General features: G+C 40.9%; 48 protein-coding genes and 1 pseudogene (1 of these 49 running past the window's edge). 27 read left to right on the top strand and 22 right to left on the bottom strand.

What is annotated here, in order from left to right; all coding sequences use genetic code 11:
* Positions 1 to 1743: the 5' portion of a M3 family metallopeptidase gene (locus tag Q8W26_RS09605; RefSeq protein WP_305473207.1), read on the bottom strand. 417 nt of this gene lie to the left of the window's left edge; only the first 1743 of its 2160 coding nucleotides appear in the window; it begins with the start codon at positions 1741 to 1743; its stop codon lies off the left edge, out of view.
* Positions 1744 to 2023: 280 nt separating this feature from the next.
* Between Q8W26_RS09605 and Q8W26_RS09600 the strand changes: the two are divergent.
* Positions 2024 to 2272, top strand: a pseudogene (locus Q8W26_RS09600) (energy transducer TonB); the annotation flags it as partial.
* A gap of 43 nt (positions 2273 to 2315) precedes the next feature.
* Here Q8W26_RS09600 and Q8W26_RS09595 read toward each other — a convergent pair.
* A complete protein-coding gene (locus Q8W26_RS09595) occupies positions 2316 to 3737 on the bottom strand; it encodes an MBL fold metallo-hydrolase (RefSeq protein ID WP_101215491.1) in 1422 nt (473 codons plus the stop codon).
* Between the two features lie 95 nt (positions 3738 to 3832).
* On the opposite strand from Q8W26_RS09595, the gene Q8W26_RS09590 reads away from it, so the two are divergent.
* The 3 genes from Q8W26_RS09590 (at position 3833) to Q8W26_RS09580 (ending at position 6785) form a co-directional block, all read left to right on the top strand.
* Entirely contained in the window at positions 3833 to 4717 is an 885-nt protein-coding gene (locus Q8W26_RS09590; RefSeq protein ID WP_101215490.1) for a LysR family transcriptional regulator, read from the top strand.
* Between the two features lie 307 nt (positions 4718 to 5024).
* Positions 5025 to 5960 (top strand): helix-turn-helix domain-containing GNAT family N-acetyltransferase, encoded by a 936-nt coding sequence (locus tag Q8W26_RS09585; protein WP_101215489.1) that lies wholly within the window; start codon positions 5025 to 5027, stop codon positions 5958 to 5960.
* Between the two features lie 111 nt (positions 5961 to 6071).
* Positions 6072 to 6785: a transposase gene (locus tag Q8W26_RS09580; protein ID WP_101215488.1), complete on the top strand. Its 714-nt coding sequence runs from the start codon at positions 6072 to 6074 to the stop codon at positions 6783 to 6785.
* Between the two features lie 115 nt (positions 6786 to 6900).
* Here Q8W26_RS09580 and ppiC read toward each other — a convergent pair whose 3' ends face one another.
* The 3 genes from ppiC to Q8W26_RS09565 form a co-directional block, all read right to left on the bottom strand.
* The gene (gene ppiC / locus Q8W26_RS09575; RefSeq protein ID WP_101215487.1) at positions 6901 to 7179 is read right to left on the bottom strand and encodes a peptidylprolyl isomerase PpiC; all 279 of its coding nucleotides are present in this window, start codon (positions 7177 to 7179) and stop codon (positions 6901 to 6903) included.
* A gap of 120 nt (positions 7180 to 7299) precedes the next feature.
* Positions 7300 to 8625: a type II toxin-antitoxin system HipA family toxin gene (locus tag Q8W26_RS09570; protein ID WP_101215486.1), complete on the bottom strand. Its 1326-nt coding sequence runs from the start codon at positions 8623 to 8625 to the stop codon at positions 7300 to 7302.
* Complete coding sequence (locus tag Q8W26_RS09565; protein ID WP_101215485.1) at positions 8625 to 8918, bottom strand: helix-turn-helix transcriptional regulator; 294 nt, start codon at positions 8916 to 8918, stop codon at positions 8625 to 8627. Before Q8W26_RS09565 ends, Q8W26_RS09570 begins: the two co-directional genes overlap by 1 nt.
* Before the next feature lie 87 nt (positions 8919 to 9005).
* Between Q8W26_RS09565 and Q8W26_RS17930 the strand changes: the two genes are divergently transcribed.
* A complete protein-coding gene (locus Q8W26_RS17930; RefSeq protein ID WP_370694273.1) occupies positions 9006 to 9104 on the top strand; it encodes a hypothetical protein in 99 nt (32 codons plus the stop codon).
* Positions 9105 to 9366: 262 nt separating this feature from the next.
* Positions 9367 to 10128 carry a hypothetical protein gene (locus tag Q8W26_RS09560; protein WP_101215484.1) on the top strand — a complete coding sequence of 254 codons (762 nt, stop codon included), beginning with the start codon at positions 9367 to 9369 and terminating at the stop codon, positions 10126 to 10128.
* Between the two features lie 30 nt (positions 10129 to 10158).
* Here Q8W26_RS09560 and Q8W26_RS09555 read toward each other — a convergent pair whose 3' ends face one another.
* Complete coding sequence (locus Q8W26_RS09555; RefSeq protein WP_305473200.1) at positions 10159 to 10284, bottom strand: hypothetical protein; 126 nt, start codon at positions 10282 to 10284, stop codon at positions 10159 to 10161.
* Between the two features lie 131 nt (positions 10285 to 10415).
* On the opposite strand from Q8W26_RS09555, the gene Q8W26_RS09550 reads away from it, so the two are divergent.
* Both Q8W26_RS09550 and Q8W26_RS09545 read left to right on the top strand, forming a co-directional pair.
* A complete protein-coding gene (locus tag Q8W26_RS09550) occupies positions 10416 to 10877 on the top strand; it encodes a carboxymuconolactone decarboxylase family protein (protein WP_101215483.1) in 462 nt (153 codons plus the stop codon).
* Positions 10878 to 11080: 203 nt separating this feature from the next.
* Positions 11081 to 11635 (top strand): helix-turn-helix domain-containing protein, encoded by a 555-nt coding sequence (locus Q8W26_RS09545; protein ID WP_305473198.1) that lies wholly within the window; start codon positions 11081 to 11083, stop codon positions 11633 to 11635.
* Positions 11636 to 11741: 106 nt separating this feature from the next.
* Here the strand turns inward: Q8W26_RS09545 and Q8W26_RS09540 are convergent, their stop codons facing one another.
* The gene (locus tag Q8W26_RS09540) at positions 11742 to 12572 is read right to left on the bottom strand and encodes a LysR family transcriptional regulator (RefSeq protein WP_101215482.1); all 831 of its coding nucleotides are present in this window, start codon (positions 12570 to 12572) and stop codon (positions 11742 to 11744) included.
* 299 nt (positions 12573 to 12871) lie between these two features.
* Between Q8W26_RS09540 and gshB the strand changes: the two genes are divergently transcribed.
* Together gshB and Q8W26_RS09530 are read left to right on the top strand one after the other, a co-directional pair.
* Entirely contained in the window at positions 12872 to 13918 is a 1047-nt protein-coding gene (gene gshB / locus Q8W26_RS09535) for a glutathione synthase (RefSeq protein ID WP_101215481.1), read from the top strand.
* Complete coding sequence (locus Q8W26_RS09530) at positions 13902 to 15893, top strand: flavohemoglobin expression-modulating QEGLA motif protein (RefSeq protein ID WP_101215480.1); 1992 nt, start codon at positions 13902 to 13904, stop codon at positions 15891 to 15893. The genes gshB and Q8W26_RS09530 overlap by 17 nt, the downstream gene beginning before the upstream one ends.
* A 160-nt stretch (positions 15894 to 16053) precedes the next feature.
* Here the strand turns inward: Q8W26_RS09530 and Q8W26_RS09525 are convergent, their stop codons facing one another.
* Positions 16054 to 16212 carry a hypothetical protein gene (locus Q8W26_RS09525; RefSeq protein WP_305473195.1) on the bottom strand — a complete coding sequence of 53 codons (159 nt, stop codon included), beginning with the start codon at positions 16210 to 16212 and terminating at the stop codon, positions 16054 to 16056.
* Between the two features lie 379 nt (positions 16213 to 16591).
* Positions 16592 to 18733, bottom strand: a complete 2142-nt coding sequence (locus Q8W26_RS09520) for a TonB-dependent siderophore receptor (protein ID WP_101215479.1) — start codon at positions 18731 to 18733, stop codon at positions 16592 to 16594.
* 205 nt (positions 18734 to 18938) lie between these two features.
* Here Q8W26_RS09520 and Q8W26_RS09515 point away from each other — a divergent pair, with 205 nt between their 5' ends.
* Together Q8W26_RS09515 and Q8W26_RS09510 are read left to right on the top strand one after the other, a co-directional pair.
* Positions 18939 to 20885, top strand: coding sequence for a YfiR/HmsC family protein (locus tag Q8W26_RS09515; protein ID WP_101215478.1), 1947 nt, complete (start codon positions 18939 to 18941; stop codon positions 20883 to 20885).
* A gap of 257 nt (positions 20886 to 21142) precedes the next feature.
* Positions 21143 to 21973 carry a sulfite exporter TauE/SafE family protein gene (locus Q8W26_RS09510; protein WP_101215477.1) on the top strand — a complete coding sequence of 277 codons (831 nt, stop codon included), beginning with the start codon at positions 21143 to 21145 and terminating at the stop codon, positions 21971 to 21973.
* A gap of 111 nt (positions 21974 to 22084) precedes the next feature.
* Here Q8W26_RS09510 and Q8W26_RS09505 read toward each other — a convergent pair whose 3' ends face one another.
* The 3 genes from Q8W26_RS09505 to Q8W26_RS09495 all read right to left on the bottom strand — a co-directional run bounded on the left by Q8W26_RS09505 (position 22085) and on the right by Q8W26_RS09495 (position 25251).
* Positions 22085 to 23137 (bottom strand): methionine synthase, encoded by a 1053-nt coding sequence (locus Q8W26_RS09505; RefSeq protein ID WP_101215476.1) that lies wholly within the window; start codon positions 23135 to 23137, stop codon positions 22085 to 22087.
* 28 nt (positions 23138 to 23165) lie between these two features.
* Positions 23166 to 24143 carry a DUF1852 domain-containing protein gene (locus Q8W26_RS09500; RefSeq protein WP_101215475.1) on the bottom strand — a complete coding sequence of 326 codons (978 nt, stop codon included), beginning with the start codon at positions 24141 to 24143 and terminating at the stop codon, positions 23166 to 23168.
* Positions 24144 to 24372: 229 nt separating this feature from the next.
* A complete protein-coding gene (locus Q8W26_RS09495) occupies positions 24373 to 25251 on the bottom strand; it encodes a bile acid:sodium symporter family protein (protein ID WP_101215474.1) in 879 nt (292 codons plus the stop codon).
* 405 nt (positions 25252 to 25656) lie between these two features.
* Between Q8W26_RS09495 and Q8W26_RS09490 the strand changes: the two genes are divergently transcribed.
* Both Q8W26_RS09490 and Q8W26_RS09485 read left to right on the top strand, forming a co-directional pair.
* Entirely contained in the window at positions 25657 to 26247 is a 591-nt protein-coding gene (locus Q8W26_RS09490) for an ACP phosphodiesterase (protein ID WP_101215473.1), read from the top strand.
* 514 nt (positions 26248 to 26761) lie between these two features.
* Complete coding sequence (locus Q8W26_RS09485) at positions 26762 to 27619, top strand: DUF417 family protein (protein WP_101215471.1); 858 nt, start codon at positions 26762 to 26764, stop codon at positions 27617 to 27619.
* Positions 27620 to 27867: 248 nt separating this feature from the next.
* Here Q8W26_RS09485 and Q8W26_RS09480 read toward each other — a convergent pair whose 3' ends face one another.
* From Q8W26_RS09480 to Q8W26_RS09465, 4 genes are all read right to left on the bottom strand, one after another.
* A complete protein-coding gene (locus tag Q8W26_RS09480; protein WP_305473191.1) occupies positions 27868 to 28035 on the bottom strand; it encodes a hypothetical protein in 168 nt (55 codons plus the stop codon).
* 547 nt (positions 28036 to 28582) lie between these two features.
* Positions 28583 to 31027, bottom strand: a complete 2445-nt coding sequence (locus Q8W26_RS09475; protein ID WP_305473189.1) for a DUF748 domain-containing protein — start codon at positions 31025 to 31027, stop codon at positions 28583 to 28585.
* A 531-nt stretch (positions 31028 to 31558) separates the two neighbouring features.
* The gene (ushA, locus tag Q8W26_RS09470; RefSeq protein WP_101215469.1) at positions 31559 to 33151 is read right to left on the bottom strand and encodes a bifunctional UDP-sugar hydrolase/5'-nucleotidase UshA; all 1593 of its coding nucleotides are present in this window, start codon (positions 33149 to 33151) and stop codon (positions 31559 to 31561) included.
* Between the two features lie 516 nt (positions 33152 to 33667).
* Positions 33668 to 34261 (bottom strand): TetR/AcrR family transcriptional regulator, encoded by a 594-nt coding sequence (locus tag Q8W26_RS09465; RefSeq protein ID WP_101215468.1) that lies wholly within the window; start codon positions 34259 to 34261, stop codon positions 33668 to 33670.
* A gap of 117 nt (positions 34262 to 34378) precedes the next feature.
* Between Q8W26_RS09465 and Q8W26_RS09460 the strand changes: the two genes are divergently transcribed.
* Positions 34379 to 35497 carry an MBL fold metallo-hydrolase gene (locus tag Q8W26_RS09460; RefSeq protein ID WP_101215467.1) on the top strand — a complete coding sequence of 373 codons (1119 nt, stop codon included), beginning with the start codon at positions 34379 to 34381 and terminating at the stop codon, positions 35495 to 35497.
* A 144-nt stretch (positions 35498 to 35641) separates the two neighbouring features.
* Here the strand turns inward: Q8W26_RS09460 and Q8W26_RS09455 are convergent, their stop codons facing one another.
* Positions 35642 to 37006, bottom strand: coding sequence for a VCBS repeat-containing protein (locus tag Q8W26_RS09455; RefSeq protein WP_101215466.1), 1365 nt, complete (start codon positions 37004 to 37006; stop codon positions 35642 to 35644).
* A 134-nt stretch (positions 37007 to 37140) separates the two neighbouring features.
* Here Q8W26_RS09455 and Q8W26_RS09450 point away from each other — a divergent pair, with 134 nt between their 5' ends.
* The 8 genes from Q8W26_RS09450 (at position 37141) to folM (ending at position 48073) form a co-directional block, all read left to right on the top strand.
* Complete coding sequence (locus tag Q8W26_RS09450) at positions 37141 to 39171, top strand: winged helix-turn-helix domain-containing protein (RefSeq protein WP_101215465.1); 2031 nt, start codon at positions 37141 to 37143, stop codon at positions 39169 to 39171.
* Entirely contained in the window at positions 39147 to 39920 is a 774-nt protein-coding gene (locus Q8W26_RS09445; protein ID WP_305473223.1) for an efflux RND transporter permease subunit, read from the top strand. The genes Q8W26_RS09450 and Q8W26_RS09445 overlap by 25 nt, the downstream gene beginning before the upstream one ends.
* Before the next feature lie 389 nt (positions 39921 to 40309).
* Complete coding sequence (locus Q8W26_RS09440; protein ID WP_101215463.1) at positions 40310 to 41659, top strand: serine hydrolase; 1350 nt, start codon at positions 40310 to 40312, stop codon at positions 41657 to 41659.
* Between the two features lie 269 nt (positions 41660 to 41928).
* Positions 41929 to 42996, top strand: a complete 1068-nt coding sequence (locus Q8W26_RS09435; RefSeq protein WP_101215462.1) for an efflux RND transporter periplasmic adaptor subunit — start codon at positions 41929 to 41931, stop codon at positions 42994 to 42996.
* Positions 42996 to 46133, top strand: a complete 3138-nt coding sequence (locus Q8W26_RS09430; protein ID WP_101215461.1) for an efflux RND transporter permease subunit — start codon at positions 42996 to 42998, stop codon at positions 46131 to 46133. The genes Q8W26_RS09435 and Q8W26_RS09430 overlap by 1 nt, the downstream gene beginning before the upstream one ends.
* A 196-nt stretch (positions 46134 to 46329) precedes the next feature.
* Positions 46330 to 46707 (top strand): dihydroneopterin triphosphate 2'-epimerase, encoded by a 378-nt coding sequence (gene folX, locus Q8W26_RS09425; RefSeq protein ID WP_101215460.1) that lies wholly within the window; start codon positions 46330 to 46332, stop codon positions 46705 to 46707.
* Complete coding sequence (folE, locus tag Q8W26_RS09420) at positions 46704 to 47342, top strand: GTP cyclohydrolase I FolE (protein ID WP_101215459.1); 639 nt, start codon at positions 46704 to 46706, stop codon at positions 47340 to 47342. The genes folX and folE overlap by 4 nt, the downstream gene beginning before the upstream one ends.
* Positions 47339 to 48073, top strand: a complete 735-nt coding sequence (gene folM / locus Q8W26_RS09415) for a dihydromonapterin reductase (protein ID WP_101215458.1) — start codon at positions 47339 to 47341, stop codon at positions 48071 to 48073. The genes folE and folM overlap by 4 nt, the downstream gene beginning before the upstream one ends.
* A 95-nt stretch (positions 48074 to 48168) precedes the next feature.
* Here the strand turns inward: folM and cydB are convergent, their stop codons facing one another.
* From cydB to Q8W26_RS09400, 3 genes are all read right to left on the bottom strand, one after another.
* On the bottom strand, positions 48169 to 49170 hold the full coding sequence (gene cydB / locus Q8W26_RS09410) for a cytochrome d ubiquinol oxidase subunit II (protein WP_101215457.1): 1002 nt from the start codon (positions 49168 to 49170) through the stop codon (positions 48169 to 48171).
* On the bottom strand, positions 49163 to 50521 hold the full coding sequence (locus Q8W26_RS09405) for a cytochrome ubiquinol oxidase subunit I (RefSeq protein WP_101215456.1): 1359 nt from the start codon (positions 50519 to 50521) through the stop codon (positions 49163 to 49165). The genes cydB and Q8W26_RS09405 overlap by 8 nt, the downstream gene beginning before the upstream one ends.
* Positions 50522 to 50591: 70 nt before the next feature.
* A complete protein-coding gene (locus Q8W26_RS09400) occupies positions 50592 to 51140 on the bottom strand; it encodes a GbsR/MarR family transcriptional regulator (RefSeq protein WP_101215455.1) in 549 nt (182 codons plus the stop codon).
* 411 nt (positions 51141 to 51551) lie between these two features.
* On the opposite strand from Q8W26_RS09400, the gene Q8W26_RS09395 reads away from it, so the two are divergent.
* From Q8W26_RS09395 to Q8W26_RS09380, 4 genes are all read left to right on the top strand, one after another.
* A complete protein-coding gene (locus tag Q8W26_RS09395) occupies positions 51552 to 53336 on the top strand; it encodes a hypothetical protein (RefSeq protein ID WP_101215454.1) in 1785 nt (594 codons plus the stop codon).
* A gap of 398 nt (positions 53337 to 53734) precedes the next feature.
* Positions 53735 to 54415 carry a DUF1826 domain-containing protein gene (locus Q8W26_RS09390; protein ID WP_101215453.1) on the top strand — a complete coding sequence of 227 codons (681 nt, stop codon included), beginning with the start codon at positions 53735 to 53737 and terminating at the stop codon, positions 54413 to 54415.
* A gap of 17 nt (positions 54416 to 54432) precedes the next feature.
* Entirely contained in the window at positions 54433 to 54873 is a 441-nt protein-coding gene (locus Q8W26_RS09385; RefSeq protein WP_101215452.1) for a MerC domain-containing protein, read from the top strand.
* Positions 54874 to 55189: 316 nt separating this feature from the next.
* Entirely contained in the window at positions 55190 to 56089 is a 900-nt protein-coding gene (locus tag Q8W26_RS09380) for a LysR substrate-binding domain-containing protein (protein WP_101215451.1), read from the top strand.
* Between the two features lie 38 nt (positions 56090 to 56127).
* On the opposite strand, the gene Q8W26_RS09375 is transcribed toward Q8W26_RS09380, so the two are convergent.
* Both Q8W26_RS09375 and Q8W26_RS09370 read right to left on the bottom strand, forming a co-directional pair.
* Positions 56128 to 57033 carry an SDR family oxidoreductase gene (locus Q8W26_RS09375; protein ID WP_305473180.1) on the bottom strand — a complete coding sequence of 302 codons (906 nt, stop codon included), beginning with the start codon at positions 57031 to 57033 and terminating at the stop codon, positions 56128 to 56130.
* A 363-nt stretch (positions 57034 to 57396) separates the two neighbouring features.
* Positions 57397 to 57671 (bottom strand): integrase core domain-containing protein (locus Q8W26_RS09370; protein ID WP_305473178.1); only part of this gene is annotated, 275 nt, incomplete at its 5' end.

The following is a 57671-nucleotide window of genomic DNA, read 5'->3' as shown; positions in this document are numbered from 1 at the left end:
CCCTTGGTTGAAGCTGCGCGATGCAATTACTTTATCTAAAAGCGCTTTAGGTATCGCTTCACCAGTTTGATAATGCTTGGCGTAGTTTGCAATCACTTCAGGGTGCATTGCCCAGTCTTCTTCAAACGTGGACGGGAACTCAACGTAGTCACGTGAAGTTGATGTACCGGATAGTGTAGGGTACTTAACTTGCGACAACATGCCGTGAATACCGTGCCCCATTTCATGGAAAATTGTTGTTGCTTCCGAGTAGCTAATTAATGTTTTCTTACCTTCTGGTGCTTTTTGAATATTCATGACATTGACAATAACAGGGCGCTGGTTATCAAGGCCTGATTGTTTGACGAAAGCGCTTTTCCACGCACCACCACGCTTGCCTTCACGGGCGAAATAGTCAGCATAGAAAATAGCTAGACTTGTGCCGTCTTCGTCCAGCAGTTCATAGGCTTTTACGTTAGCGTGGTAAACCGGTAGGTCAGGACGTGGCTTGAAACTTATGCCGTATAAACGGTTCATGGTAAAGAATACACCGTCTTCCAAGACACGGTTGAATTCAAAATATTCTTTTACTTCATTTTCGTCTAGGTTGTATTTCTCTTTACGCACTTGCTCAGCGTAATAGAACCAGTCCCAAGGTTCTAGCTTGAAGTTGCTACCTGAGGCGTCGATTTTCGCTTGAATAGCAGCTGATTCGTTTTCGACGTTGTCTAGTAGTGAAGGCACCATGCTGGTTAACATATCAAGGACAGCCTGCGGCTCTTTGGCCATTTGCGATTCTAAGCCAAAGTGAGCGTAACTGTCGTAACCAAGTAACCCAGCACGTTCTGACCTAAGGTTTGCAATAGAAGGGACAACATCACGATTACTGTTTTCACCTGATAGAGCACGCTCAGCTGAAGCACGCCATATTTTTTCACGCAAGTCGCGGTTCTCAAGTGCGGCTAGGATTGGCTGTCTGGTCGTGTTGGTGATCTTAATAAGGTATTGGCCGTCGTGACCCGCTTCTGTTGCCGCTTTAGCAAGGTGCGCTAGTTGTGTATCAGATAAACCCGCAAGTTGTGCTTTGTCTTTTACCAATACTACGTTGCTTTTGATTAACGCCATGATGTTTTGGCTAAATTGGGTGCCAAGATTAGAAAGTTCTTTGTTGATCTCTCGAATACGCTGTTGTTGCGTTTCGTTTAATCGAGCGCCAGCACGGATAAATTGTTTGTAATAAACATCAATTAAACGCACTTCTTCTGCTGTTAAATCTAAGCTATTTCGCTGTTGATAGATGGTTTCAATACGCTTAAAAAGATCTTTATTCAAGCTGATATTGTCACCGTGAACGGCCAATTTAGGCGCCATTTCTTTTTGAATGGCACGGCGCTGTGGGTTTGAATCAGTACCGACTAAGTTATAAAAAACACGTTGTGCGCGTGTCAATAGCTCACCACTCTTTTCCATAGCGACTATAGTATTTTCAAACGTTGGTGCTGCTTTGTTGTCAGCGATAGCTTTAATTTCAGCCATTTGCTCAGCAATACCTTTTTCAAACGCTGGTAAGAAATGTTCATCTTTGATTTGATCGAAATTTGGCGTTTGGTATTGCAATGCACTACGAGTGAATAGCGGATTTATGATTTGCGCATCTACTGAGGATGCTTGCTGCGCTTGTGTCGGTGCAGCTGTTTGGCTTGGTTCTGAGCAGCCAGACATCAATAAAATAGAGCTAATCGCTGTAGCTAATACTTTTTTCATTATTGTTTCTCTTCGTTTTTAGTTTTGTTTAATGTGGAAACTGATTACCATTATAGTGTTATGTTATAACATTATATTTGCAAGGGGGATACAAAGGAAATGAAGGGACTGTCACAACTATTCTTTATTGAGAAAGGGTGAATCAGCGATGGTTCGCCCTTGTGGTGGGTAAATGGGTCACCTTCACGGAGAGATAACAGAAAAGCCGTTGAACCTAAAAACTGACACTAGTGCTAAGCCTAAGTTCATATTCAGAAAAGGCTATTAATATCCTGTCGAGGTCATCAAAGCCGGAGTTTCTGGTGATTTAGTACTGCAATTTGATGTGAATTGCTCAGGGGTTCCAATCAATATCAAAGTCGTCGAAGCAACACCAAAAGGCTACTTTGAAGCAGAAGGGATTAGTGCTCTTAAGCAATGGAGATACATGGTTAATCTCGACCTCCGATTATCACGTGATAGACCGTTGTATGCAGCGCTGCACATCGACAAGTTTGCTAGGCTTGTCGATGAGGCTAATGTGTCATGATTAACACATAGCATTAATCATTAACTTTGATTAGATAACTCATTTAGTTTGGATGGTGAGCCTTGTAATACGCGTTGACAACTTCAGGTGTCATATTGTTGTTTCTATGGTGGCCAACAATGCGTTTGTAAGCGATTTTTTCACTATAGAGAAATTCGATGAACTCTTTTTCAACATCGGCCATGTGAGTTGGCAAGCTGTTATCAAATGGTATTTCTAAAAAGTCTCCCTGATAGATAATTTCTGACATTGGAAAATAAGCAAAGCTTTGTCCATCACTATGTGAGTTTTTAGGCAGGTAAAACGTTACGCCATTTACTGTTTGTTTATGTTTCAGAGTTGAGTAGTTCCAATTTGTTGCTGTTTTTTTAAAGCGAGGAAAGGCCTTTAGTGCTCTAATACTATATTTGTCAGCAAGAACAGTAATACCTTGCTCGGCAAAATAGCCAACACCCCCCATATGATCACTGTGACCATGGGTAATATATACTGAATGGATTTTTTTCATGGGTAAGTTGTTATTGATTAGCAGCTGAACTTGCTCAGATACTTTACTTGAGGCCGGTGCACCAAAGAGTGTTAATCCCTTGCTATCCATTTTTACTAATACATGGCGATTACCTGCTACATGGTTAATGAGGTATAAATCATTGGCAAGTTTAACCCATTCGAGTGGTTTTCTTTTAGTGTCTACAAATGGTCCATAGCCTTGTGGAATAGCTAACATCGTCTGTTTAATATGAGGGATTTCTTTTATGTTGGTGATGTTCACGGTACTTTTTAGTTCGCCTTTGGTGAAACGGCGGACCTTGCTGGCATAAGTTAGCCCCATTTTTTGCACTGGATTAGTATACTCTGTCTTTTTCTTTGATTGGTGCTGCATGACAGAAACAAGCTGTATCGGTTGTAAATTAAATCTATAGGTTAGCTGCTCCTCTTCGGCGTTACTCTTCGTTAGCTCTGCCCAAGTATCACTTCGCTTGATTGTCGTATTTTTTGAATCTGCATCACTTAAAAAAGTATGTGCTGAAAAAATATCAATATCTTCAGCTAAGTCTTGATGAAAGTCCGCTTGGTTGTAATCTAGGTATTGGAGTTGTTTACCCTTGGTGAAACCATTTACATCGTAAAGGATAGATTTACCTTCTTGATGAACAATGATGTCATTAAATATATAGTTGCCTGGATAATGATGAACTTGATGATAGTAAAATTGCCCTTTGCTTAAATCAAACAACTTTTCATAGTTGCTATTAATCGTGAAAGGTTGATCTAATTTATTACTTTGAAATACCGTTTCTCGTTGCTTAGTATAGGTCACTGATAATTTTTGAAGCTGTTTGGTGAACGCGTAGTGTTTTTTTAGATCTGTGATCAACACAGTATCTGAACGCACTTCAGCCGCTACTGATAAAGGTAAGCAAAGTAGTAAATAAGCGAGAGGAATGGTAGATGACAACTTCATTGATGTTCCTATTGTATTGCAAGGTATAAGTGTTTAAAAAGGTTATCGTTATTAGGACATTTAAAACATATCAAAAATGAGAAAGGACATTTCTGTTGCAAAGAAAGATAGATTTAGTTAAAACGATTCGAATATTCATTGCTGTCGTTGAGGAAAAAAGCTTTAGTGGGGCATCAGAAAAGTTAAATTTGGCAACGTCTGCGATTAGTAAAAATGTTGCGGATTTAGAGTCATATTACGATTGTAAAATGCTTCATCGTAATACACGCTCAATGCACTTAACGGCTGAAGGGGAGCGTTTTATTGTTGAGTTTAAAGACATCTTAGCGCAATTAGATAGTCTTAAAATGGGACTTAATCACCGTAAGTCAACTATTTCAGGTAAGCTAAAAATTACCAGTCCTGAGAATGCCCAAGGGTTAGGTATTGATCAAAAAATTAGTGATTTTATGTGCCTATATCCAAACATTCAGGTATCTTGGCATCAGCAAAACAAGCAAGTTAATTTGGTTGAAGAGGGAGTTGATGTAGCGATTCGCATTGGCAGGTTAGAAGACTCTAATCTTATTGTTCAGACCTTTTCAAAAGTTGAAAATTTAACGGTTGCAAGCCCCGATTATATTGAAAAATACGGCATAGCAAAGCACCCTGAAGAATTACCTAACCATAAATGTATTATTGAAGTCTCTAATCGTAAGCCATGGCGTTGGCGTTATATTGAAAATAATAGTGAAAAAACGGTGGCGGTTTCTGGTGAATTGGAAGTTGATAAGGGAGAGGCAGTCGCGTTTTTTGCTGCACAAGGCCATGGGGTTGCTCGGTTGCCTAGTTTTATGATGCGCGATTATTTGGACTCAGGAAAATTAGTTCCAATTTTACAAGACTTTAATACTAAACCTCTTGATGTATCGCTAGTCTACCCTGAAAACAGAATGTCAAACCCAGCCCTGAGTGCATTTATCGAGTATATTCGCTCTTAATCAATGGGGTCAGAGTCGTTGATATCTATGCTTGCATATTGAAAGCCTCGCCAATCAAGGCTTGTTATGCACTATCTAAGTGACACCGTGGCGTTTTAACTTCTTAATTATACGGCTGCCTTTGCTAGTCAGACACCCAACTACGCGACATTTTAGAATCAACCAATCAATGGGGTCAGAGTCGTTTAGGAATCAACGACTCTGACCCCATTGATACTTTCCCTCTCCATCTATAGATAAAACCTTATTGACAAAATTTAAGCGATTTTGATAAGTTATGTGTAACTGGTTACGGAGTTTGTTTTTTATGAAATCATATAATGAATTAGGTCATGTTGCTTTAGGTACAGCGCTAAGGAATTTAGCAGCGCAGGTATCTCAAGATGCTGAAAATATTTATCAGCAGTTTAATTTCGATATTGAGCCTAAATGGTTTCCGGTGTTTTATGTCTTGGCGTCTAAAGGGGCTAATTCGGTCGTTAATATTGCGAAAGAGATTAAACATTCGCATGTTTCGGTAAGTAAAATTATTAAGGAAATGAAAAAGGCTGACTTAATTGAGAGTTTTAAGTCGAGCGATGACTCTCGTATTACGCTGATATCATTAAATGAGCGAGCCAAGCACATGATTCCAGCCATGGAAAAGCAATGTGCCGCTGTGGATTTAGCGATGCAGCGACTCAATCAAGAAGCTGGGATCGACTTGTGGCAGGCGTTAAACGTGACGCAACAACACTTGAAGTATCACCCGTTGAGTTCGAGAGTTGATGAGCAGCCAAGCGAAAACGCAATTCGTATTGTTGATTATGAACCTAAGTATCAAGCGGCTTTTAAACAAATGAATGTGGAGTGGATCAGCCAATATTGGGAGCTTGAAACGCCAGATTATCAAGCGCTGGATAATCCCGAGCAATATATTACAGAGCAGTCTGGTCACATCCTTATCGCGCTCTATAACGGTGAAGCCGTGGGGTGTTGTGCGTTAATTAAGTACGATAGGAATACGTGGGAGCTGGCCAAAATGGCGGTGTCACCTTCAGCACGTGGCAAAGGCATTGGTTTAGTCTTAGGGCAAAAGATTATAGAGAAAGCACGTCAGTTAGGAGCTAAACGACTCTATTTAGAGAGCAATGATATCTTGGTTCATGCGGTTGATCTCTATGTTAAATTGGGCTTTAAACATATCGATGGGCCTGCATCGCCTTATGAGCGCTGTAATGTGCAGATGGAGTTGTATCTTTAGAGTTAGCTTGTAACTAACGGTCAATGGGGTCAGAGTCGTTGATTTCGTTATCTTGATAGGATTTAGTAGTCTATAGTTAAATAACGATAAACTAATGGACTAGTTTAGGTTATGGCCAGACTCCCGAGGTTAAATCTCCCAAATATCCCACAGCATGTTGTGCAGCGCGGCAACAATCGACAGGTGACGTTTGTTGAAGCCGATGACTATGTTGTGTATTTAGACAAGCTAAAACATTATGCCAAGTTGCATGAAGTCAAAGTGCACGCGTATGTTTTAATGACTAACCATGTGCACTTGTTGGTAACGCCAAGCACAGGGAAAGGCGTGAGTCAGTTAATGCAATCACTAGGCCGCTATTATGTTCGATATTTCAATCAAGCATACAAACGTACCGGGACTCTTTGGGAAGGTCGATACAAGTCAACGCTAGTTGATAGTGATAACTATTTTTTAGTGGTGAGTCGCTATATCGAGTTAAACCCTGTTAGAGCCGGAATGGTCGAGCATCCCGTTGAGTATACTTGGTCAAGTTATCAACATAACGGAGCAGGAAAGAATATCGATTTGATTACTGAACATGCGCTATACCATGACCTAGGGTCAACACCTATAATACGGCAAGAGCGATATCGCATACTATTTACCGATGAAATCCCAGCCATAACGTTAGAGGAAATAAAATCGGCGACAGATAAAATGTGGGTTCTAGGAAGTGAAAAATTTAAACAACAAGTTGAAGTACTTTCAGGTCGGCGAGCATCTCCACTACCCAAGGGCGGAGACAGAAAATCAGTGGTGTTTACAGAAAAGCGTTTGAAGTAAGAATCAACGACTCTGACCCCATTGATATGACCCCATTGATATGACCCCATTGATACACTTAAAACACTCTATTGTTAGTAATATGATGTCGCTAGTGCAGGGTGAGTCATTGAGTTTAGGTGCGGTAAAGCACTTTGACGATATGCCATCCGTGCTTAGTTTTTACTAAGGTGGGTTTTAGGAGCTCGCCAGTAAAACAGACCTTATCAAACGCCGGCACCATTGCACCTTGTTTAAACTCCCCTAAGCTACCGCCTTTTTTGCCCGATGGGCAGTTGGAGTGCTTTTTGGCAAGAGTTTGAAATTTAACTCCCTTTTTCAGTTGCGCTAAGATGTCTTGTGCTTGCTCTTTGTGTTTTACCAAAATATGTAGTGCTGATGCTGTTCTTGCCATAATAACCTCAAATAGCAGTAAAATTTTAAAAAGCCTAGGGCTTGGTTTGCTCTGTACTAGGCTTTGTTGATGGTGGTTGCCTGACCCCGTTGATATGAGGGTAGGGACCAGTGGCTGAAATTAAATATCTAGCTTTTTTGCTTGAGACTTCATGCCTGTAGTTATTTTATTAAATAGCGACTTGGGGAAGTCAGGTGGTAAGAGTTTACTAACATTCTCGATAACTAAGTCTACTTGGTTTACTACAGTGTTAATCATCTCCACAACTTCTTGCTCTGTGAACCCGGCGCTTGTTCCTTGTTTAATAAAATGCCGATACTGTATTTTATCTAAGTGGTAATAGTTTTTACTGCCTCGGATGGCCATCGCCATTTTAACTTTTTGTTTAGCTATTTGGTTTGCTTTGTTACCAATCAATGGGTGTATCGATAATACATCATAAAGAGGTGTTAATTTGTATTGATTGTTTGGTAAGTGCGTAATGCTAAAGTTTTTGGTGTGACCATCTGTTGCAGCTAACAAGAAGAATATAATTTGAGCTTTAAAAAAGTTCTGCTTATCAATCTTAGCGTTATTACTATTTGATAATAGTTTAATGCAGTCATCAATGTTGATGCCACCATCACTTTGGTATTTAAGCAGTGATGAGACACCTTTAGCTTGGCAAAAATCTTCTTGTGGTAAACGAATTATCCATGAATCATCAGCTGATAATTTGCGATCAAACCGTTCCACAATCAATGCTTTCGTTCCTTCAAAAATACCAATATCACAATGAGCAATTGGAATACCAAACTCGGGCATTATTTTTGAGCAAAGCCACTCGTTTTCAACCGATGATTGCATATCCGCTTTCATATTTCCGACTAACCCCATTGGCAACTTGAAAATGTGCGTGGTTGGTGTTTCACCCAATGGCTCACACCATTGATTGTTATGCCAAAGTAATGCCGTTTTCTCTTGTGCACCAGCCAGTGATATGCGTAATTCATTATCGCTGTCTAATTGAGCTAAGGGGGAGAGGTTGACAACGTTCGTGAGTTTTTCTGCAATTTTTGATTCATCTAACGGCTTATACTGAATCTGTTTAATATTTTTGGGTTGATGGCCTTCGGGGAGTAATTGAATTGCGCCAACGCAGTCTCGACCAAGCTCAACAAGCAAGTCAAAAACTTTAACACTGCCAGTATTAAACCTTTTTGCTAAGCGTTCGCGAATATCTCGGCTATCTGGTAGTAGGTTATCGAAGTAATATGAAACCTTTTCCCCTTTAATAATCTGATTACCAGGGGTGAATGGTAGCGATAAAGACAAAGGGCGACCACGCGGATTAGTTAACCATTCATCGGCATACTGTAATTCATCCACGCCGGATTTTACGCGCCAATGACCTACTAACTCACCGTTCATCCATAGCGCTAACGAATTGAGTTTGCGTTGAGCCATTACCACTCATCCTGCAGGTCATTTTGAGGGTGGGGTTTATCTCTTAAATTGTCGTTAGTATTTTCATTACCTATTTCTTTATTATCGACAAATTGTAATTTAACACTCAAAACGTTTAGTACTTTATATAAACGTTCTAGCGTTACTTTTTGCGGCGCACTTTCTAATGCTTGATAACTTTGTTGGCTTATACCAAGTTTTTCTGCAAGTGCTTTTTGTGATAAGCCATGTGACTTACGAAACCCTATTAAGATAGGTTTAAGCTGGTCTAAGGTATTAATTGTATAATTCATGTTGTCACCAAAAAACAAGGTATAGGCTGTATTTGTTAAATACAGTATATAAGCTGTATTTTAGAATAACAACTTATAGGCTGTTATATGTATTTTGATGCATCAACAATGTCATTCTCAGTCGCTGGCACATTAATGACTGAGCCAACTGAATCTAAAGTCAATCAATGGGGTCAGAGTCGTTGATAAGAGTCGTTGATATCTATGCTCGCATATTGAAAGCCTCGCCAATCGAGGCTTGTTATGCACTATCTAAATGACACCGTGACGTTGTTAGCTTCTTAATTATTCGGCTGCCTATGCTCGTTAGACACCCAACTATGCTAGATTTTAGAATCAACGACTCTGACCCCATTGATATGGAATCAACGACTCTGACCCCATTGATATGACCCCATTGATATGACCCCATTGATATGACCCCATTGATACTTATACAGAAACTTTAATGACGCGAATAGAAGTAGCTAACCAGCTCGTCGACGTTATCGTCGACACTGGCTCCTCAACAAGTCAGTTTCCTTACTCTCAATTTAAAGAGCACCAAAAGCATTTTATGGGTATCGAGGTTACAGATATTAGTGACAAAGCAACTCTTAGTAAACTTGGTTTTTTAGAAAATGTTTCTCTATTTGGCCATGGTAAAACTCAATTAAGAGCGACATTTAGTCGTCAATACGCATTTTCGTCGCCGATTTTAGGACTTGACTATTTAATGAGGTTTAATCAGTTTTGCCTCAGAGATGATGGGCTTTTTTTTAACCCTGAACATTGTGGAGACATTCAATCATGGCACTCCATTGAAGTAATAACGCCATTGCAACTTGTCACTGATATTATGGTAGAGGAAACGCCTTTTCGCGTGTTGTTAGATACTGGCGCCTCATTCAGTATGATTAATTATGATAAGCTGACTGACAGGATGAAAAGTAACCTACCGCAAACAGTAAACGAAGCAACTATTATCGGTACGCATAGTCATTTAACAGTGAAAGCCCAAATAGCAGATACCGAGTTCACAATTGATGGCAGAGCATATCGTACTAAGTTTCAGGTCGTATACAACGAGGGAGCCTTTTCACGTCATCACTATGATGCCTCTCTTGGATTGACTTTTTTTGATGCCTTCGAAACAGTAATGTTTGATTTTGAAAATATGAAAATAGGGTTAGGAAGGCAAAGATCTACCCCTCCAGTGATTAATGACTAATTATCATGAATGACCTGTTTCGCTCTGAAGTTATTGTAGTGGAATAGTGAATTTGGTCTCTAAAATACAATCAATGGGGTCACAATCAATGGAATCAACGACTCTGACCCCATTGATAGAATCAACGACTCTGACCCCATTGATATGTGACCCCATTGATATGACCCCATTGATAGCGCTAAAACTATCAATCCCTCCAATTTAAATTATCCAGATGTCGAAAATATTCAATATCTGTGTTGTGCCATTGGTTATCTTTGCCTTAACAATAACTAAGGAGATAAGATATGATTTTACGCGCAAACTACTTTGAACTGGCATCCAAAGAGATACAGATCCTGATGGAGCAGGAAAACTATTTACGTGAACAATTTAGTGCGTCAGCGACAATGTCAGTTGCAATTTGGGAGTTGGTTAAACTGAGAGTGTCCCAAATTAACCAATGCGCTTTTTGTATCGACATGCACAGTAAAGAAGCGCTGAGCCACAGTGAAACTCAGGAGCGTATTATGGGCTTGAATGCGTGGCGTGATATGCCATTTTATTCTGAAACAGAGCTTGTTGCACTGGGTTGGGCTGAACATTTAACCGGCGGTAAATCAACAGAAGAAGCATATTATCAGCAAGTGATACAGGCATTGGGTGAGCAAGCTGTTGTCGATTTAACTTTTGCAATTAATGCCATTAACAGCTGGAACCGAGTGGCAAAAACCTTTAAACCTGAGGTAGGAAGTTATAAACCGCAATAAATTAGTGACGCCAGCATTTAACTTTCAGCTGTCCCATCCATCGGGGCCGCTGTCTGCGTTTGTGCAGGGAATATGGTCAGCATCTGTGCCTCAACCGGATGCGGTTACGAAGCCACTTTACTCTGATGCAGGCAGTGGCATTATGTTTAACCTGTGTGGCGGCGTGAGGATTGGGGGGGGAAGTGTTACCGCAGGGGGTCATCATGCTGCCGATAAAAAAGCAGGCAGAGCGCATCGTGCTTGAAGCTGGCGCCCAAGTGGCTGGCATTCGTTTTAACCCGGCCATTGGCTATGGTGTTTTAGGGCAGCACTACGACAATCCAACCCTGTTATTACCCGAGCAAGATACGCTGTATAACCTCTATCAGATGTACGCTGAGCTTCAAGTTCTACAAGGTAACGAGAGAAAGGTAGACGCTTTGTATCAGTGGGCAGAGCAAACCCTCGATTTTACCAATGTGATCCCTGATTCTTTGGAAAAAGCACTGGCGTGCATCAAACAAGATACCGCACCAGGGCAACTCAGTGACAATCTTGAATTAAGTCAACGGCAAATCGAGCGCCTGTTTAAACACTGGTTGGGCATGACCCCTAAGCATTATCAGCGTATCTTAAGAATTAAAAAAGCCATCTGTTATTTGCGGCAACGTCAAGGTGCCAATTTGGCAGGTGTCGCTCAACAGTTTGGCTTTAGCGATCAAGCTCATATGACGCGAGAGTTTCGCACCATTGCATGCATTACACCGGGGCAGCTATGAACAGCAATTTAGTAAGACCAAGAGATATTTTATCGTTAACTAATCAATGACTCTGACCCCATTGATAGACCCCATTGATACCATTGATAAACAGTTAAATTATTTCTTATTGAATTCTAAGAAGTAGATTTTTGAATTGAGTGATTAGTTCATTTGTGGCGTTATTGTTTCGATATACCATAAATATTGGTCTTTTTATTTGCACTGGTGCTTCAATTTCAAATAACTCTTGAGACGTTAAATGATCAGTTATTAGCTCTGTGGGCAGGTAGGCAAAACCCCCTTTTGATAAAATTACCTCAAGGGCAATCATGGCAGTTGATGTTTTAAAGCTAGGTATCACCTTGTGATGAAGCGCATGCTCTTTTTGAAACGTGATTCCCCAATCAACGAGGATGTAATCTTCTACGTCTCGGTCATAATTTGCGTGTGAGCCAATCAGAGATAAATCAAAGTGGCCAATTAATTCGTTAGTGAATTCGTTATCTTTGATTGGATCCATCAACAAACCGACATCAAGACTCCGATCATCTAACTTTCGTTGAATCGCTTCCCTAACAGAAATCTCCGTGCTGAGCGATACATTATCGAACAGTTCAATAGCATCGTGAATTCTATTGCTGAAGAATGCATCCCAAACATTTGGTGTGGCGGCGATATTAAAAGAGATTTTCTGTTGATTGGCAATGGATAGTGCAACTTTTGATTGTTCCATTTGGCTTATCATTAGATGGGCGTGTGAAAGTAATGCCTCTCCTGAAGGGGTTAATCTTAGGTTGTTTTTCTCACGAATAATTAATTGGGTCGCGTAAAACTCTTCTAATTGTTTGATCCGAGCACTCACGGCGGCAGGTGTGATGTATAGGGTTTCTGCTGCTCTGCCAAAGTGCTTGTTTTCAGCCACCTCTATAAAGGTTTTGAAGACTCTAATGTCCATGTTTTTACCCAAGTTAAATAATGATTTTTCAGACTTTTCCGTTACTGCTATTTCTGCTTAATTACATTGTGCTTTCGTGTTGGTGGTTATGTGTCATGGTACAAAATTAGCTATTTAGAACTACCAATATTAATTTGTCTGATTTTCAATATTTTTAGAATGTTTATGAGAAGCTATTTATAAATAATTTTTAACGTGACGACAATTTTTTTTTAGCAGCCTTAATCACAAGTTTTCTGTATGCTCCGAAAAAAATAACGATACTAATAGAGATGTATCCTTTCTACAGGCTTATTACAATGAAGATCTGTTTTATTATGTACCCTTGGGATCGTATCGAACCTGAGACCGACTCCACCCTCCGACTAATTCATGAATGTGTTAAAAGGGGTCATACCGTAGCGCTTTCTACGGTTAATAACTTAACTATTCGTGACAGTGTTGCCAGTGCTTTTTGTGATGTTTTTACTAATAAAACAAAATATTCAGATAACATTCCTAGCTTTTATAAAACCGCTAACTTTAAGCGGGCACAACTGCCGATCGCTGGCTTTGATGCTGTTATTATGCGTGCCAATCCACCATTAGACACATTAGCGCTAAATTTTTTAGACTCAGTACGTGGTGATACATTCATCATGAATGACCTCGATGGATTACGTGTAGCTAATAATAAAGTTTATACAGCATCTTTTCAGGATACTGAAAGTGAATTTATTCCAGCGACACACGTTTCCAAAAATAGAGATTACCTCGAACGCATTTTTGAAGAGTCACAAAGCGACAAAATGATCTTAAAGCCGTTAGACGGTTACGGTGGTCGAGGTGTCATTGTATTAGAGAAAAGCGCGCGTCAAAGCTTTAGGTCATTGCTGGATTTTTATATCGGTGGTGATGAGCTTGGTAAAGGCAGTAACTATGTTATTTTACAGGAATATGTTCACGGTGCCGAAGAAGGTGATGTACGCATATTAATGCTAAACGGTGAGCCTATTGGGGCGATGAAAAGAGTGCCTGCTTCAAACGATGTTCGTTCGAACGTTCATGCGGGAGGGAATGTTGTGAAGCATAAACTTACTGCCCAAGAGAAAAAACTCTGTAAGTACATTGGCCCTAAACTTGTTCGTGATGGTCTTTATTTTACCGGCATTGATGTTATTGGTGGAAAGTTAATTGAGGTTAATGTGTTAAGTCCTGGAGGGATTGTTCGTATTAACAAGCTAAATAGAGTCAAACTTCAAGCGCAAGTTATCGACTTTGTTGAAAGTGTTGTGCATGCCAAAGAGTTTGTTATGAACCGAAAAACTGAGTTTAGAAAGGTAATCGAAGATGCTAACGCTGTCTGAGAAAGAGTGTATTCAACGCATCAAGAAACGAGAGTGTTTCCACGCTGAAGTTAACAATGGCTCATATATTATAAAAATTGATGAGTACACCCCGCTTGTTTGCGCTGCCATTCACAATGGACATCAACTCCGCTCTGAATTAGCTAATTCGTTCTTGCTATCAAAGCAAGAGCGTTTTTATGAGGAAGATCCGTACACCGATGAGTTAATTTCTTCATTTCCTATTCAACTGATTGGCAATGACTCTCGTTTTGAATATGACTTGAATCGAGCAAAAACACTATCCACCTACTTTAAGACAGCATGGAATAAGCAGGTTTGGCAAAAGCCACTAACCCAAAAGCAGCGTGCTATTAGTCATGCTAAACATGAATCGTTTTACAACGTACTAGAAGCGATAGTGTCGGTTATTGAAAAGCAATTTGGTAACGCCATTATTTTTGATATTCATTCATATAATTACAAACGCATAGAGATGGATACTCCAACGTTTAACATAGGGTCTGGTCAAATAGATGTTGAGCGCTGGGGAAAAGTGATTGGTCAATTTGAGCGACAGCTCAATAAGATTGCTTTACCTAACATTGACTTAAGAGCGGCAACTGATGAAGTTTTTCATGGTAGAGGTTATTTGATCTCTCATATCAATGCACATTTTGATAATACCTTAGTGTTACCTGTCGAGGTAAAAAAAGTGTTTATGGATGAAACTTCCGGTGAAGTGTACCCGTTGGTACTTGAAGACCTTAAGGCTGGGTTTAAAGATGCTATCAGTGAAACTGCGGCTTTTTTTATGCGTAGATATACAAAAAAAACACGTACTCAGAAAGCCGATATATTGTCTTCAAATATTAGCCCTGAAGTTATTGAATTAGACAAAAAATTATTTTCACTGTGTAAGAGTGTTGAAACACTTAATTTTATTAACCCTATTAATTTGGCTGCTCAAAAGAGTCGATTTCTTAAAAAAAATAGTTATATCGCTCCAAACTTTAACTATAAACAGCTAAATTTAAATCCTTATAAATTTCGTGAAAACCTTTATAAACTGCCTGTTGACGATATCTATGATGCCGGTATTTCTCAACTGTATCGTCATGTTATTGATAATTTAGCCAGTAAAATCGATTTGCTGACTTCTATCGGTACTGATGATTTTATTTATAACTCTCTTAAGTATTATGGTGAGCCTAATCAAATTGATATAGCGAATGCGCGCTTTATTTTGCACTTGAATGAAGAAGAATTTGTTGAACCTGATATGACACTTAATGCCGATGATGCTATCGAATACTTTAAGCATCAAGCCCAAAAATGGGGGCTAAAGTGTAAGATAGAAAAGTCAGCAAAAATTGTTGCTAAAGCGATGGTGAACAATGAAAAAGCGTTATTACTGATCAACAAAGAAGCTGAGTTTACGGAAAAAGAGTTGCACGCATTTGCTTATCACGAGTTAGGTATTCATATGCTGACAACGATTAACGCCAAAAAACATCCATTAAAAGTGTTTAGTTTAGGCTTGCCTGGTAACACTCACACGCAAGAAGGTATTGCTTTATATAGTGAATATTGTTCTGGTAATTTAACAATTAAGCGGTTAAAAACGATAGCGTTAAGGGTAGTCGCTGTTCAATATATGTTAGAACATGGTGACTTTGTAAAAACTTATCATGCGCTAATGAATGAGTTTTCTTTAGACAAAGAGTTTGCTTTTACTTTAACTACTCGCGTATATCGAGGTGGTGGATTCACGAAAGATTACTTGTATCTCACTGGCTTTAGAGACGTGTTAAATGTTGCTAAAGAACGTTCTATTGATAATTTATTAGTCGGTAAAACAGGCTTGTTGGACTTTGATGTGGTTTCTGAGATGGTCGAGCGTGGTATGTTACAAAAGCCTGTGTCGCTATTTGATACATCCTATTCAGTTTCAAACGATAAAGTGCTCGATTTTATTGTAAACTCAATAAAATAGATTAATGATAAGTATCAATTGTTTATAAGTGGTTTAAGTTGGTTGGTTAATGAAAGCCTCGCTATTCGAGGCTTTTTCATTGTCTAAAATACGCTTTGATATTGTTAGCGAGTTTACTTTAGTAACCTTCTGAACCTATTTAAAATCCAATAACCCCACATTAGTTTTGATTATACTTATCTAAGCGGCTCACTATTAACGCTCGCCATACCGCCTTATTTTCAGGTTTAAACAAACCAAAGTGACCGATCTTATTAAGGTTTATCTCTTTAGACTGGAGAATTTGTATGTGTTGTTGTGCCTTGGGAAAACGTTTCATTAAATTTTCCTCTGCTAACTAATGTTTTCACAAAAGTGTTGCGTTGACCAATTGAATCTACAGTGACGTTGTTAGCTTCTTAATTACTCGGGTGTTTAGGCTCGTTAGACACCCCATTGGTAGGAATCAACGACTCTGACCCCATTGATAGGAATCAACGACTCTGACCCCATTGATAGGAATCAACTACTCTGACCCCATTGATATGACCCCATTGATATACCATTGATATAAAATGATTAAATTGCGGCCATCAGCGTTAATGGTTAGTTGAATGCTTCAGTGCCTGTCTCTGTGGGCATCTAACCTAAAGTTATCTGAGCTATTTTGAAAATGGTCACAGACCACACCCAATACTGTTTTTTTGCTGATTCTTTGCTTAAAATATCGCTGTTAAACTTAACGCTGCACTCACCGCTTCGGATCTATAATCTCCATAGGTGTTGTAATATAAGCGCTTGTTGTAATCTTTATCGACAAGGCCCAAGACGTTATAAAGGTTTAAACTGAGCTGGAGATTGTCATTTAAAATGTAATGAGCTCCCATATTAAGGAAAAGTTGCTTTTCTGTGCCTTTTTCCCAATCGGCATCCATTAAAGTGAGTCCGTCATTGTTGTATTTGTCCCAGTAATCTCTCACACCGGGGAAGCCCCAATAAGCACGCAACGATGCATTTAAATTAAGCTTGTCACTCCAGACATAATTGTACCTAAGCTTACTGGTGTGATTACTCCAAGCGCTGAGATCGTTACCAAAGCCATAAGGTTTGGCTGTGATGAGCGTATTTGAGTCAGGTGTTGCTAACTCAAAGTCGATCAGTTTGGTATATGAATGCGATAGACTGAATTGATGACTATTAATTACTTTATCAAATTGAAATTCAAAGCCCCACTGCTCTTGTTCGCCAGTGACGATGCTTTGTCGCAGTGTGTTATCCCAACTTAACGCGTCTAATTGAAGGTAGAACAAGCTTAAGCTGTATTGTATTGAGCTTTCTACATGTTCATAACGAGCTTCGATACTGTCGAGAACTTCAGGCTTTTGTTTGTCTGAGCTAATTAAAGCGCTTGCTCGATTATCTTCGGCAAAGTTCATTCGTTGCGAGCGTGTTAGCATTAGCTTGTATGTGTTTATGTCATCATTTGACCACACTAATGATGCACGTGGGGAGAAAAGGTTATTGGTGTAGGTGTTTTTATCTAGTCGTCCGCCAATGAATGTGGTTAGTGCTGGGCTAGCACGCCATTGCCATTCAGTTAATAATGAACTCGTTGTCGTTGACCATGGGGTCATTTCTCCAAGGCGATCACTGGTTGCTTTGCCTCGACCCGACCTTAGGCTGTTTAAACCAAATCGTTCGTAAGATATTTCAGCGCCGATGAAAAAGCTATTATCAGCTATATTGTCCCATTGGCTGCCAATTTTTATAAGCCACTCATCTTCGCGAAAACTAAAGTTTTCACTTTTTTTGGCTGAAAAGGGTGACAGTTGTACATAGTCGAAGGTGTCATAACTTAGCTGAAAAGTGAGCGCTATTTCGTCTTGATAATCATATTGGTGCTTTGCTGTTGCGGTTAATTGTTGGTAACCGTTATCAATCTGCATACGTGCTTGTTCGCCAACACCGACGGGTGGTGCTGCGACAAAAAATACATCTGTTGGCTCAACTTCTCCTGCGCTGGTGTATCGTAGCCAAAAATCGCTATTGCCTTTAGTTAGTTCTAAATGAAACTTGATGGGGGCTTCATCGTCATATTGCGCTCCATCATTAACTCCTACTGGGAAAGGTTGCCCTCGCTTTACTGCCGCATTAGTAGTTAAAGATGTTGCATCAGTACCAAGTACAAGTGGAGCATCCGAGTCATTTGCTCCATCAACCATTGCAATTGCTGCATAAAGGTAGGCACTAATATCGTTATCAAATGTTTTACTGAGACTGCCTTCAATTGAGTGAAATTGATTATTGATTGCGGTCTTAAGTGTAACTTTATTCTCTGAGTGAGTGGAGGCATTGAATGTTTGAATATCAATAACCATGGATACGGCACCAAGGCCGTAGAGCGCGGATCCCGCCCCGCGAATAACATTAATATGTTGAATGTCGCTGAGCATTGGGAAGTTTCGCTCTGAGACTGCTCCGTTATGAGTGTGTTCATTCATTACTCGTCCATTAACTCGGATAAGTAACTTATTTTCTCGGTCACTGATAATGCCCCGGGCGCCGATATGTGAAAACTCCCAATGGTGCCGCACCCACTGAACACCGGGCACATATATATCGAGTAACTCATGGAGAGAGCGCGCCCCAGATAATTGGATGTTATCATTTGAGATGTGAGTCACTGCAGCAGGCGTTTTCAATCGACTAGTCTCAGTTAATGCACCAACACCAGAGACTTTAGTACTCATTAATTGAGCTAAGTCTAGGGAAAATAAGTGTTCGAAATCAGCTTCATCGGCGATTGAGTAACCGCTAAAAAAGATTAAGGAGAGCAGGGTTGATTGGCTTTTTATTTTCATAAATATCAACTAGAAAAATCTTCATATCGTATATTCTTAGGTGAAATTTAAATATAGTATACTAAGTTAACTTGAGCTAATTTTTACTATACTAACTGAAAGGTCATGTTATTTAGGGTAGTTTAAATCAGAATGATTGACTCACTGATTCAAGCTTTGGCGTATATGGTTCAATTAACTGTTGGTTAGGAGTAACTGTTCATTGATGATGTCAGGCTACCAAATCTATAGATTAGTCAGCGTTACTTTACTAGTACTAAGTTTGACTGTTTATAGCTATGTACATGCACAAGAATTTAAGCCCGAGCAGGTTAAGTCAGCCTATATAGTTAGCTTTTTTAAACATATTGATTGGTTATCTACGTCTAGTCGCAAGAGGTATACGTTAGCGATTTATAACCAACCGAAATATGCGAAATACTTATCCCAAGCTTTATTAGACAACCGTATCACAGTCGATAATAAGCCGCTTATTATTATTCCTGCTTCCTCAATTCGTCAGCTTAGAGAAGCCGATGGTGCTTTTATCCCTCAACAATTTAACTCCCAAGTACATGAAATTGCGAGTGCGTTGCGGGGCAGTGATACTTTACTTATTACCAATAACAGTACTAATAAGCACGATGTGATGATTAACCTGTTGCAAAAAGAACGTGAGAATATTATTTCGTTTGAAGTCAATAAGGCTAATTTAGTCTATGAAAAACTGAGAATGTCATCGGAGTTACTACTCCTTGGTGGTAATGAACTTGATGTTGCCATGTTATATCGTGATATTGAAGTTGAAATGCAAAAAAGTAAAAAGCAAAGTGACTCGTTACAAAGAAAGTTAGATCAGCAGGAACAAGCACTTTTGCTGGCGACTGAGCAGTTAAAATTAGCTAAACAGACGTTAAAGTCGTTGAATGTGGAGTTAGAAAAAAATACTCAAGCGACTAAGAAACAAAAATTAGAATTAGCTGAACTTAAAGAAAAAATTCATTTTAAGCAACAGCAATTAGAAATAGATAGAGAAGCATTAAAAGTAGTTACTCAACAGTCTAAATTGACTGAAGAAAAATTAGAGCAGCAACGAAGTTTACTTAAAGAGAAAGAAAGAAAAAACAGTCAGATCTTGGCCGTTGTTAAAAAGAATGCTCACGTATTGTCTGAACAAGAAGTTGAGATAAAAAAACAACAAGGTGAGATAGAAAGGCAGGGGGTAGATCTCCAAGGAAAGTCTAAAGTCATTGACAGTCAGAAGACATATTTATTGTTAACCACTTCATTGGCCTTAGTGTCTTTTATCGGAATTTTGTTGATTGTGGTCTTTTTTAATAAAAACCGTAAAACCACTAAAAAGTTAAAGAAAACATTACGTAACTTAAACGATACACAAGCTCAACTTGTTCAGTCTGAAAAGATGGCCTCATTAGGCCGCTTGGTGGCTGGGGTTGCTCATGAAGTAAATACTCCTTTAGGGGTCGCCATCACGGCTGGGAGCCTAACATCTGAGGGAGTGGAAAGGTTAAAAGAAAAAGTCGTTGCGAGTTCATTAAGTAAGGATGATTTGGATAGCTTTTTAGACCGCTCAACTAAATCAATGGCTATGTCAGAGGGTGCGTTAATTAAAGTTAAAAAGTTATTAGATAATTTTAAGCTAGTAGCAGCCGACCAAACGTTGAGTGAGTTTAGGCAAATTAATTTACCTCACTATGTAGATGAGGTTATGTCGACACTTTCATCTGAATTGACGAAACATCAGGTTACGTTTCAGTTAAACAGCGTCGATGAATTAATGATTAGTACTCGCCCCGGCACCCTTTCACAGGTGCTGTCAAATCTGGTGATGAACTCAATTATTCATGGCTTTTCGGATAAAGATTATGGTGAGATTAATGTCGATATTATTTTGCAATCTGACGATTTGGTTGAAGTGAATTATCGAGATAATGGTAAAGGAATGGATAGCCATGCGCTCGCAAATATATTTGAGCCTTTTTTCACTACACAACGAGGCAAAGGTAGCACAGGGCTAGGGATGAATATCGTTTACAACTTGGTCTGCCAGCAGCTACAGGGGACAATTACTGTTGACTCAAAGCAGAACAAGGGAATGAGTGTTAAGTTATTGCTACCAGTTAATTTAACGAGGGAAGAGGGGGAGTGTTAATCACGCCTAAATAATTACAGGCTCAATTGCGAGGCTGCATGCTTTCGCCACAATAAGTTTATTAACAATGTTTGAATGTGAAAGGGTGGCCTTTAGCTCTAACCATGAACACTATTCATCAAGCAATGAATTTATATCATTGTTATTCATCGAATAAATATAAGTACAATTGCTTTTAGATCTAACACTTGCGACGATACCGTCGTAACATCGATGGCAAGCTCTTTGCCTATTATTGAATAGAGAAGTAGTTGTAAATGGATATCATAGAATTTATCACAAGTAATCTTTCAACCTTATTGGCCTTGGTTGCCACAGGTATTTTTGCCGGTGTTTTAGCTGGTTTGTTGGGGGTTGGTGGCGGTATTGTCATTGTACCGGTGTTGTTTTTCTTATTTCAGAGCTTTGGTGTCTCACCTGAATCAGCGATGATCGTGGCGACAGCGACGTCGTTGGCGACTATAGTTCCCACCTCGGTTAGCTCAATTCGCTCTCATCACCAAAAGGGCAATGTTGATTTTGAACTGCTTAAGCGCTGGGCTGTCTTTATTCTTCTTGGGGTATTGGCCGGCAGTTGGTTAGTGACTCGGGTTGATGGCACTCTATTGACGATGTTATTTGGTGTGATTGCAACCTTATCTGCGCTAAACATGCTGTTAAGAACGGGTAAGTCAGCGGTGTTCCAACAGTTACCCGGCCAAGCTGGGCAAACGGTAATGGGTTCATCGATTGGCTTTTTTAGTTCAATGATTGGCATTGGTGGCGGTACATTGTCGGTGCCACTGCTGACCTTATTTAATTATCCAGCGCATAAGGCTGTTGGTACAGCTGCTGCAATAGGGTTAATTATTTCGTTGCCAGGTGCGTTGACTATGCTGGTAATGGGCAGCACACCAAGCGACGCTCCTGTGGGCACCTTTGGTTTGGTTAACCTTATTGGTTTTATTTGTATTGTACCGCTGACGGTGTTGTTTGCACCTGTTGGTGCGTCATTAGCGTCTAAATTGGATGGAGCAAAGCTTAAGAAGGTTTTTGCTGTGGTATTGCTGGTGACTGGACTTCGGATGTTGGGACAACTGTTTTTGTAAACTGTTAGTCGTTCTGGAGGTGCTTTATTTTGGCTCTCCCTTTCGTGGTCCTGAAAGTGTGTTATTCAGGACCTCGGCTCTTTCGGGTGTTGGCAGTGTTGTTTCTAAGACTTATTGCTTTGAAGCTAATAGCTCTTGGCGAACAATCGCTGCGCCTGCACTTAAGGCGTTAAGTTTTCCCCTAGCGACTTCACGAGCTAAGGGTGCCATACCGCAATTAGTTGATGGGTAAAGCTTGTCTGCATCGACATACTTGAGTGCTTGGCGCAGTGTTTCAGCGACTTCTTCTGGTGTTTCAATGGTGTCGGTTGCCACATCAATAGCACCGACCATGACTTTTTTACCGCGAATCAGTTCAAGTAGTTCGATTGGCACACGCGAGTTTTGGCATTCTAGTGAGATAATATCGATATTAGATTGTTGGAGCTTAGGGAACACCTCTTCGTATTGACGCCATTGCGAGCCCAAAGTCTTTTTCCAATCGGTATTGGCTTTGATGCCATAGCCATAACAAATGTGCACAGCGGTTTCACACTTAAGCCCTTCAATTGCTCTTTCTAAGCAAGCGATGCCCCAGGCATTAACTTCATCAAAGAATACATTAAATGCTGGCTCATCAAATTGGATGATATCAACACCTGCCGCCTCTAGCTCTTTGGCTTCTTGGTTAAGAATTTTGGCAAACTCCCACGCGAGTTGCTCGCGGCTTTTATAGTGATCATCATACAGGGTATCGACCATGGTCATTGGACCCGGTAGCGCCCACTTTATCGGTTTGTTGGTTTGCTGGCGTAAAAACTTAGCATCATCAACAAACACAGGTTTTTGACGACTAACGGGACCAACAACCGATGGCACACTGGCATCATAACGGTCACGAATTTTAACGGTTTTACGCTGCTCAAAATCAACACCATCAAGATGTTCAATAAAGGTGGTTACAAAATGTTGGCGGGTTTGTTCGCCATCACTGACAATGTCAACGCCCGCTTGTTGTTGTTCTTGTAATGACACTCGTAATGCATCGTGTTTACCATCAACTAACTCGTGATCTTGTAATTTCCAAGGTGACCAAAGTGTTTCTGGTTGCGCTAACCAAGACGGTTTAGGCAAACTGCCCGCTGTTGATGTTGGTAGTAGTGGTTTCTTAATAAGTGTGTTCATTATATATGCCGTTATCTCGTTAGATTAATTAAAGCGCGTAATTCGTTGACCATTGTTCAAGCACAGTTTGGTAAGGTTTAATGAAGTGCTCTTGTGCAAACTTGCCTTGTGCAATGGCTAATTGGCTACGCTCTTCGCGGTCATAAACTATTTGAGTGAGCGAATGATCCTGGTTCTTCAAGTTAGGTTGGTAACGTTGTCCGGCAACGGCATTAGCGTTATAAATTTCAGGTCGATAGATTCGTTGGAACGTACTCATGGTGCTAATGGTGCTAATAAGCTCAAGATTAGTGTAATCATTGAGTAAATCACCAAAAAAGTAGAATGCAAAAGGTGCAACACTGTTTGGCGGCATAAAATAGCGCACTTGTAAGCCCATCTTTTTAAAATACTGCTCAGTTAAAGAGGACTCATTAGGTAGATATTCGACCCCTAATACGGGGTGTTGATTTTCCGTGCGTTGATAAGTTTTGTTATCCGATACGCTCAGGCAAATCACAGGTGGCTTTTTAAAGTGTTGCTTGTAAGCGTCTGAGTTAACAAAATATTTAAATAGCTTACCGTGCAGATCACCAAAATCATCTGGAATGCTAAATTGTGGTTTGCCCTTGTTATGGTCTAGCAGTAATACGCTAAAGTCATAATCGCGTACATACGAAGAGAAATTATTGCCGACAATGCCTTCAATACGTTCGTTGGTTTTGCGATCAACAATGTTGGTTTTTAATACTTCAATCGATGGGAAGGTTTCACCACTGTCTTGAATGTCCATATCAATAGAGATGATTTCAAGTTCAACATTATAACGATCGCCAGTGGGGTTGTCCCAGTTTGCCAAGGCATTAAAGCTATTATCAACCATCTTTAACGCGTTGCGTAAGTTCGCTTGGCGGCTCTCGCCTCTCGCTAAATTAGCAAAGTTAGTGGTAGCACGTGTATTGTCTGATGGACGGTAGTTTTCATCGAGACAAATACTTTTGATGGTAAATGTAAAATCGTTATTCATGGTGAGCTGGTATCCGCTGTCGCTAATCTAAAATCTGAATATATTTATACGTGGTTCATATCATGAATAAAATTGATTTAAATTCATTAAACAATGAAATTTGTTCATGACTTTGTTTTAGGCTTTAGGCTTTAGGAAGCAGGTGACTATGTAAAATGGCTTTTGCCAAAGGAGTTATGTAAAAGGCGTTATGCCAAAGTAGCTATCGCAAAGGTGCTGTGTGTCTTGATTAGGCGCTGTTGGTTGCCAGCGCTTTATCTTTCTTTGATACGATTAAGGTAAACAAGCTCGCAGAAATAAACATAAACAGGCTATAAATGCTGGGTGCAATCGACATTGCATTGCTATGTAACATACTACTGGTGACTAATAGTGCTAATGTACCGTTTTGTAAGCCGACTTCCAAAGTAATGGTGCGAGACTGAGCTTCATTACTGAGCAATAGCTTGCCAGCTAAATAACCTAAGCCCATGGTGATAATATTTAATGCGATGACCGCTGGTCCGGTTAGTATTGCGAAATCGACAAGTTTTTGCCCCAGCTTTATGCAGATACTAAGGATAACCAACGCCAGCACCGAAACAGAAAAACCACTGACAAAGGGCTGTGCTCTGTGGGCGAACGCCTGCCATTTTGCCCGTATTACCATCCCGATGAGCACAGGGATCACCGTGACGACCATCAATTTTAGCCAAGTAATAACTATCGGTAATTTGATTTGCGCCTCACCACCACTATAGAAGGTGATAGCCCAAGCCGTCAGCAATGGAATGGTAAAGGGGGTCACAAAACCAATGATCGCGGTTAAAGTGACTGACAACCCAACATCAGCTTTAGCCAAGTAACTATATAAATTAGAGGTTGTGCCACCGGGGCACAGGGCGAGAACAAACAAACCAATCGCCAGTTCACCTGACAACTCTGTGAGGGCAATAATGACTATGGCGACCAGAGGTAAGAGCAACATCTGACAAAGAGCACCAATAATAAAGCTTTTCGGTTGTTTAAATACACGCGTAAAATCGACAGGTGTTAAACTCAGGCCCACCCCAATCATGATAAGAATTAGCGCAATTGGCAACCCGATATCGGTCAGAGCTTGCGGCATGGTTTACCTCCTCATTACTTGGCTGGGCACTCGCGGATGAAGCATAAGGTGTGAGTGCTGCAACCCTGTAAACTGGTGCTATAAATTCACCGAAATAACAATGCAGCACCATTGAATTTTAGGCTAAATCCCTCGCCACTTATTGGTGATAGCCTGTTATGAGTATAGAACTAAAAATAGAGCTATATAATCAAGCACACTGAGAATATTTGATTATTAGTTTTAAACGAATACGGTTGCCATATGATTACCGTGTTCGCTTCACCCAAGTAAAAACCGCAATGATTGATCCCCTAGTGAACGAAAGAGACTGTGTCAGCAGACAAATTATGCCGAACTGAGAAAGGGATCGTGTAATAATGAAATAGACATAACTATCTCAATCAACTATAGCCGAGAATTGCTTTGAATTATTTAGCGCATCTGTACTTAGCACAGCCAACTGCAGACTCCCATTTTGGTAACCTACTAGGGGACTTTGGCGGTAATAGACGAGTAAAACCTTTACCAATAGCCGTGCAACGAGGCTTAGATAATCATTATCTGGTGGATAAATTTACCGATAGTCACCCTCTGGTTATAGAGGCAAAACAGTACTTTTCAACTAAGCGTAAACGATTTTCAAGTGTTGCTATTGATGTGCTGTTTGATCATTTTCTCATTCAGCATTGGCAAGATTTTCACCACGAGCCACTCATAGCGTTCAAAAAAAACAGTTATCAATTGTTGAATGAACGTATTGATGACATGCCTGATAGAATGCAATTGGTTGTCTCGAATATGACGACCAATGATTGGTTCAAGCAATATGAGACGCTCTCGGGCATAGGGTTCGCACTCGATAGAATTGCCCAGCGTATTCGCTTTACCAATAACTTTGCTGGCACGATAGAAGATATACAGCGCCACTATAGTGAGCTCGATGCGGTATTTTTAGCGTTTTTCCCACAACTAATTAACCATGTTAACCAATCAAAGCTTGAAGGTGGTCACTAGCGGTAACACCTCTACCGCTCTATCACTGATTACAGCTTCTCTATTTCTATTGGACTTGCTGTTTGGCTTGAAGCGCTCGCTTTAGCGTTGGACCTTCAGCCATTTAATAACTGACAAATAGGGGGCGTTTTGACAAGGAAATACTCCTTAGCAAACCTAATAACATCGTCCCAAACACAGTAATGATAGTTAAAGGCGATATGTTTGGTTGGAGCAGGTATAAGCCAAATATTGTGAAAATAAGGGCCGTAAGCAAGGGCAGCATGAGAAAATATTCCCAATAATAACGCTAGCACAAGACTCATACTGTGCCATAACTTGCCCTATTAAACCGTTTTGTTTGGTAAAGATATTCTTATAACGTAATGGAATAGTAATCGCTTTATGGGATTTTTAGTGCCAGCGCTAAGCGATGCTGAGCAAGCTGTTCACAATTAAGCGGAATGGGGGTGAAAGAAAACAGCTACACCTTTGGTCTATAGAGCACCATAACAAATACTGACTTGAAATGAGCATGAAGCAAACGTCCACCAACTTAACATTAGTCATCCTCGCAATATCAACCAGCTTGCTGGGCTTATCCATGGGCTTAATCGGCCATCATAAACACATTACATTAATCACTGACTTTTATTCGATAACACAACTTCTCCCCAATAATGTTTATAACATTGCTGCCTCTTTAGGCTTTGTGGCGTCGGCAGTACTGTCCTTAGCATCAATTAAGTACGCTCGGCTTCTCCCACTACTCGGGTACCTACTCATTGTAATTAGTGTGATTCCATTGGCATCATTACTCGGTGGTTCGATGTGGATTGATTCATTGGGCGGCTTTCCTGCGATTGGAGCTGGGCAAGGTGTGATTAAATATGCGGCGTTGATGAGTATTGGGTTGTTGTTTGTTTTGCCTAACCTATCGATAATCACTAAAAAATGGCTGTGTATTGCGCCGGTATTATTGGTGTTAGTGTGGATTGGTGGAATGAAATTCACCCTATTAGAAGCCAAAGGTATAGAAGACTTAGTACGAAGCTCACCGTTAATGGCTTGGATGTATAACCTGTGGGACTTGCAAAAAACATCAAACATTATTGGAGTTTATGATCTTATCGCGGTAGCGATCCTTATTGGATCTGTTTTCAACCCGCGGCTACTGATACCCGCAATAGCGATGTCTGGTGCTGTGTTTGTGGTGACACAATCATTCTTAATCACGTGGGACGGGGCAATATCTGCAACAACATTACTATCAACAGGCGGGCACTTTTTAATTAAAGATCTGTGGTTTATTGCGAATTTAATCTTGCTTTGGCAAGTCGCTCAGCAGGCAAAGTTGGCTCACTCTGATACTTTAATATATATAACTGAGTAATTTATGCGACTTTATTGTTATGTTGTTTTTCTTTTACAATCAGTTTTTTACCCCATAGTGCTGTACGAATTCTTTAGCAGATGACAGTGCTTGCAAAGGGGTATTATGGTGGTATTAGATACTTCATGAATAAAAAACCGCCTCAAGGGCGGCTTCTTATTATCATGGTTGGCAATGAGCTGCACTGGTCATGCTGTTGAAAATAACCACATCAGTGCTGACTTCATCGGCGGTTTCCATTGTACTAATTAGGCTTGGTAGACCCACTCTAAAAAGCACTTTGAATCGTTTACATTAGTAAACTGGATTAAGTTAGCACCATTTTGATCGGTAACAACAACATTATTTTTGTTAACCGAAATGGAAATAACAGGCGATTTAATTGAATAAACCTTACCTTGGTATGTATAAGACATAATAAAACTCTTTTAATTTGCGCTAAAACGCATTTCTAGTAAAAGCTATATTATTGTGTGAAAACTCTTGGATATTTGTATATATATCAACTAAAAGGGAGACCGTATCTCGATAACTCAGACAACAATGTAAGCTTAATAATTTGAGTGATGGCTGACTGTGAAAAGGAAAGACAAAACAAGGGTTATCAATGAGGATAACCAGTTAAATATACGAGAGGAGAATAATTAACCTGTGCACTATATAGTGAATTAATAGATAAGTACATTATTTAATACTTTTAATTTTGGAGTAATCACAGCCTGTCGTGTGTATCGAGTTAATAGCTCAGATGAAGATTAGAGTAGTTGTTGATTATTACTCACTGGTATTACAGCAAGAACAATTGATTTTGGTATAAAAGATAGAATCACTCTCAATAAGTACTTTTTTTGCTATTTAACAACGGCGGTGTAAAGTCTGGCGTGATTCTATTCTAGTGCTATATAGCCACTCAAAGGTGGCTATATAGGCGGTTATAACCGGGTTAGCGAACCACTTCTTGCTCTAAAAGCTAAACTCTACTCGAGGTTGTGCCTTGGCATCGCTATCGACTTTGGCGACACACAATAGTAGCCTCGCCGATTCAATGTTGTATTGCTCGATTAACACCTTCTTGAGCGTGTCACCACGTTGTTTGCTTAACGCTTTGAGTGCGTTTATTTGCTCGGCTTTTGATAACGCTTGTTGCGGCGCTGTTACCTCTTGCATACTGGCGACCGGGCACATTTTAACTTGCTGTTCAGGCTTATCGGTTAATAGCGCGCCAAGCTGGGTAACAAAGGGTTGTTGAGCTTCGGATACAGCGACTTGACCAGCGTCATACACAAGGTCGTTCATTTCAAGACGCAGTAAATATTCTCCGGCAATACTCGCCACGGTAATAATATTGGCATAAGGGACAAAGGTATTAATTAAATAGGTTTTTGCCTGCGACATAATCGCTTTTTGTGCCACCAGTGTAACGACACTACTTACACCAAATGATGGGTCGTTAATATCACCTGATAGCGGGACATTTAAAGACACATTCCCTTGGTCATCTTTGAGCATGCTAAGCGCAGAGTTTAAGCCAAACGCGCCGCCGTCTGTAGCTGATAATTCGGTGGTGTCATTGCCACTGACCAGTTCAAAACCACGTAGGTCGATGGTTGTTTCTCCGTCGAGTTGGTTGTCTTTAACGATGAGGGTGACTTTATTATCGAGCTGACCACTTAAGAAATCAAAGCCAAGCACTGTACGTAAATAAGCGGATAACGGTGGTAAAGAAAACTCTGACATCGTTAAATCTAATGACATATTCATTTTATCGGCGAAAGGGGCTATCTCGCCTTTAACTGTGGTTAAGGCGTGGTCGTCAAATGCCAGTGCCGCGTTAAAGGGAATCATACTCGCAATGTCACGGTTATCAACGGTTTCAATTTGCATGGTCTTTAGTGTGATAAGTTGTTCGAAAACAGGATTGACACTCTGATCTTTAAACTTAATCTGACTCGGCTTGAGTAATTCCAACTTGTTGAGACTAAAGGTGATAGCTGGTTGTTGTGCCGTTGTCGAATCGGCTTGAGGCGACTCAATCTGCGCGACCTCAATCTCTGCGGCTGGTTCCGATACTGCCTCGTCTGATGTTGTCTCGTTGTTTTGCTTAGGTAAAACGAGGTTTTCGAGCTCTTTCTGAGCGGTTAAGATCACGTTGCTGCTAAATTTATCTAACGCAATCGTATCAATAGCGAGGTGGTTATCTTGCCATGAAATGTCGTTAATGATTAACGCATCGTTTTGATAGACAGCATCGGTATCCGCTGATGGTTGTGAGAATAGGGTGTCGGCGAGGACAATACGATTAATGTGTGCTTTAGCATTAAATTGGCTATCAACATCGAAAGTTGCAGTAGGGATTTCAAAACGGGCTAAAGATGCCAATGTTTTTCCTTGTGTGGTCACGTCAAGGTTATCAACTGCCAGAGTAGCTACGCCAGTCGCATTATTTAGAGTTTGATCAATACCATCAATAGATAGTTGGTTAAGTTCAAATGTAATGGTTTGATTGGTTAATGCGAGTTCAGGTTGAGTCAGTTTAATATCGTGTAAGGCCAAGCGTAGCTTGGGTTGATTAATACGCCATTGCTGCTTATCCAGAGTGATATGCTGATTAACGGTAAGATCAACTAACATCGCTAGTTCATTAATTTGGTTATCAGCAAGAGGCATCAGATATTGCCATTCTTGAAGTGCGAACTGTGAAATTTCGAGCTGGTTATCGAGGGTCGCTGAGGCTAATTTTAGTGAGGCTAAACTCGCTTCTACTTTTGAATCTAGGCTAAGTGCTGCATCATTTAGCGAGGCATTTAGACTGAGGTTGGCATTCACGTTGGTAAGTGTTGCATTGACGTTGTTAAGTGACAAGTTGTTCAGTGCGATACGATGGGGGTGGCCCATATCATTTATACTCAGCACCACATCGTCAATCGCTAGTGCTGGCAAGTTAAACTGCCATCCCGTTATCAAGGCCGTTGGGTCACTATCATTACTCGTCTGAGTTTGGGGGGCTGTGGCTGTCTTTGGCCTGTCTGATAAATTGACTCCAGCAATCACCAGCTGGGTTTCATCGCGTTGTGCGTTGAGATGTAAGGTGCTGATTTCAGCTTTTTCGATAAGCAGCACCTTGGAAAAAAACGCTAGCCAGCTAAGATCAAGCTCAGCATATTTTAATGAGAGTTGAGTTTTTTTCTGCTGATCAAGCAATGCTAAATCATGGATTTGAACTTGTAGAGTGAATGGGTTGAAACTCAGGTTTGTTGTTTCATCAAGTTTTAAGCCTAGCGGCTCAAGTTGCTTATTTGTCTGCCAAGGCAGCACTACAAAACTAGCGCCCCAAAGGATAAGTAATAATAGAGTAATGATACTTAGGGTATAGAAAAAGATGTTTCGTAATCGTAATAAAACAGACATGACGGGCCGCAGGTAGTTTAGTTTCAATAATTTGGGGATATTTTAGACAAAATAATGTGGATTAAACAGCATTAAATACACTGTGTATCGATATACGTGAGTTAGGGGTTGGTTTGCCTTGATATTGTAGGCCTTGAGTAAGGGAAGTTGGGACCACACGACGAGAGAAAATTGTCATTTTGTCGAATACTAAAAGAGTTTAAACGACAGTTAGCTTGTGTTTAGTAACTGGGGAGAGGGCTGTCCCCTGTTACTAAGCATTGGTTTTTCGTGCAACCATCACATAGCGTGCGATTGCTAATGATTAAAGGGAGTGACACCGACGACCTGCAATAACTCATCAGGTTGATACGATCGAAAAAGATCATCTATTAATTGGCGAACGCGACATTTCAATTAGCAAAAGTTACCGCAAAGGTGTCTTGCAGCTTGTTGATAATAAAAGATAAGGGAAATGGTGAGGCCGAATGCGGCCCCTCAATTGCACATCATTGAGCATGGTGAAGCAGGGGACAGTGCCCCTGCACAATATTAGAGAGAGTTCACTTTTATCGGTGAGTGCCTTTGAATGTAGGTTGTTAAAACGTCCGCATCAATGAGCTTAGTCTCTTGATAACCCTTTTTATTTAATAGTATTGGGTAGCCGTCGCCCCCTGACGCATTGTAGCTGTTGATACTCATACGATAAGTCGCCTCTGGGTTGAAAGGTTGGCCATTAATTTTAATGTTGCCCACTTTGCCATTTACTCGGTCAAAGCTAATTCCTTCATATTGTAAGTAAGCACCGGCATCTACTGGAAATGCGGTGATCACATTTAAGTAGTGAACTAGCGCCGAGCCGCGCCATTGCATTAATGAGATTTTATTTTTAAATGGGTGAACTTTAAGAATGTCTTTAGCGCTTATTTCCCCGGCTGAAATACTGTGCCTGATACCGCCACCACTGATAAAGCCAAAGTCTGCATTAACCGCTTCTTTCTGTGCCTTAATAATTAACCGAGCTAACGGTGATTGTTTAAACCTGACTGTGTCACGTTTCCCATCTAGATAGGCATCGGTACTTCCCACCGTTTCTTTTAATTGGCCTTCTCCAATTGCTTGAAATGGGGTGAGTAGGTCAAGCATTTCTTGGTTGTGCTCAATATAATCGGCAATAAAGTTTCCTTGCTCATCTTTTAAGTTCACTGGAATTAACTCATAGCTAAGGAGTGACTTTTTGCCATCGGTAATTTTAAAAACAGCCCTACCCACATATTTTCCCCATTCATGAGCTTGCATGATCCAAGTGCCATTTTGCTGGTCGGGATGGCACGCTTTGCCGGGAGAAAAGTGAGGGTTATCGTTGCCTTGTTTATCGACACAAATTGGCTCTTGCGAGTGGCCGCCAATGATCATGTCTAATTGGCCTGCGGCAAGGTTTCTCGCTAAAGTAACGTCGCCGGGGGCATTGATGCCATATACCGCATTGTGGTAGTGACCCATGTGAGTGACCGCAATCGCAAGATCAATGTGATGCTGTGACTTGATTTCCGCCAGTACTCGTTGAGTGGCTTGCGTTGGGCTAATAAACTTTAATGCCTTGAGATATTCTGGGTTGGCAATTTTGGTGGTGTCGGTGGTTGTTAGACCTAAAACAGCGATATTCAACCCTTGCTGTTTAATGATGGTATAAGGCTGATAAGCATAACTATCGTCTGCTTTATTGAGAATGTTGGCTGATAAAACCGGAAATTGCGCCCACTCAATTTGTTTATCTAATACATGAAGCGGGTTATCAAATTCGTGATTGCCGATAGCCATGGCGTCATAGTTAAGCAATCTCATGCCTTTAAAGTCAGGCTCAGCGTATTGTAGATCCGACTCTGGAACGCCGGTATTAATATCGCCACCGGATAGTAGTAAAACGATGTGGTCTTTAGACTTCGCTTCTGCTCTGAGTCTATCTATCAAGGTTTTTCGTGCTGCCATACCGTATTCGCCATCTTTGTTGTGCCAAAAGCGGCCATGGTGATCATTGGTATGTAGCACAGTTACGTAATGAGTTTTTTGAGGTGCTTTAGCTTGATATGTTTGGCCACAGGCGGCAAGTAACACAATCAAGGGAATAAGTATAAAATTTCGCATAATAAAGTTAACGTTGTTATTGCATCGCGATTAGTTTAAAGCAAACTTAAAAAGATAGGGAATAAATCATTACATCTTATCTTGTGTACATCACATAATTGAATTTTAACGACGGCAAAGCTTTTGTTTGACGAAATTGGCTACGAAATAAAGAGTAGCTCAGCAGTTCACATTTTTAATGTTGTTAGACTTACAGTATTGATTTGCTTTACACCATTTAAGGGGATTAATCGTCACTTTCGAGTTGAAAAAGTGCATTCTTCTTGCCCATGCAATACAGGCTTTAGATTAAATGACGAGCTAAGGTAACTTGCTTCAATCAGGCATACTTTTTCAAACTTAGCGAAGAATCAATTACAGCATCTACCTGCGGGCCTCACTAGGAATATACTGCCGGCAGTTTGTGAAGATATCGCTATTAACAAGGCTCATGATGACGTTATTAAATAACCTGTGTATTTCAATATTTAGCAATGGGTTCTAACTTGCTAACCATGGCTAGCCATTTATAAGTGGTTACACGCTATAACGTGCTAAAAATAAATCAACGGATTGTTCTATGAGGTAAGCCTCTTGTGTTTTATTTGGTATATCAAACCCATACAGCCTTGGATAGAAAATATGTGATTTTAATTGATAAACCAATTGCTGTGCTGCGAGTTCAAAGTCAACAATTGTGAGCTTTTGTGCACTGCAGGCATTTTTTAGAAAGTCTTCCAAATAAACCATACAGCCAATTTTGTGAGTGCTAATTTGTTTTGCAAGGTCAGCTTGTTGCAACATTTGCATAAATGCTATTTTTGCCACCCGCAGAAAGTTATCAGATGCAAAGAGTTCAGCCTCTTGAACTGCAATGGCCATCAACTGTGTTTTGATTGGCAGGGTGTGGTCATATTCAATCAGCTGGGTGTTCGCTAGGTGCGTGAGCATGCGTTCAATAATGGCATGGAATAGTGCATCCTTGGTCGCAAAGTGATTATAGACGGTGCGTTTAGAAACTGCAGCTGTTTTGGCTATTTCATCCATACTGGTATGCATGACACCTTGCTCATAAAAGAGCTGCTCGGCAGCATCCAAAATATGAATCTTTTTCTTATCTGTTAATTTCATTATTTCCTCACCGTGTATGTTGACATTTTAGAGTGCTTTTAAAAAAAGTGCACTTAATAGTTTACTTTTATGAATGTTACTGAGAAACTACACTGTGTAGTTTACTTTTGGTGGCGTATGAAATTTTTTAAATGGTTCTTTTTGGTTTTAGTTTTTTTATTTATAGGAGCGTGTACGGTGAATAATATTTTAGCAACTCAAGGCACAGAGCAAATTCCAAGTCAAAGCGTTTACAAGGATGGGAAGTTTTATAATATTGAGCCGATGGCTCCTAATAGCTTATCAACATTCTTTGGTGTGCTCGTTAGATACTTCACCGAAACAAAAATTGATGCAGAACCTTTACAGGCTTTACCAATGAGACCTATCTCGCATGAGTTGTTGGCTGGGCTGAGCGATGATACTGTCCATGTTTTTAAGCTGGGCCATTCGTCCATATTACTCAAGGTGTATGGAGAGTATTGGTTGCTAGACCCTGTTTTTTCAGAGCGAGCATCGCCTTTTGCGTTTTTTGGTCCAAAGCGCTTCCAGCAAACCCCTATTGATATCGAACAACTACCGCAAATTGATAAGGTATTGATTTCTCATAATCACTACGATCATCTTGATCAAATGAGTGTGCAGAAGCTGGCGGATAAAACGTCTCAGTTTTTTGTACCTCTGGGTGTGGGTGGTGATTTAAATCGTTGGGGCGTAGAGAAGAATAAGATTAAGGAGTTTGACTGGTGGCAAGAGCAAGAGATCACTCATGGGTTTGTCGCATTCACTCCGACTAAACACTTCTCTGGGCGTGCACTTAATGATGGCAATAAAAGCCTATGGGGAGCTTGGGTTATCGATGTTGGTAAAGAAACGTTATATTTTAGTGGTGACTCGGGGTACTTTTCTGGTTTTAAAGAGGTCGGGGAGCGCTATGGCCCATTTGATATTACCTTTATTGAAGTAGGTGCTTATGACAGCCAATGGCCTGATGTTCATATGACCCCCGAACAAAGTGTACAAGCACACAGGGACTTAAAGGGAAGTGTCATGATGCCAATCCATAACGGTACATTTGATTTAGCGTTTCATGCTTGGTATGAGCCACTTGAGCGAGTAAAAGTAATCGCGGATAATCATAACGTCAAACTCCATACTCCTATAGTCGGGGAAGTAACAGCGTTAAATCAGTCGATAACATCCAGCCCTTGGTGGCGTGTGTTTATGCCAAAAAAATATGTAGCTTTGGCTAATTAAGACTATCAACCTTATGCGTTTTCAATGCGCTAATCTCTATTAAAAAGCTATAAGGGCCAGTGAAGAATTAGGCCCTGAACAGCTTGTCGCTCTAAGTTAAAACATTGCGATCTAGCATATTTATTGAGTCGTTGAAACTATGAGTTACCTCTTACTACGCAGTCGAGACAGCAATAGTAAAGCGAACAATGCATAACCAAAACTACCACCTGAAGACCCTGAATCTTTTGCTTTTGGACTCGGGGGGGTTGGGGATACTTCCGGTGTAGTCTCTTCAGAGAAGTTCGCAGTGACACTGGTTGCTGCTGATGAACTTACAACACAATCTTTATAGCTAATAGTTTCAATGTAGCCAAAGTCATTAGAGTTAAACTCACTAACTAGCGCGTCCAAATAGCCATCTTCATTAACGTCAATAAAGGCCGTTGCCGTCACACCTTCTTTGAAAGTCATGATATCAGTCTCGCCAGAGAAGGAGCCGCCTTCGTAGCCATAAGTGAGTTTAGCCACCGATGGTTCATAGTGTGTTGATAAAACGTCCATGTGCCCGTTGTTATCAATATCTGAGAATGCAGCGCCATAGGCCCCCCGACCGTTAGCAACTAATTCGCGAGTCACAGTGCTGTTATTTAAGCGGTAAACAGCAATATCGCCGTCTTCAATTTCTGCAGCAACGACATCAATGGAACCAAGGGATTGGTTTTTATGTACATCTAGTGTAATTGCCGCAGTATTTGATAGCACGGTGGATGCAGTAAAGTCATCATTACCGTTATTTAAGTACCAGCGAGTTTCCCCTTGCCTGATACTGTCAACTAGGGTTTGCAGGTTACCTGAGATATTAGCGCTAAATGACGATACAACTAAATCTGGTAATCCGTCTTCGTTTAGATCCTCTATTGCAATAGCGTAAACGGCAGCACCACCCAGCGAGATATCGTTTTGATGGCTAAAATCACCATTACCGTCGTTTAAGTAAACTTTAATTAGTTTTGAAGTATATTCTGCAACGAGTAAGTCTTGGTCTCCATCATTATCCCAGTCGAAAAAGTCCATCGCTGTTGGGTATCTTAGCCCTGACGCTAGAGATGTCGCATTGAAGCTCGCGTCTCCTTGGTTCTTTAGAATTTGAACCTGACCATTGAATAGAGAGATCGCAGCTAGGTCTAGTTTTCCGTCATTATCGATATCTGCCGCAGAGAGCGTTTTTGCTCCGCTAGGTGCCTTGTGAATAAGGTTAAAGTTTTGCTCAACAACAACCTGATTACCACTGTCACATTGTTGACCTGTCCAACCGAGAAATTTCCCAGAGTCTTGCACGGAAGGCACTAAAGTATTGACTTGATCATTATTATTAATCGTACAGCTTTCTTTACATTCAACACTGTTTTCAGCAACGTTAACTGTTCCTTTTCCAACGATTGTGAGGTCAATATCGACTGCGTTTGCTTGTGAATTGACTAAACAAGAAGAGACTAATAGTGCGGAAAATTTTAGTTTGTTTTTCATTTTTTATCCAAGTTATGCCTAAAAGGTAGTTTTTTGTAAATTAACTCAGACTCGCTTACAATGATGCAGCGCTAATGTATTGATTATGGTTTTATTTGTATAATTAAATCAGTATTTTATAGAAGGGATGTAAATTGAATAAATTTCGTGTTGGCAGCGTTGAAGTGCTACCACAGCACAATAAAATAATAACAAATAGCCAAGAAATTCGCCTTGAACCTAAAATTATGCAGGTGTTAGTACATCTCATTTTGCATAAAGGACAAGTGCTTAGTCGAGAGCAAATTATTCAATCATTATGGCCTGAGCAAGTGGTCGGTGATGAGGTTATCACACGGGCTGTTTTTGAGCTGAGAAAACACTTTGATGATGATCCTAAACAACCGCAATTCATCGAAACCATCCCACGCAAAGGCTATAGCTTTGTTCATGACTATGAGGTCATTGAGTTAATACCAAAAAAAGTCGCTAAAAGTGTGCTGTTACCCATCAGCTTAATGATCATTGTATGTGCTGTGGTTTGGTTCACTGCGAGCTTAATGTCATCGGCTGAAAATAAGGCACCGCAAGGTAATCAACACAACATCGAGACTCTCTTGTTGGAAGATTCAGCCGAACGTATCTTTGATAACCAGTTATCCCCCGATAAATCGCGCGTTATTTATGTTCGCCAGCAAAATGACTTTTGGTTATTAAAAACAATCGACCTAAACACGCTGCACAAGTCGGTCTTAGTTGAGTCAAAGCTACCGATAAGGTCACCGCAATGGCTATCTGAAACGAGCATTCTATATATTCGGTGTACTGATAAGCGTTGCGAAATCGTTGAAAAGAACTTAGCTGCGAATAAACAACAGGTACTTCACCGCACCCCAAAAAGGCTGATTCAAGTCGCTATTGATAAAATTAATCAAAGGCTTGTGATGGAATTTGCAACGAAGAAAGGGCGCTATCTGCAACTGTATAATTTAAAAACACAACAAGAACTTGAGATCATCGAGTTACCAGACCGTCGAGTGAGTAAACCAAGTTTTAGTAATGATGGACAATCTTTGTTTTTCATTTCTGCCAATAAAAATGAGAACCCTAAAATTTATCAGTGGCATCTAGCACAAAAGAAGCTACTCCATACGATCAGTGCATTTAATCGAATCTTCGGTTATGCCGAAATAGACAATCACCGAATACTTGTTGCGGGGAGGAAAGCCGGTGGTACAGGTATTTGGGCCGTGGATTTAATACAGCAAAGCACCAGGTTGTTATCATCATCAGCCATTGGAGAGTTTATTTTATCCGTGAATGCTCAAGGTGATGGCAACCGCTGGATTGCTAGTTCAGTAAAAAGAAATATTGACTCTTACTCTACTCATAAGATTGAACTACTTGCCAGAATGAACAGTAGCATGATCGATATGAATACAATTTGGGATAATGTTAATAATAGGCTGTTTTATGTGTCGAACCGCTCTGGTAGTTATGAGTTATGGCAAACCGACCAATTAGGTAGCCGCAAGTTAACAGCGTTAAATACAAATGTGATAAAGCGGCCGATTTTATCAAAAGACAGTAGCACGCTTGCGTTTGTGTCACCGCTTAAATCGAAGTCACAAATACATATAGTTGATTTGAACAATCAATTGCCGATTCAGTCTGTTGAGCTCCCCGGAGAAGTTCAATTATTGTCATGGTCGTCTGATAATCAGCATCTGTATTACAGTGCTTATGAACGCAAGAATTACCATATCTTTAAATACTCAATTGAGAAACAACTTAGCGAGCCTGTACTCGTTTCTGCGGGGTTTATGTTACATGAAGATAGTGAAACGGGTGACTTGTATTATATCGATACGCAGGAGAAGCGTTTAATGCGCAAAAGCGCTGGAGGGGAAATAGAGCAGCTATCTTCAACACTGAACAGTGCTCAGCGATTAAGCCCGCTTCAGGCGGTTGTTGATAACGGTGCGTTGTATTATATCGCAGCTAATGATGGTTTACCGGTGTTAACCAAATATGATATTGCAACGGCGAGTTATGAAACGTTAGAAACGCTTCCTGCTCGGGCCTTTGTGACGCAGATTGTAAAGTATAAAGGCAACTGGGTGGCCATCTACGATCGTGTTCATCCTGATAAGTCTCGGTTATATCAATCTACTATTGTTCAGTAGCAGAGCCTGCACCGAGCTATCTGTTAAATGACTTAGTGATTCAAATGGGTGAAAAGCTTAAAGCAGAGCAGTTCCCGATGGATATCAGGTTTAAGTTTAAAGGTGAGCAGGAGCAGCAAGAAGAAACTGGTGCATTTCTTGGGTCGGCGTTCTTTATTGCCATCTTCTTAATGGCGCTTATTTTGGTCACTCAATTTAATAGTTTTTACCAAGCGACGTTAGTATTATCTGCTATTTTATTCTCTACTGCTGGTGTGTTACTTGGCTTGCTCGTAACCGGACAAACCTTTGGTATAGTTATGGTGGGTGTCGGTATTATCGCGCTAGCGGGCATTGTGGTTAACAATAATATTGTCTTAATTGATAGCTATAATGACTTACGCCGTAAGGGACATTCGCCCTACAATGCTGCGCTCATCACGGGTAGCCTGCGTTTACGTCCGGTATTGCTAACGGCGGTGACGACCGTACTTGGTTTAATGCCGATGGTATTGGCGATGAATATCGATTTGCTTGGGCGTCATATCAGCTTTGGTGCACCGTCAACTCAGTGGTGGACTCAGCTATCTAGCGCCATTGCCGGTGGGCTAAGTTTTGCGACCTTATTAACGTTATTTTTAACCCCTTGTCTGTTAATTATCGGGGATAAGATCACCAAAGGACGTCATTATCGTCAGGTAGAGCCGATAACCCCCCACGGTATTGAAGGGGATGAAGCGTTAGTTAGCAAGTTGCGAACGGGTTCATAAACGGCAATATTTAAAGCGGCATTTATGCCGCTTTTTATTTTTTATATGATTGATTTAGCGCTTCTCTTCTCGGTCATTAAGCTAAATCGAACCCTTTTATTTAGACTCAAATCCTTTGGCCGCTGAGGCTGGCCTTCATACTGCCATACCCACACCAGCTGTCTCTTTGTCGTGGATTTGCGTTAATCCACTCATGCGCATGCACCGCCATATTGTTCATTAACCGATGAGTTTCAAACTGACTAGGGTGCAGGGATGTGGCCATGTTAACCAAATATCGCTTTGTGGATTACATTTGTAATTTAATGTTGTATGGATTACGATTGTAATTTCAGGCAGCAACTTTTGCTGTTGGTTGTATATAGTTTCTGTTTTGGAGTGTTTATTGAATGATTAAAAGAATAATATTTGGCGGTAGTTGTTTATTTGTTAGCAGTGTTTTCGCACAAGAAAAAAATGATTATCAGGAAATGCTGCAATGTCATGCTGATGCTGATAAACCTGGGGTTGCGGTGTGGCTTGAACAATCCAACAAGCTTGTTTTCAGCGATGCTATTGGTCTGGCGAATATAGAGACGCGTCAGTCATTAGAAACGGCTCAAGTGTTTCAAATTGGATCGGCCAGTAAACAATTTACTGCGGCAGCGGTATTGCAACTTATCGAACGCGATAAACTTTCTTTGCAGAGTACACTTGGTGAATTTATTCCTAGTCTTCCTGCTGCATACTCGTCGGTGACGATCGAAAGCGTGTTAAGCCATACCTCTGGCTTACCGAATTACAACTCGGACGCTGCTATTCGAGCTGAATGGGACAGCAGCGCTTCACTTGAGCAAGTGATTACGACAATCAGCCAAATGCCTGTCGCTAATACGCAAGGTGAGCATTACCAATACTCAAACACCGGCTATGTATTATTGGGCAAGGTCATCGAAGTGGTATCGGGAATGTCATTCGCCGATCATATGAAAAAATATATCTTTTCCCCGCTACAAATGAATAGCTCTTTTGTGATTGAAAAAGGTTTCTCGTCGGGTCAGGTCACAGGCTACAGTGAAGCAAAGGGGGGCGCTAACCAGTTTATTAAACCTATGAAAGTAGACCGAAGCTGGATACATGCCTCTGGCGCTATCGCGTCTACGCTTGAGGATATGAGTCGTTGGCATAGAGCGATAACAACAGGACAGGTTGTATCAGTCAAAAACTTTAAACGAATGACAACTAAAGCTAAGTTAAACTCCGGTGAAGAAATAAACTATGGCTTCGGCTTTGATATTTATCCGATCCGTGACCAGCACTCAATAAGCCACCAAGGCTGGGTTCCTGGCTTTATGACATGGTCTATTCACTTTCCTGAAAGTGACCTTTATGGGGTGGCGTTTAGTAATAATGATACCGTTCACCCTGGACAGGTTTTGTTAGATATGATCGCTCGGAAAATTCAACTCTCTCCACGTCCTATAAACGACGTTAACATTGCAGAGTATTCCAAGGAGTTAACTGGCACCTATTTAACTCAGGATCACAAGAAGATGGTGATCTTCCCAGAGAACGATGCTTTATTTTCGCGTGTGGATGGTGGAAAAAAACGCGCACTAATTCTTCGTGAAGATAATTCGTTTTCTTATGAATGCACCGAGAATTACTTTCAGTTTAATGTGAATAATGGAAAAGCAGCGCTTACCCCCGTTGATATATATCGAGGTAAACAGCCACCACTTCAGAAAGTTGATATCTAGCAATTAAACTGACAGAAAAGGTTGTTATTGGCACATCATAATCGCACAAGTCAGTTTTAAAGATACGGTGAGTGATTACGGTGTGCCAAAGTCATTGGCGCTACTTACGCTGAATCATAGGTTAGTAGCTGATCTCACAAGTATTTAAAACCGATATAAAGTAGAGATATATCAGACAAGCCTTTATTCCTTTTTATTCTTAACTATAAAAGTAGACATCAACAATGAATCGTAGATAATACTAATAATTATTATCATTTGAGGCTGTTATGCGTTCTATTGTTTCTAGTTTTATTATTTTAATGTGCTTGAGTGTGCACAGTACTGTCGTTGCTGCGACCACTCAAGTGAAAGTTATTTATCCTGAACAACAGCCGATGGCTAAAGCACTTGAATTAAGTGGCACCATCTCAGCAGCACAGGACGCCCACCTAGCCACTCTTGAGCAAGGTGTTGTTAAGACATTATTAGTTGAAGCTGGTGATCAGGTAAGGCAAGGACAACTATTATTAACGCTCGATAATAAGCTAGCACGGATAAGGCTGGCGCAATCACAAGCATCATTACAATCAGCGAAAGTCCAGACCCAAGAGTCGCAACGTCTATATGCAGAAACCGTTGAGTTAGCCAAAAAAGAAGTTATCGCTAATACGGCGTTAGCAGAGCGTAAGGCATCTTTAGCTAATCAGCAGGCTCTTTTAGCAGAAGCCGAAGCTGAACTAGCGCTACAGCAAGAGATCTTATCGCGTCATCAACTCAAAGCACCATTCGCCGGCATTATTGCTCAACGTAATGTCGATGTAGGTGAGTGGGTATCACCACAAGCTAATATTTTACAGTTAGTGTCTAATGAGTCTTTACGCTTAATCGTTGATGTGCCTCAGGAGTATGTTGCTTTAATGCAACGAGAAGCTGAGTTAAAAGTTGAAGTGAGATCCGATATTAACCCTAATAAAATCTTTTCTTTAGTATTATCCCAAGTGGTCGCCGTTTCTAATGATATTAGTCGTACAGTTAAGGCTCGTATCGACTTGCCTAAAAATAGCTTATTTATGCCAGGGATGTCAGCGAGAGCTCGCTTTTCTTTAAATTATCAGGGACAGTTGCCTGTTTCATTACCATTGAGTGCTCTTAAACGTCACCCTGATGGTAGCTTTAGTGTATTTGGTGTGCGAGGTAATACTGTTTTAAGACAGAAAGTAACTGTCATCGAGCGTTTGACTGATTCCGTCGTTGTCCAAGGGCTATCAAGCCAAATGGCTGTTATTGTGTCTGGTAATGAACTGCTAACTGATGGCATGACAGTTGATGTAGTCACAGAAAAAGGTACAAACTAATGTTCAAAGCGGTGATGAAAAACGGCACATTAGTTGCGGTTATTGTCTCAATTATTTGTATTTTAGGTGTGGTTGCTGCACTGAAAATACCTGTTCAAATGATTCCTGATTTAGAAGTGCGCTCGATTACCGTGAGGACGGGCTGGTCGGGAGCAACCCCTCAAGATATTGAGAAAGAAATACTGATCGAACAAGAGCGTTACTTGCGGAGCTTGCCCAATTTACAACGCATGATGTCTTATGCCGATATGGGGCGCGCGACCATCGAGCTGGAATTTCCTTTTGGCGTTGATGTCAGTGATGCTTTAATTAATGTCAATAATGCGCTGAGCCAAGTGCCTAATTACCCAGAAAATGTCGACCAGCCTCGGTTGTTCGCGAGTTCTTTCTCCAGTAATGCATTTATGTACTTTGCATTAAAACCTTTATCCGGTAACCCGTTACAACTGGATGTCGATTTAATTCGTGATTATGCCGAAGATTATATCCGCCCAAGAATGGAGAGTGTTGCTGGTGTATCAGAAGTTGGAGTTAGTGGCGGCGCGGCTAGGCAGATCCAAATTAAAGTAGACCCATCACGTTTAGCACAACGAGGTATCAGTCTAAGTCAGGTGCGGGCTGCCGTTCGCAATCGGAATAAAGATGCATCGGCGGGTGATATTGAAAGTGGCAAAGAGCGTTATCTGATCCGGATGGTCGGACGTTTTGAGCAGTTAAACGAGCTTGAAGATCTCATTATCATGCGTCAAGGTGATGCGAATATTCGATTGAAAGATGTCGCTGTGGTTGAGCTTGATCATTTTGAGACAAGGGGGCTGTCATATTTAGATGGTGAACGAACACTCAGTTTGTCAGTGCGACGTGAAAACGGGTCCAATGTTCTTGCGATCAAAGAGAGCATGTTGGAAATCGTTGAACAGATTAATCAGGACTTATTGCAGCATAACGGGTTAGAGCTGAAGCTAACCAGCGATGATGTTAAGTATGTGAAGAGCTCGCTTGGCAACGTATGGTTTAACCTTGCACTAGGGGCGCTTTTAGCGACCCTAGTGATGTATTTTTTCTTGCGGTCTTCTCGGGCAACCGTTATTGGGATTTTAGGAATCCCAATGTGTACCATTGCCGCATTCTTAGGCTTGATGCTGTTTGACCGTACCATTAATGTGATCTCATTAGCTGGGGTCGCGTTTGCTATTGGCATGACCGTGGATAACTCGATAGTGGTGCTTGAAAGTATTATGCAGGCGAAGCAGCGCGGGTTAGACAAATTTAAAGCGTCTGTTGAGGGGGTTACAGAAGTTTGGCCAGCAGTGCTCGCTTCAACTGCGACCACGGTGTTAGTGTTTGCACCTATTTTATTTGTTCAGCAAGAAGCAGGGCAGCTATATTCTGATATTGCCATTGCAATTTCTGCGGCAATTATCGCATCGATGCTGGTGGCTATCTTTGTCGTGCCAGTGGCACTAGCGCACATCTCAGGTTCACAAGTTAGCTACACACAGCAAATTCAGCTGTCTTCAGCTTGGTTATCTTTTGTTAACTTCTTTATTAAGGGGAAACAACGAGCGATAACCACGGTTGTGTCATTTTCTGTAGTGATTATGAGTGCTGCCTATCTATTGATGCCAGCGGCAGAGTATTTACCGGAAGGGGAAGAGCCAAAAGCATTCTCGATGATGATCGCCCCACCAGGCTATAACCTCAGTGAGATGAAAGTGATTGGGCAAGAGCTACGCGACTATTTTGATAAGCATGTCCAAGCTGAACCAACTGATTTTGAACAAAAGAAAACGGACTTACCGCCATTAGCATATTATTCGATGTCAGTTTCTGCTGGGCGAATCTGGCTGCTAAGCGCGCCTGTTGAGCATCAGCACATTCAAGTAATGATGGATGCAATCACGGCTAAATTTAGAAGTTATGATCAAATGCGCGCGTTTTCTTCACGCGGCTCGATTATTTCTAGTAACGATGGCGGTACACGAGCTGTAGCCATTGATATTGCGGGTCCAAATATCGTTGAATTATATCAAGCGGCAGAAGCAGTCTATGCTCAAGCCGAAAAAGTGTTTGATAACCCTCAAATAAACTCCGAGCCCCGTTCACTTAGCCTTAATCAACCTATTATTGAGATTAAGCCACGTTGGGCTCGTTTAGCTGAGTTGGGGTTAGATAGTCGTGAGCTTGGTTATGCCATTTCGGCGCTGAGCGATGGGGCTTATGTTGATGAGTTTATCTTAGGTGATGATAAAGTCGATATCTTTATGTTTAGTAATGCGGGAAATAAGCAAAGTATTGACCAACTGGCCACGGCAGCGATATTAACGCCGTCAGGCAAGGTCATGCCTTTAAATGCGTTAACAGACCTTAATGTTACAAAAAGCAGCAACAGTCTACGCCGCGTTGATGGTAACCGCACCGTGACCGTTTATATCATTCCTCCGCGTGAAACGGCTTTAGAAACCGCAGAGCACTTAGTTCGCACCGAGCTATTACCGACGCTGTGGCAACAAGGGAGAATTGCACAAGGGATTAACGTCTCAATCAGTGGTGCTGCCGATCAGTTAGAAGCGACTAAAGAGTCTTTGTCAAATAACTTCGTGATTTCTATCGTACTGAGTTATTTACTACTGGTAGCTATCTTTACCCATTGGCGCTATCCACTGTTTATCTTAGCTACGGTACCGTTAGGCATGGCTGGCGGTTTATTAGGGTTGGTTGGAGTCAATGGCTTGAATAGTTTATTGAGTCACTTAGGGATGGCTCCTTTCCATCAACCGTTTGATATGATTACCATGTTAGGCTTTTTAATTCTGCTAGGCACAGTGGTCAATAACCCGATACTCATTGTCGATCAAACTCGTCGAAATATGATGGAGCGGGGCGCACGAGTGAGCGATGCGGTTAAAGCGGCGGTGGAAAAACGTTTGATGCCTATCTTAATGTCAACAGCCACTACTATCTTTGGCCTCGCACCGTTGGTCTTTATCCCTGGTGATGGTACGGAGTTATATCGCGGGGTTGGTATTATCGTGCTATGTGGCATCTTAGTCTCGACATTGCTCACGCTAACATTTTTGCCAGCCTTACTGGTGAGTGTTATGCGCGATATACAAAAGGAGCAACGCTCGCATTAGTCATAGTTGGCAGTTTCAGCCGTCTAGTAATAAGGCTGGTCACGTAAAAAGGCACCGTTGATACGGTGCCTTTAGCGTATTGGTAGCGCTTGATAGCTTAGGAAGTGTTTGTTTATTGAGCTGTTAAACTTTATTTTGAACCCAAAAGTATCTTTGTGCGTATATAGTTAAGAAAAATAAGAAAACAGGTTGGACTATGAATAACAATGCCATTATCACCATCACGAATTTGCGACTAAGAACTTTTATTGGCTTTAATGAAGAAGAAAAAAGCAAGCAGCAAGATATTATTATCAATGCTGAAGTTCACTATCCAGTCAATCAAATGTGTTTAAATGATAGTGTGGAAAATGCCTTAAATTATAAAATGATATGTAAGGCGATAATCAGCCATGTTGAGAATGGTAACTTTTTATTGCTAGAACGATTAACCAGTGATGTTTTAGGCTTGTGCGCCGATCATCCATCGGTCAATTTTGCAAAAGTGACCATTGATAAACCTCACGCATTAAGGTTTGCAGATTCTGTTTCCTTAACGTTGTGTTACCAAGCTGAATCAGGAGATAGAGCATGATAAACGATGAAGCAAAACGCGTACGCGATATATTAATTGAAAGGGGACTTGAAACGCCACTAATAACAACTGGCATGTCACCAGAAGAGAAGTATAGTCGAATTAAAGGCTTAATGACCGAAGTGGTTAGTACCCTAGGGCTTGATCTTAATGATGATAGCTTAGCCGAAACTCCTCATCGTATTGCTAAAATGTATGTTCACGAAATATTCTCTGGCTTGAACTATGATAATTTCCCGTCAATCAGTGTCATCGAAAATAAAATGGCGGTTGATGAAATGGTTAAGGTGTCTGATATCAGCCTAACCTCAACCTGTGAGCATCATTTTGTGACGATTGATGGATTAGCGCAAGTGGCTTATATTCCAAAGGATAAAATCCTTGGCTTGTCTAAAATTAATCGTTTAGTGCGTTTTTTTGCACAACGACCACAGGTACAAGAACGGTTAACTCAACAAATCTTAGTGGCTGTGCAAACGCTCACTGAGACCGACAATGTTGCCGTATCAATTAATGCCACCCATTATTGTGTTAAGTCACGTGGGGTCATGGATGTAAATTCTACCACCTCAACCACGGCATTGGGTGGCATATTTAAAACCAATCCACAAACCCGCGCTGAGTTTCTAAGGTGAGTCAAACGATACTAATAACTGGTATTGGTAAACGATTAGGACTTGCTTTAGCAACACATTTTTTGGCGCAAGGCTATCATGTTGTGGGTACGTACCGGACGACATATCCAGCACTTGATGGGTTGAAAAGCCAAGCTGCAGACTTATATCAAGTCGATTTTTACCAGCAGGCGCAAGTTGATGAGTTTGTCGCGTTGATTAAGCATCAATATAGTTCGCTTCGAGCCATTATTCATAATGCGTCAGACTGGCTGCCGGATAACTCTCATGACAGTTCATCGGAGTATAGTTCTGCGCAGGTTATGCTAAAGATGATGACTATTCATGCCAGCATCCCTTATCAAATTAACTTGGCCTGTCAGGGACTATTAAAAAATACCCATAATGAGGCGGGGAACTTCGCTGATATCATCCATTTAAGTGATTATGTTGCTGAAAAAGGCAGTAAAAAGCATATTGCGTACGCAGCCAGTAAGACGGCGATGAACAGTTTAACGTTATCGTTTTCAGCACTGCTAGCCCCAGAGGTAAAGGTAAATTCTATTTCTCCTGCGTTAATCAAGTTTAATGAACATGATGATAACGCTTACAAAGCTAAGGCGATTAACAAGGCACTCTTGGCTAAAGAAGCTGGTTACGAAGAGATTATTCGAGCGATTGAATTCATTCTATCTAGCGAGTATATGACTGGAAGAAATATGCAGTTAGATGGTGGTCGTCATTTAAAGTAATAAGTTAAAAAATGTCACCATTCACTTAAAACATGAGCCTTGCTCCCCCTTCGAGCTAAGGGGGAGCAAGGGCTGCTACTAAGTAAGCTCTGGAGTTAGTAGTAAGTCAATTCTGTCACTTTCCCCCAAAAGACCCGATAGGAAAAGATGGTGTAACCAATGATTGTAGGAATAACGATGATTGCGCCCCAGAGGATGAAGTTAAGCGCTTCTGGCGCTGCTACTGCCTGCCAAATGGTCAACTGCCCGGGCACGATATACGGGAAGAAACTAATCGCTAACCCCGAAAAACATAAGGTAAAAATAGCGACTGTAATGACAAACGGCTGCCAACAATGGTCATCGTGTGTTAACTCACTCAGCTGTTTTATTTTCCTAAACCCAATCACAAAGAGTGCAAAGCATAAAATAGGCAAGGGTAAGATCAGCCATGCATTGTCATTACTCAGCCACGTCTTAAATACATCTGGATTCACCAATGGGTTAATGAATGAAACCGCTACCACACCAATAAAGCAGCCGATGAGTGACTTTTTAGTCCAGTTTATTGCCTTTCGTTGTAAGGTATGTTCCGTTTTCATCACTAACCATGCCGCGCCAATCAAACAATAAGCAGCGGTAACGCCAAGGGCACTGAGTAGGCTAAATAGTACAGCGGCGACAGACTGCTCAAAGCCCATAATGTACATACCGAGCATATACCCCTGGCTGAGTGCAGCCAGTAAAGAACCTAGCTTAAACATTAAATTCCATGTCGGCTTATGGCTAAATGGCGCTTTAACTCTGAAGTCGAACGCTATTCCACGCATAATTAAACTAATTAACAGTAATAAGGTTGGTAGATAAAGTGCTTTGAACACAATGCTGTGTGCTAATGGGAAAGCTATAAGTAATAAACCTACCGCCATGACTAGCCATGTTTCGTTTGCATCCCAAAAAGGGCCGATAGAAGCAATCATCGAATCACATTCGCTATCATTTTTCAGTGGCAATAACATTCCAACGCCTAGGTCATAACCATCTAGAATGGCATATAACAGCACCGAAAGCCCCATTAAACCAACGAAAACAACGGCGAGAGTAGTTTGTTCAAACATGATGGAGCTCCTGTGTGTTAGTTGCGGCTGTTGGCTCGGCATCAAAATCTTCAATCTCGATGGCACGTTTAGCCATGGTGAATAAAGTATGTAAGTAAGCCGCCATTACAATGACATAAATGATCAGGTAAAGGGCAAGAGAAAACGCGACATTGCCCGCCGCAATATCTGTAGCGGCTTCTTTGACGGTTAAAACGCCAGTGACTAGCCAAGGTTGGCGGCCTATTTCGGTGACATACCAACCGGCCAGTGTGGCTATCCAGCCTGAAAACGTCATGGCAACAATCGCTTTTAACAGCCAAGGTGATAAGGTCTTTTGACGCCATAACTTGATACCCGCGAGCCATGAAATAAGCAGCATCAATACCCCGATACCAATCATGATCCTAAATGCGTAAAATACTGGAGCCACGGGCGGGTGATTACCTTCAAACTCGTTGAGCCCTTTTATTTCGCCATTGATGTCATGGGTTAAAATTAAACTCGCTATGCCCGGTAAACCCAGTTCAAAATGGTTGGTTCTCTTCTCTTCATCGACGATAGCAAACAGTAATAATGGAGCGGATTTCTCGGTATGCCAGACACCTTCCATCGCAGCAATTTTTTGTGGCTGATGCTCTAGGGTGTTTAAACCATGTAAATCACCAACGAATGCTTGTAATGGTGTGAGTAACATCGCGACAGTTAGACTTATTTTTAGTGTTAGCTTCGGTGCGCGTTTGTCGTCGCCTTTAAGTAAGCGATAAGCACTGACTCCGGCAATTAAAAACGCAGCGGTGAGACCGGAAGCAATTAACATGTGGCTTAACCGATAGGGAAATGAAGGGTTAAAGATAATGTCTAACCAATCAACGGGAAAGGCAACACCATCGCGCATTTCAAACCCTGTAGGGGTTTGCATCCAAGAGTTCAGCGCCAATATCCAAAAAGCTGACAGACTAGTGCCTATAGCGACGATAATCGTGGATAAGGTATGAATTTTAGGGGGAACACGCTTAATTCCAAATAGCATGATCCCTAGAAAAGAGGCCTCTAAGAAAAAGGCGGTCAGTACTTCATAACCTAATAATGGACCCGCAATGTTCCCCACTTTCTCCATAAATCCGGGCCAATTAGTGCCGAACTGGAATGACATAGTGATGCCCGTAACAACGCCAATAGCAAAAGTCAGCGCAAATATTTTGACCCAGAAGCGATAGGCTCGCATCCAAACCGGGTGTTGGGTTTGGTCGAATCTGATTTTAAAATAAACTAAAAACCAGCTTAGGGCGATGGTAATAGTAGGGAATAAAATATGAAAGCTAATATTCGCTGCAAACTGTATTCTGGAGAGCATTAATGTTTCTAACATAACTATACCTTTGAGGGGGGGGGTGATACACCAATAACCACAGCCCTTGACATGTTAACTAATAGACACTTTATTTGTTGTTACTCAGTAATTTGGACTTCATGTCGATGACTTTACTGACACCGGCACCAAGCTTCATGAGTGTGGTTAGATTGTCTGGATTCATCGATTGTAGTTCGCCAGCCCAATGAGTTACTGTCTCAAGTAAGTCGTGGATCTCATGCATCTGCTGGTGGGCATAAACTTCTTTATCGTTAGTCGGCTCGTCTAACAAATTGTCGCGCAATAGGCTTAAGGTTGGGTCGACTTCACGCTTACGACGTTCTTCGAAAACACGAGTTGCCATTTCCCAAATACTGCCAGCAGGCGAATAATACTCTTTGCGGTCTTTGGGTTTATGATGCACCGAAACTAGGCGCCATGATTGCAGCTCTTTTATGCCCATGCTGACATTGCCGCGTGAAATGTTGAGGGCTTCGGCAATTTCAACGGCACTTAGTGCTTGTTCGTGAATAATAAGTAAACCGTACATTTGGCCTACGGTGCGGTTAAACCCCCAACGACTGCCCATTTCGCCACAGTGCATGACGAAGGACTCTATTTTTGCTGTCATAATCATAATTCGACCTTTCTGAAGTTTCAGTAATTTCTGAAACTATACGCCGAAATTGATTTTGATCAATAAAAATATTTAAATTATTTAATTTGGTATTTTTACCTTGCATTTTAAAGATGGATGTTGAGCGAAGGCGTGGAGGCTCGAAGAGGTGCTGACTGAAGCAAATTGGAGGATCGGTTTCTGTTTTGGATAACTGCATTATCCCGAGCAAACTAAGATAGATATTACTCTTATGTCGGACTTGATTGTGCCGGATTTTAGAATATTAACTTACTAATTATACGCATAAACAATTGAAGTTGATTAACGGTATTGGTTTGATTTAAAGTATGCCGAAATTGGTTATAGCGAATTTTATGTTCGTCGCTTTAGCTGCTAATGGAAGTAAGTAATATTCAACAAGGATAAAAAATGCAAAGAGTGATGTTAATCATATTAGCGTTAGTGATGCTTAGTGGTTGTGCTAGTACTATCAAATCGACTCGTATGGTTGTTGGTAGTGAGTTACCTCAAGAGCATGGTGTTGTGGCTGTTAAAGTCGTTAGTAATACCAATCAGCTTGCCCCACTACACCCTCGATGGACTGAGGTAATCGCTTTTCGTTTAGATAACGCTGAGCAATTAAAGCAAGCGGCGATAGATAAAGCTAAAGCGCATGCTAAAAGTAAAGGAAGAAATTTTTACGAAGATAAAGTGGAGTGGAAACACGATATTTATTCATTAAGAGCCTTGTCAGAAGGAGTCATCGATAGCCAGGTCTTTGTAGGGAGTATGCCAGCAGGCGAGTATATTATTGGTTCACTCCATAGCTTTTATACCGATGGCAATATGAGTTCATGGATCACTATGCCAGTGAACATCTCTGCGGGTAAGTTTAATGTAAAACAAAATAACCTTTCTGATTTAGGTACTGTTGTTTTTCAGCCGTTATTAAGTATTAAAGAGCCATCATTTTGGAATAATCGTTCTGAACAAAAAGCCTATGTTACGCGTATGCCTAGCAAAAAAAGTTTACAAAGTTTTGTTACGACACATTACCCTAAGTTAGCTAAAAAACTCGATCTTTCTAGCATTATTACTTGGCAGCAAGATGATCTTGGGGATTTCCGCTCGCAATTGAGTCAATTATCCCGTGAAAATGCGTATGCAGATCAAACCGCTCATATTAGTGGTGGCCTTTCTAAAGCATTACTCGCAAAGTTTGGTCAGTTGAAGTTATTGGATGAAAACCAACAGTGGGAACATCACGATGTTCCAACTAATAGCCGCCTTTCATCTGCGCTACGTATAGACGATATGTTAATAGTGGGCAGTGAGCTAGGCGCTATATTTATCAAAAACGATAGTAGTAAGCACTGGCAGGAACTTTCTCCAATATCGGCTAAAGAAGCTGTTATGTGGTTTGGTAAGATTGGTAACTCGATTTATGCGTTAACAAGTTCGCGTCAAAACTATTTTGTTTATGATGTGAAGGATATAAGAACTAATTGGCAAAAAGTCGGTACATTTAAGCGTAAGGAACGTTCAGGGTTCTTTGTCCAAAATGGTGGGCTTTACCCTGTTGTTACCGGAAATAATGTATTACGGATAATCAACGATAATGAAAAGTTTGATTTTGACACGATCACCAATACATGGAAAAAATCTAAATCAGAGTCATTGGCGAGCATGCTGCAACTTAAGGATGGGACATTAGTGGGCCTTGAAGTTAGTCAGTGGGACGGTATTGGAAAGCAAACTGTCAGTTTTGATGACGGTGATACATGGTTAAGTTTGAGCCGAAAGTTAAAAACATGGGGCGATCGTAAACCTGATGCAAGCTTACCTGTGGTGCTAGACGGAAATACCATTGTTTCTTTGGGGCGTAGTCGAGATAAGTCGAATAAAGACCTAATACTTATTAGTAAAGATAAGACAAAAACTAATAAAAAATACTATTGGAAGGAGCATGGTAAGGTGAAGGAAGGTTGCTATTCTATGCTTCCTAACCTTTCTCAAGGCTCGATGCTATTTTTCCTCTGTGACCAAGGCGAGATTGTTAGCACCAATGACTTAGGCAAGACATGGAAACTTGAGTTAGATATTAATATTGCTGAGATGCAAAAAGAATATGAAGCACTGCTAGCTGCTTTGAAAGAGCAAGAAAAAGAGAAAGAGAAAGAGAAAAAGCAAGAGCAAAGCGGGTCTGAAGCCTAACTTTTGCTTGGTAACTTTATCACATAGCATCGAATTTACTGATGCTGTGTGATATTACGTAAGGGTAACAAACTTTTATCTAACCGAAAACACAACTCAAGTTTAAATCCTTGATGCCGTTATCGATGTTAGCGGTTTACTTCAGTAATATATCATCGTTAATTAGCTTCATCTATCTATGTATCGTGTGATTGCTCACCACAAATTTCCCCTTTAAATGAAGAGTTGATTGGGTCAGCCTTTTAGCCGATAAGCACTGATATCGTTTCTATTATCTAATCAATCCATGCTCAGCAGTATAAGTGACTAGCGAATGGGGTTGTTATGTTATAACATAATGGTTATGGCGTTTACCAAAGTGTCGGTAGTGAGCCGTTTATATATAGAGAGATAGTAGTATGAGTGCAGTTGCAGCGATGCTTGAAAATGAACCTTTAAAAGAGTTAACCCGCCGTCCGGTGACGGGCGATAGCCCTGAAGTGCTTACCGAAATTTATCAAGAAGAAACAAATATCGCGATATGGCAGCGCACATTTTCCAGTGAGCTAACTGTTGCTGTTGATGAATTTATTCGCTCAACGACGCGTAAAAAGACAGTCTTGGCTGTCACACCTGAAAATACTCGAGATGAACTTTGTAAAGCCTTTGGCGCAACTGAAGCTGTTGAAGCACTGAGTGAAGATGTCGCGTTATTGGTTGAGATGTTTTGCGCATTGTTTGGACTAAAACGAGCAGGCTTAAGACTGACTGAACTCGATCGTGCAATGTGTCCTCGCTTTCATGTCGACCGAATACCTTGTCGCCTCATTACAACATATTCTGGGGTGGGGACGCAGTGGCTGGAGCATCATGAAGTTGATCGCACTAAGTTAGGGACTGGTAATGCTGGTATGTCAGATGAAACCTCGGGGTTGTTTTCAGATGAAAGTAAAGTGATGCAGCTTAACCATGGTGATGTCGCGCTAATGAAAGGCGAGTTATGGGATGACCATGAAGGAGCTGGACTAGTTCATCGTTCACCTACGTTAATCAATGGTGAGCGCCGTTTGATTGTAACGCTCGACTTCATCGCTGAATAATCAAAAGGAATAGATTAGTGAGAAAAGGACAAGAAATCACAGATAAGTTATCGATCAGTTTATCAGCGCTGTGCGTTGTTCATTGTTTAGCCTTACCTGTGTTATTGCTGTTATTACCGAGTTTAGAAGCGTTACAGCTACATAATGAAGCGGTACACATATGGTTATTGATCGCAGTTACGCCAATCAGTATTTATGCATTAATCAATGGGTGTAATAAACACAAACGCTATCAGTTGTTGACGGTGGGTACCTGTGGCTTATTAACGTTGATCCTAGCTGCGGTATTTGGTCATGATATTGCTGGTGAAGCCGGAGAGAAGGCGTTGACGGTGTTAGGTGCAGGTATTGTTATCGCTGCTCACTGGGGGAACTTTCGTCAGTGCCAAAAACATCGAGGGGCTAGTTGCTCTGAAAGCTCGAGTGAGCATCTTACCTCTGCTTTTGATTCAAAGTAATAAGTTGATTTAAGACTGCTTTGAGGAACGTTAAACTGCTAATAAGAGTTTTCATTTCAATCATCACAAAATACGTATGATTGCCCTTTAAATAAAGTGTAAGTTTGGCTGGCACAAATAGCGTAAGTGAGTCTCTCTCACTTTATGATGGGTAACCTCCAAAGTGCATGACCCTTCAGCGCAATTGATGTCAGCTTGTTTTTCGTGATGCTATCCCAGTGAGTTCGTTGTTTTTGACTGTGGAAGTTATTATATTAATAGGATTATTGAACTAAAACGGAAGGTTTTGAACTTATAGTTCAAAATAATTGATCAAATGGTTTCTCCGATTACTCTTGATGCGCTTAAAGTGCTTGATGCGATTGAACGTAAGAAAAGCTTTGCAGCTGCGGCCGACGAGTTATTTAAAGTACCGTCTGCCATTTCTTATACGGTGAATAAATTAGAAGACGACTTAGGTGTCGCGATTTTTGATCGAAGTAAGCGTAAAGCCGAGTTAACTGCCATCGGCCAAACCTTAGTTGAACAAGGGCGTGAAATTTTAAAGGCCACAGATGAACTCACGCACATGGCAAAACAATCGGCGAATGGTTGGGAGCTAGAGCTTCGTATTTGCATCGATAGTATTTTGCTATTTGAGCCTATTTATAGATTAATTGCTGAGTTTCAACAACTTCATCCATGGATTAATATTAAAGTCACGGAAGAGGTTTTTGGCGGAACTTGGGATGCGCTCAATGCTGACAATTGTGATTTGGTGATAGGGGCAACAGGGGAGCCATATAGCAAGGGGTTTTCCATTGTCGGTTTGGGGCAAACAGATTTCGTTTTTACAGTGTCAAAAAATCACCCATTGACTCAAGCTCCTCAGCCATTATCCAATGAGTCGATAAAGGCATTCCCCTCGGTAGTAGTTGCTGATAGTTCAAGGAATTTGCCTGCTAGATCGGTAGGATTATTGGATGGGCAGTCTCGTCTTACGGTGCCCAGTGTCGAGAAAAAGATTGAAGCGCACCTTCTTGGTTTAGGTGTTGGTTCATTGCCACTTCATAGAATTAAAACGCTGTTAGCGAGTGGAGAATTGGTTGTACTCACATTGGCTGAAAGTGAAAGCAGGCTAACAAATGTATCGATGGCTTGGCGTAAAGGAAATGAAGGTAAAGCACTAGCTTGGTTTGTGGATAAAGTCCAAGAGATGAAAGGTGAGTTGCTTTAAGTGAGCCTAATGGGTCGGCTCACTATTATATCGGGCGATTAAATAAATGCCGCTTTATTATTAGTAACAAACTCTTGCAGTGTGGTTAGAGGTCGGCCTAAAAGCTTCTCACCGTCCGGGCTTATAATAGCTGCTTGATCCGTTGCAAATACTTCAAATAATTCTAACATGCCTTGTGCTTGCCACTCTGCCCAGCCTGTTGATAGCAATGAATCCAGCGTTTGTTCCGTAGTCGGTGAAACGTAAGCGACCTCTTTGCCTGTAACATTAGTAAAAACTTTAGCCATGTCAGCACCGCTTAATAGCTCTGGTCCGGTTATGTTATACGCCTTATTGTCATGACCTGATGTGGTTAAGATGTTTGCTGCCATTTCACCGATATCTGCAACGTTAAGTGGTGCAAAGCGACCGTCACGCACGCCAAAGTATAATCCACCTTGCTTGATCCCATCAGCCCAGCCAAAGAAGTTTTCTTGGAAAAAGATAGTGCGTAGATGAGTATAATTTAGACCTGATTGCTCCAAGTATTTTTCACCCGCTCTAAACTGGCGAGAAAATAGAATAGACTCATATTCAGCACCAAACACAGAATAGAATAAAAACTGCTTAACCGTATTGGCCTTAACAGCAGCGTCAATGGCATTTTTAGCATGACCTTCACGATCTTCAATATTGCCCGGGATCATAAATACTTTAGTAACACCGCTATACGCTTCTGTTAATGTGTCTGGTTTATCTAGGTCAATTAGTACCGTTTCAATGGATGGGAATTTTTGTTTTAACTGGTTTGCTTTCTCCACGCTACGAACGGCTGCTCGGATAGTACTGTTGGTGTTTTGTTTATTCGTTAATGCTTCGATGGTTGCAACGCCATTATTACCCGCTGCGCCAATAATTAAGATAGTGTCATTGTTCATCATTTTTCTCCAAAGTTTCTTGATCATGTTTAAACCCTTAACGGTTAAGAACCACTGTGATTGATGCACTTTCATGCGATGGAAATATAATAGAGTGAAGTGTTCACAAACAATAACGGAACATTTTGACTGTTGAGTTCAATATATTTGAATTAATGCTAACTCTCTAATTTATTGACTTGCTACCTAACTTTCCATCTAATTTCGTGTAAAAATACTTTGGTTAGTTTCTCCATCGAGGTTTCACTTTGTATCAAGACGTAGCTGTAGATCACTTACCTAGTATTAGTTCAATTAATGAGTTATCAGGATTTAATTTATCGCCTGACATTATTTGGGTGTTTGACTTAGACCGGCATGGCTTTTGGTGGGGGGGTAATCACCCCATTATTAATGGAGTTCGGTCGTAGAATTTAAATTATTAGTTAATCTTCTTTTCTGAATGGGGGTTATTCCACCAATCCCCATATTAGGTCGTTCATTATTATAAGTCCATAACCACTGAGTGGCTCTGTCTTGTAATTGTTCAATATCTTCATAGATATAATGACTTAACCAGTCATATCTTACCGTGCGATTAAAGCGCTCGATATAAGCATTCTGTTGTGGATTACCAGGCTGAATAAAGACTAAAGTTATCTGATTGCTCTCAGCCCAATCAGCCA

It is taken from the genome of Psychrobium sp. 1_MG-2023 (genome assembly GCF_030689115.1).
GTDB lineage: Bacteria > Pseudomonadota > Gammaproteobacteria > Enterobacterales > Psychrobiaceae > Psychrobium.
The sequence above is the reverse complement of the archived record's forward strand: the minus strand, read 5'-3'. Positions and strand labels throughout refer to the sequence as shown.

Bases quoted from the DNA above. Each gene is read 5' to 3' on its own strand.
- Q8W26_RS09595 (WP_101215491.1), bottom strand. From the start codon at position 3,737: ATGAAGTTGTCATCTACCATTCCTCTCGCTTATTTACTACTTTGCTTA.
- Q8W26_RS09585 (WP_101215489.1), top strand. From the start codon at position 5,025: ATGAAATCATATAATGAATTAGGTCATGTTGCTTTAGGTACAGCGCTA.
- Q8W26_RS09580 (WP_101215488.1), top strand. From the start codon at position 6,072: ATGGCCAGACTCCCGAGGTTAAATCTCCCAAATATCCCACAGCATGTT.
- ppiC (WP_101215487.1), bottom strand. From the start codon at position 7,179: ATGGCAAGAACAGCATCAGCACTACATATTTTGGTAAAACACAAAGAG.
- Q8W26_RS09570 (WP_101215486.1), bottom strand. From the start codon at position 8,625: ATGGCTCAACGCAAACTCAATTCGTTAGCGCTATGGATGAACGGTGAG.
- Q8W26_RS09565 (WP_101215485.1), bottom strand. From the start codon at position 8,918: ATGAATTATACAATTAATACCTTAGACCAGCTTAAACCTATCTTAATA.
- Q8W26_RS17930 (WP_370694273.1), top strand. From the start codon at position 9,006: ATGTATTTTGATGCATCAACAATGTCATTCTCAGTCGCTGGCACATTA.
- Q8W26_RS09560 (WP_101215484.1), top strand. From the start codon at position 9,367: ATGACGCGAATAGAAGTAGCTAACCAGCTCGTCGACGTTATCGTCGAC.
- Q8W26_RS09555 (WP_305473200.1), bottom strand. From the start codon at position 10,284: ATGGGGTCACATATCAATGGGGTCAGAGTCGTTGATTCTATCAATGGG.
- Q8W26_RS09550 (WP_101215483.1), top strand. From the start codon at position 10,416: ATGATTTTACGCGCAAACTACTTTGAACTGGCATCCAAAGAGATACAG.
- Q8W26_RS09545 (WP_305473198.1), top strand. From the start codon at position 11,081: ATGCTGCCGATAAAAAAGCAGGCAGAGCGCATCGTGCTTGAAGCTGGC.
- Q8W26_RS09540 (WP_101215482.1), bottom strand. From the start codon at position 12,572: ATGGACATTAGAGTCTTCAAAACCTTTATAGAGGTGGCTGAAAACAAG.
- gshB (WP_101215481.1), top strand. From the start codon at position 12,872: ATGAAGATCTGTTTTATTATGTACCCTTGGGATCGTATCGAACCTGAG.
- Q8W26_RS09530 (WP_101215480.1), top strand. From the start codon at position 13,902: ATGCTAACGCTGTCTGAGAAAGAGTGTATTCAACGCATCAAGAAACGA.
- Q8W26_RS09525 (WP_305473195.1), bottom strand. From the start codon at position 16,212: ATGAAACGTTTTCCCAAGGCACAACAACACATACAAATTCTCCAGTCT.
- Q8W26_RS09520 (WP_101215479.1), bottom strand. From the start codon at position 18,733: ATGAAAATAAAAAGCCAATCAACCCTGCTCTCCTTAATCTTTTTTAGC.
- Q8W26_RS09515 (WP_101215478.1), top strand. From the start codon at position 18,939: ATGATGTCAGGCTACCAAATCTATAGATTAGTCAGCGTTACTTTACTA.
- Q8W26_RS09510 (WP_101215477.1), top strand. From the start codon at position 21,143: ATGGATATCATAGAATTTATCACAAGTAATCTTTCAACCTTATTGGCC.
- Q8W26_RS09505 (WP_101215476.1), bottom strand. From the start codon at position 23,137: ATGAACACACTTATTAAGAAACCACTACTACCAACATCAACAGCGGGC.
- Q8W26_RS09500 (WP_101215475.1), bottom strand. From the start codon at position 24,143: ATGAATAACGATTTTACATTTACCATCAAAAGTATTTGTCTCGATGAA.
- Q8W26_RS09495 (WP_101215474.1), bottom strand. From the start codon at position 25,251: ATGCCGCAAGCTCTGACCGATATCGGGTTGCCAATTGCGCTAATTCTT.
- Q8W26_RS09485 (WP_101215471.1), top strand. From the start codon at position 26,762: ATGAAGCAAACGTCCACCAACTTAACATTAGTCATCCTCGCAATATCA.
- Q8W26_RS09480 (WP_305473191.1), bottom strand. From the start codon at position 28,035: ATGTCTTATACATACCAAGGTAAGGTTTATTCAATTAAATCGCCTGTT.
- Q8W26_RS09475 (WP_305473189.1), bottom strand. From the start codon at position 31,027: ATGTCTGTTTTATTACGATTACGAAACATCTTTTTCTATACCCTAAGT.
- ushA (WP_101215469.1), bottom strand. From the start codon at position 33,151: ATGCGAAATTTTATACTTATTCCCTTGATTGTGTTACTTGCCGCCTGT.
- Q8W26_RS09465 (WP_101215468.1), bottom strand. From the start codon at position 34,261: ATGAAATTAACAGATAAGAAAAAGATTCATATTTTGGATGCTGCCGAG.
- Q8W26_RS09460 (WP_101215467.1), top strand. From the start codon at position 34,379: ATGAAATTTTTTAAATGGTTCTTTTTGGTTTTAGTTTTTTTATTTATA.
- Q8W26_RS09455 (WP_101215466.1), bottom strand. From the start codon at position 37,006: ATGAAAAACAAACTAAAATTTTCCGCACTATTAGTCTCTTCTTGTTTA.
- Q8W26_RS09440 (WP_101215463.1), top strand. From the start codon at position 40,310: ATGATTAAAAGAATAATATTTGGCGGTAGTTGTTTATTTGTTAGCAGT.
- Q8W26_RS09435 (WP_101215462.1), top strand. From the start codon at position 41,929: ATGCGTTCTATTGTTTCTAGTTTTATTATTTTAATGTGCTTGAGTGTG.
- Q8W26_RS09430 (WP_101215461.1), top strand. From the start codon at position 42,996: ATGTTCAAAGCGGTGATGAAAAACGGCACATTAGTTGCGGTTATTGTC.
- folX (WP_101215460.1), top strand. From the start codon at position 46,330: ATGAATAACAATGCCATTATCACCATCACGAATTTGCGACTAAGAACT.
- folE (WP_101215459.1), top strand. From the start codon at position 46,704: ATGATAAACGATGAAGCAAAACGCGTACGCGATATATTAATTGAAAGG.
- cydB (WP_101215457.1), bottom strand. From the start codon at position 49,170: ATGTTTGAACAAACTACTCTCGCCGTTGTTTTCGTTGGTTTAATGGGG.
- Q8W26_RS09405 (WP_101215456.1), bottom strand. From the start codon at position 50,521: ATGTTAGAAACATTAATGCTCTCCAGAATACAGTTTGCAGCGAATATT.
- Q8W26_RS09400 (WP_101215455.1), bottom strand. From the start codon at position 51,140: ATGATTATGACAGCAAAAATAGAGTCCTTCGTCATGCACTGTGGCGAA.
- Q8W26_RS09395 (WP_101215454.1), top strand. From the start codon at position 51,552: ATGCAAAGAGTGATGTTAATCATATTAGCGTTAGTGATGCTTAGTGGT.
- Q8W26_RS09390 (WP_101215453.1), top strand. From the start codon at position 53,735: ATGAGTGCAGTTGCAGCGATGCTTGAAAATGAACCTTTAAAAGAGTTA.
- Q8W26_RS09380 (WP_101215451.1), top strand. From the start codon at position 55,190: ATGGTTTCTCCGATTACTCTTGATGCGCTTAAAGTGCTTGATGCGATT.
- Q8W26_RS09375 (WP_305473180.1), bottom strand. From the start codon at position 57,033: ATGATCAAGAAACTTTGGAGAAAAATGATGAACAATGACACTATCTTA.